Below are 56,393 nucleotides of genomic sequence, written 5' to 3' on the forward strand. Positions count from 1 at the left end.
TCACCGCCGAAGAACCAGTTTTCCAGGTGCGGGCTCATGGTCAGGGCGAACCAGCCGGTGAACAGGATGACCGGTATCAGGATCGCAGCTTCCCAACCATCCGGCACACGCAGGCGGATCGACTCCGGCAGGCGGCTCCAGGTGAAGCCGGCCAGCAGGATGCCGAACGGCATCAGCAGGAACAGGCTGAACACGCCAGGCAGGTGGCCTTCGAGGTACGGCGCCAGGAACAGGCCGGCGAAGAAGCCGAGGATTACCGTCGGCATGGCTTCCATCAGCTCGATCACCGGTTTGACCTTGCGGCGCATGCCCGGGGCCATGAAGTAGGCGGTGTAGATGGCGGCGGCAATGGCCAGCGGGGCGGCCAGGATCATCGCGTAGAACGCGGCCTTCAGCGTACCGAAGGTCAGCGGCGAGAGGCTCAGCTTGGGCTCGAAGTCGGTATTGGAAGCAGTCGATTGCCAGACGTATTTCGGCTCGTCGTAGTTCTCGTACCACACCTTGCCCCACAGTGCGCTGAAGGAAACTTCAGGGTGCGGGTTGCGCAGGCTCAGCGGCAGCAGCTTGCCGCCCTCTTCGATGATGATACGGTTGGCGCGCGGCGACAGGGCCAAGGTGCCCGGGCCTTCGGCAGCAGGCTCCACCAGCAGGGTGCGGTGCGCCGTGCTGTGGAACACGCCCAGCTTGCCGTCGGCGTCCAGGGCGATGAAGCCTTTGCGGCGCTCTTCGGCGTCGATCTGCACCACCGGGGCCTTGCCCATCTGGAAGGTACGGATCTGCTTGAAGCGCGATTCGCCGTCCGGGTCACGGGCCATGAACCATTGGGCCAGGCCACCTTTGGAATCACCAATGATCAGCGAAATGCCGCCGACCAACTGGGCGCTGGCGGTAATTTCAGTGTCAGCGCTTTCGGCCAGTTTGTAGCGGCCGTTGAGGCTCTTGTCACGCAGGCTGAACACGTCGGCGGTGGCGCGGCCGTTGATCACGTAGAGCCACTGCTGACGCGGGTCGATGAAGATGTTCTTCACCGCTTCGGTCATCTGCGGCAGCACGATACGGTTCTGCTCGGTGGTGACCTCTTCGGTCATCATGTTTTCGGTGCGCGTCAGCTGCACCACCTGCAGGTGCGCGCCGGTAGACCCGGCCAGTACCAGGGTGTCGCCATTGACGTTGACGTTGACGTGTTCCAGCGCACGGCCCTGTTCGTCGAGCACGAACGGCTGCTCGCCGTACGGGTAGTCGATGCCGGGGGTGATGGTTTTCTTGTTGTCCGGGTAGGTGATCTTGTAGGTGTGGTGGAACACCAGCGCCTGACCATTGGACAAGCCCAGCACCACCAGCGGGCTGCCCGGCTGGTCGCTACTGATCGACGTGACCTGGGCGTCTGACGGCACGGGCAGGTCGACCCGCTTGAGCTCGTTACCCGTTTTGGTATCGAAGAACAATGCCTGGCCCTTGTCCGAAACCCGCATCCCCACAAGGTTCTGTTCTTCAAGCGCAATCATCAGCGGCTTGCCGGCATCCTGCTGTAGCCAGGCCGGCGCCAAGGCTTGCTTACGGGTCAGCTCGGCGCCCTGGAACAGTGGCAACACCACATAGGCCAGGTAGAAGAAGATCAGGGTGATTGCCGCCAACACGGCAAGCCCGCCCACCAGGACGTACCAGCGGGTCAGGCGGTCCTTGAGCGCACGCATGCGGCGCTTGCGTTGCAACTCGGGCGTATTGAAATCAATGCGCACGGGCTGGGAGTTTTGGGTCATGTTGGAATTGGCCAGATCATTCATGCGCACACCCTAGCGGTCCCGTGTGACAAAAACATTACAAAGTGGTGACGCGCGAAAGCCCGCCGCACAGTGAACCTGGCTTCGGACTGGAAATTCGTGGAAGAGGCCGGGCATCAGCACCGGCCCCCTCTTCAGTTACTTACTTCTTTGCGACGTTACCGGCGTGGGACAGGCCCAGGTCAGCCAGGGTCTTGTCGACGACTTTGGCCGGCAGCGGGATGTAGCCATCTTTCACCACGACCTGCTGGCCAGCTTGCGACAGTACCAGCTTGACGAACTCGGCTTCCAGCGGCGCCAAAGGCTTGTTCGGGGCCTTGTTGACGTACACGTACAGGAAGCGCGACAGCGGGTAGGTGCCGTTCAGGGCATTGGCTTCGTTGTCTTCAACGAACTCGCCGCCTTCTTTCTTGGCCAGGGCTACGGTCTTGACGCTGGCGGTCTTGTAGCCGATACCCGAGTAGCCGATGCCGTTCAGCGAGGAGCTGATCGACTGCACGACCGACGCCGAGCCAGGCTGTTCGTTCACGTTAGGCTTGAAGTCTCCTTTGCACAGGGCTTCTTCCTTGAAGTAACCGTAGGTGCCCGATACCGAGTTGCGGCCGAACAGCTGGATTGGCTTGTTGGCCAGGTCACCGGTCACACCAACGTCGCCCCAGGTCTTGATATCAGCCTTGCCACCGCACAGGCGGGTGGAGGAGAAGATGGCGTCGACCTGGGCCATGGTCAGGCCTTTGATCGGGTTGTCCTTGTGCACGAACACGGCCAGGGCGTCGACGGCAACCGGGATGGCGGTAGGCTTGTAGCCGTACTTCTGCTCGAAGGCCTGCAGCTCGACGTCCTTCATCTTGCGGCTCATCGGGCCGAGGTTGGCGGTGCCTTCGGTCAGCGCGGGTGGCGCGGTGGAAGAGCCGGCAGCCTGGATCTGGATGTTTACGTTCGGATATTCCTTCTTGTAGGCCTCGGCCCACAGGGTCATAAGGTTCGCGAGGGTATCGGAACCGACGCTGGAGAGGTTGCCCGAAACACCGGTGGTTTTGGTGTAGGTCGGGATTGCAGGATCGACAGCGGCTACCGCGTTGGCGGTTGCAACGCCAGCGGCGGCAAAGGTAAGGGCCGCCATCAAACGCTTCAGTTTCATGCCTTGCTCCTAGCAGGAATATTGGGGTGTTGGATGGAACGGGCCCAAGTATCGGCAGGCCGCATGAACACGATATGACTTCATTGTGACAATTGGATGAAAGGCCATCACTGATAGCAGGTCTGGCCTCTTCGCGGGCACGCCCGCTCCCACAGGGGTTGTGCTGAGCCCTGTGGGAGCGGGCGTGCCCGCGAAGAGGCCAGCAGCCCCGAAACAGATCAGCGCTTGTTGGCGAGCAGGTACAGGCCTACGGCCAGACCCACGGCGCACAGGCCTGCTACATAATAGGCAGGCGCCATCGGGCTTACTTTCAGCAGCGCGGTCACCACCATTGGCGTCAAGCCACCGAAAATCGCGTAGGCCACGTTGTACGAGAACGACAGCCCACTGAAGCGCACCGCCGCCGGGAATGCCTTGACCATCACATAAGGCACCGCGCCGATCACACCCACGCACAGGCCGGTCAGCGCATACAGCGGGAACAGTAGCTCGGGCCGGGTTGGCAGGCTATGGTAGAAGGTCCAGGAACTGGCCAGCAGCAGCAGGCTGCCGATCACGAACACCCGGCCCGCCCCAAAGCGGTCGGCCAGGCTGCCGGCGCCGATGCAGCCAAAGCTGAGCAGCACGATGGCCATGCTGTTGGCCTTGAGCGAGTCGATCGGGCTGATGTGGTAGAAGCTCTGCAGCAGCGCAGGGGTCATCAGGATAACCACCACGATACCGGCCGACAGCATCCAGGTCAGCAGCATCGACAGGATGATCGGGCCGCGGTGGTCGCGCAGCACGGCGCGCAGCGGCAGCTCCTCGGCCAGCGCCTTGCGTTGCTGCATTTCGGCAAACACCGGGGTTTCGTGCAGCCAGCGGCGCAGGTACACCGAGAACAGGCCGAACACACCACCGAGCAGGAATGGGATACGCCAGGCGTAATCGGCCACTTCGTCGGCGCTGTACACGCTATTGATCAAGGTCGCCACCAGCGAGCCCAGCAGAATGCCCGCCGTCAGGCCTGCGGTCAGAGTGCCGCATGCGTAGCCGGTGTTGCGCGCCGGTACGTGCTCAGAGACGAACACCCAGGCGCCCGGCACCTCGCCACCAATCGCCGCGCCCTGGATCACCCGCATCAGCAGCAGCAGGATCGGCGCCCACATGCCGATTTGTGCGTATGTTGGCAGCAGGCCCATGATCAGGGTCGGCAGGGCCATCATGAAGATGCTCAGGGTAAACATCTTCTTGCGTCCAAGCAGGTCACCAAAGTGGGCCATGATGATGCCCCCCAGCGGCCGCGCCAGGTAGCCAGCGGCGAAGATGCCGAACGTTTGCATCAGGCGCAGCCACTCGGGCATGTCGGCCGGGAAGAACAGCTTGCCAACCACCGTGGCGAAGAACACGAAGATGATGAAGTCGTAGAACTCCAGTGCGCCACCCAGGGCGGACAGCGAGAGTGTTTTGTAGTCACTGCGGGTCAGCGGCCGCGGAGGCTGCTCGATACTGCTCGGCACGGAAGTCATCGATCGTTGTTCTCTTGTAGGGCATGCAGGCCGCTTGGCACGCGGCTTCTGGATTGGGAGACAGGCGAAGATAGCAAATTGCCGAGCCGCGCCGAAAGCGATACAAAATCCATACAGATATTCATGAATGCGCGGTCGTCGCTGGCAGTTATGCCCTATATACTGCTGATTCGTAGGAAAAGGTTGTTGCCCGCGTGGGATGTTGTGCGAAAACGCCGGTCTTTATGTCAGACGGTTTCGCAGAGTTTCCCTACGGCCGTCCAGCGAAACGAAATCGGCGTAGTATGTTTCAAGCTGAATCGTTTACCCGGCCTTCGCGCCACACCAACGAAAAGCGTCACGGGTCAGAGGCCCCATCGCATGATTGAGCTCGAACAAGAAGATCCAATCCCGCAAGGCGACCTGGCCTTGCAAATCACCGCACTCCCGCGCGAAACCAACGGGTTTGGCGACATCTTCGGCGGCTGGCTGGTTGCCCAGATGGACTTGGCCGGCACCGCCATGGCCAGCCGCGTCGCCGGTGGCCGCGTGGCGACCGTGGCCATTGAACGCATGGCCTTCCTGGTACCCGTTGCAGTGGGCGCACAGCTGTCGTTCTATACCCAGACCCTGGAAATCGGCCGCAGCTCGATTCAGATGATGGTCGAAGTGTGGAGCGACGACCCGCTGTCCAGTGAATGGCGCAAGGTTACCGAAGCGGCATTCGTCTTCGTCGCCATCGACGGCAGTGGCCGCACCCGTTCCGTGCCTCGTCGCTGAGCCACGCGGGCGGTAAACTCATTGCATGTGCCCGGGTCCAAGGCCCACTGGCTATCAATGAGATGAACGCAATGGCTACCTTTCAGGTCGTAACCGAGCAACATGGCGAACTCAATTGCTGGCGTATCAGCAGCGATCGCGCCGAACTCCTGATCGCCCAGCAGGGCGCACAGATCCTCAGCTACCAGCGGGTCGGCGAGCCGCCGCTGCTGTGGCTGAGCGACCAGGCCATCTTCCGCCACGGCAAGTCGGTACGCGCCGGTGTGCCGGTGTGCTGGCCGTGGTTCGGCAACCTGCAGCGCAACCCCCAGGCCGTTCAGGCCATGTACCACGGCGAGCAGGCGCCTGCTCACGGGCTTGCGCGCTCGCGTGACTGGCAGCTGCTGGGTATCGAGGAAGCGGGCAACGGCCTGCGCATTGAATTCCAATTGCCTGAAGCGCAGGGCGATCTACCCGGCTGGCCTCATGAGGTCGAGCTGAAGCTGGTGGTGGAGCTGGATGAGGCGCTAAAGCTGAACCTGACCAGCCGCAATATGGGCAATACCCCCGTTACCATCAGCCAGGCCTTGCACAGCTACTTCGCGGTCAGCGATGTGCGTCAGGCGCGGGTCGAAGGCGTCGAGGGCCTGGGCTATATCGAAACCCTTGCCGACTGGGAACAGCGGGAGCAGCAGGGCGCACTGGCGTTTGCCGGGGAAACTGACCGGATCTACCTCGCTACCCCACAGACCCTGAGCATTGTCGACCCGCACTGGAACCGGCGGATTACCTTGACCAGCAGTGGCTCGCGCTCGGCGGTGATCTGGAACCCCTGGACCGAGCGGGCCAAGGAGCTGGCGGACATGGCTGATGATGGCTGGCAGCGGATGCTGTGCATCGAGACAGCGAATGTGTGGAATGATCTGGTGGAATTGAAGCCTGGGGCGAGTCATTCGCTGGGTGTACAGATCGGTTGTGAAATGATCTGAGGCCTGCAATGTTTTTGCCGGCCTCTTCGCGGGCTTGCCCGCGAAGAGGCCGGGCCAGGTATCAGAGGTCTGCGTCTTCCACCACCCTCACCTTCCCCGCATCCAGCGCATAGGCCGCATCGGCCAGGTCATTGCTGACCTTTTCCACCTTCAGCTTGCCGCTGACCCACAGCGGTGTGTAGATGTCATCGATCTTCAACCCTTTCGGGTAGCGCACCAGCACCAGCTGGTTCGGCGGCGGTGGCGGCACATGGATGCACGCGCCCGGGTACGGCACCAGGAAGAACAGCGTGCTGTTGCCCTTGGCATCGCTTTCCAGCGGCACCGGGTAGCCACCCAGGCGAATGTCCTTGCCGTTCATGGCAGCCACGGTCTTGGTCGAATACATCACCGCTGGCAGGCCCTTGCTCTGCTTGAGCCCACCCTTGTCGGTAAAGGTGCCCATGGCTTCCGGCGAGTTGTGATCGATTTCGGGCATTTGCTCGAGCGCTTTCTGGTCCGACTTGGGCATAAGCTCCAGCCAGTCGGTTTCAGGCAGTTCGGCATAGGCCAGGGTACTGGCCAACAACAGGGGGACGAGAAAAAAGGCTCGCATGGCAATGCTCGGCAACTCGAATGAATTGCCGGGCATTCTAACCAGTATTCAGCGTTTCTTGATGAATCCGTAGATCACCAGAAGGACCACGGCACCGACCAGCGCGCCAAAGAAGCCCGCCGCCTGACCGGCCTGGTAGATGCCCAGTGCCTGGCCGCCATAGGTCGCCAGCAAGGAGCCGGCAATACCCAGCAGGATGGTCATGATCCAGCCCATGCTGTCGTCGCCCGGCTTGATGAAGCGGGCCAGCAGGCCGACGATGAGGCCGATAAAAATGGTTCCAATGATGCCCATGGCAATCCCTCTGCAGTGAATATGGAGCAAGCCAAAGCCTAGACGGGCTTTGGCTTGTTGCCATGTTCAGAGGGCAAGCCGCTTGCAGAAGTTCGATTTGTAGCCCGATCAGTTGCTGATCAGAGCCTCTACTTCGGCAATCTTGCGCTCAAGGGTGGCCATGTCATGGCAGCGCAACGTGGCGTGGCCAACCTTGCGGCCGACCTTGAAGGCCTTGCCGTAGTGGTGCAGGTGGCAGTCGCCGATGGCGACGACCTTGTCCACGGCCGGCACTTCACCGATGAAGTTGAGCATTGCGCTCTCGCCCACCTTGGCCGTCGACCCCAGCGGCAGGCCAGCGACGGCGCGCAGGTGGTTCTCGAACTGGCTGCACTCGGCGCCTTCGATGGTCCAGTGCCCGGAGTTGTGCACGCGCGGGGCGATTTCGTTGGCCTTCAGGCCACCGTCAACTTCGAAGAACTCGAAGGCCATGACGCCAACGTAGTCCAGCTTCTGCAGCACACGGCCAACGTAGTCTTCGGCCAATGCCTGCAGCGGGTGCGCCTGGCTGGCCACCGACAGGCGCAGGATGCCGCTTTCGTGGGTGTTGTGCACCAGCGGGTAGAAGCGGGTTTCGCCATCACGGGCACGCACGGCCACCAGCGACACTTCGCCAGTGAACGGCACGAAGCCTTCCAGCAGGCACGGCACGCTACCCAGCTCGACGAAGGTGCCTACCACGTCTTCTGGCGTGCGCAGCACCTTCTGACCCTTGCCGTCGTAGCCCAGGGTGCGGGTTTTCAGCACGGCAGGCAGGCCGATGCTGGCCACTGCGGCGTCCAGGTCTGCCTGGGAAAGGATGTCGGCGAAGGCCGGGGTAGGAATACCCAGGTCGCGGAACATGCTCTTTTCGAACAAGCGGTCACGGGCGATGCGCAGCGCTTCGGCACTGGGGTAGACCGGCACGAACTGCGAGAGGAAAGCCACGGTCTCGGCCGGTACGCTTTCGAACTCGAAGGTGACCAGGTCGACTTCGTCGGCCAGCTGGCGCAGGTGGTCCTGGTCGCCATAGTCGGCACGTAAATGCTCGCCCAACGGCGCGGCACAGGCGTCCGGTGCCGGGTCGAGGAAGGCGAAGTTCATGCCCAGCGGGGTACCCGCCAGGGCCAGCATGCGGCCCAGCTGGCCGCCACCGATTACACCGATCTTCATGGGTTGAGCCTCAAGCCTGGCGCGGGTCTGGGTTGTCCAGCACAGTGTCGGTCTGTTCCGTGCGGAACTGCTTCAGTGCCGCGTGGTACTGCGGGTACTTGGCGCCCAGGATGCTGGCCGACAGCAGCGCAGCGTTGATCGCACCGGCGCGGCCGATGGCCAGCGTGGCAACCGGCACGCCGGCTGGCATCTGCACGATCGACAGCAGCGAGTCGACGCCCGACAGCATCGACGACTGCACCGGCACACCCAGCACTGGCAGGTGGGTCTTGGCGGCGCACATGCCTGGCAGGTGGGCTGCGCCACCGGCACCGGCGATGATCACCTCGATGCCGCGGCCTTCGGCCTCCTCGGCATACTGGAACAGCAGATCCGGGGTGCGGTGGGCAGAAACCACCTTCACTTCGTAAGGAATGCCGAGTTTTTCCAGCATATCGGCGGTGTGGCTAAGGGTGGACCAATCGGACTTGGAGCCCATGATCACGCCAACCAGTGCACTCATCGTCGAGCCTCTTCGCTTGTGCGCCCGCGGGCGCGTCAAAAAACAACAAGCCACGCGGGACGACCGGCGTGGCTTGTTTGCTGATCAGGACCGGACGCATCCGGTCGAAAGGCCGCGCAGTATACCGTAAGGTGGTGCGTTTAAGGCACCCCGGCGACCAACTGTCGGGCCTTATTTTTCGGGGCTTTGGCTGACTTTTGGGTCAACCGCCGCCGCACCCTCGAGCTTGCGCCACAACAGCCTGACGTTGGCCTTGCGCACCAGGGCGCAGCGGTACAGGCGTATTTCCAGTGGCACATGCCACTGGCTGCCGCCGCAGACGGCCAGTTCGCCGCGCTCCAGCTCGCCACGCATCGACAGGCGCGGTACCCAGGCGATACCCATACCCTCCAGCGCCATGCTCTTGAGGCTGTCGGCCATGGCGGTTTCATAGACGGTGGTATAGCGCAGGTTGCGCTGGCGCAGCAGCAAATTGACCGAGCGGCCCAGAAATGCGCCAGCGGTATAGGCCAGCAACGGCACACTGCCCTCACCTTCCAGGTCGAACAATGGCTTGCCCTCGGCATCCACGGCACACACCGGCAACATTTCGGTGGTGCCCATGTGCAGTGAGGGGAAGATCTCGGCATCCATCTGCAGGGCCGCGTCCGGGTCATAGAAAGCCAGCATCAGGTCGCAGCCACCTTCGCGTAATGCATGCACGGCATCTCCGACGTTAGTCGCAACCAGGCGAGTGGCGATGTTCAAACCGTCGTTGCGCAACTGGGCAACCCAACGGGGGAAAAAACCCGACGCCAGGGAGTGTGCCGCAGCCACCTGCACCACCTCGCCCTGCCCGCCCTCAAGATGATGCAAATGGCGCAGAATTTCGCTCAACTGGTCGACAACAGTGCGTGCCGTGACCAGAAACAGTTGGCCGGCTTCAGTCAGTTCGATGGGCGTACGGGAACGGTTCACCAGTTGCAGGCCCAATGCCGCTTCAAGGCTGCGAATGCGCCGGCTGAAGGCCGGTTGGGTGACAAAACGCCGCTCTGCCGCCTGTGAAAAACTGCGGGTAGCGGCGAGTGCGCTGAAATCTTCCAGCCATTTGCTTTCAAGGTTCACGAAGCACATCTCCCGGCGTGCACCAAAATGGAACACGCTCGAATGTCAATTGGCGTCACATGAAACACTATGCCGTTTGTGCATAGGTTAGCGTGCAACAGCATTGGCCGCAAAATCACCTTAAGGCCTAGGATTGGCGCCATTCCGGCATGTGCCGGGTCAACATCGAGATGATATACATCATGTCCTCCGCTGCATCGTTCCGCGTCGAAAAAGATCTGTTGGGTACCCTTGAAGTTCCTGCTGATGCCTACTACGGCATCCAGACACTGCGCGCTGCCAACAACTTCCACCTCTCCGGCGTTCCACTGTCGCACTACCCGAAACTGGTAGTCGGCCTGGCGATGGTCAAGCAGGCAGCTGCTGACGCGAACCGTGAGCTGGGGCACCTGAGCGATGCCAAGCACGCTGCGATCAGCGCAGCCTGCGCACGACTGATCAAGGGCGACTACCACGAACAGTTCGTGGTAGACATGATTCAAGGCGGTGCTGGTACTTCTACCAACATGAACGCCAACGAAGTCATCGCCAACATCGCGCTGGAGGCCATGGGTCACCAGAAGGGTGAGTACCAGTACCTGCACCCGAACAACGATGTGAACATGGCGCAGTCGACCAACGACGCCTACCCGACCGCTATCCGTCTGGGCCTGCTGCTGGGTCACGATGCCCTGCTGGCCAGCCTCGACAGCCTGATTCAGGCCTTCGCAGCCAAAGGTAAAGAGTTCGACCACGTACTGAAGATGGGCCGTACCCAGCTGCAGGACGCCGTGCCGATGACCCTGGGCCAGGAATTCCGCGCCTTCGCCACCACCATGACCGAAGACCTCAACCGTCTGCGTTCGCTGGCGCCTGAGCTGCTGACCGAAATCAACCTGGGTGGTACTGCCATCGGTACCGGCATCAACGCCGACCCGGGCTACCAGATGCTCGCGGTGCAACGCCTGGCAATCATCAGCGGTCAGCCGCTGGTACCGGCTGCCGACCTGATCGAAGCCACCTCCGACATGGGCGCCTTCGTGCTGTTCTCCGGCATGCTCAAGCGTACTGCCGTCAAGCTGTCGAAGATCTGCAACGACCTGCGCCTGCTGTCCAGCGGCCCTCGCACCGGCATCAACGAAATCAACCTGCCAGCGCGTCAGCCAGGCAGCTCGATCATGCCAGGCAAGGTCAACCCGGTTATCCCGGAAGCCGTCAACCAAGTCGCCTTCGCCATCATGGGCAACGACCTGGCCCTGACCGTCGCCGCCGAAGGTGGCCAACTGCAGCTGAACGTGATGGAACCGCTGATCGCCTACAAGATCTTCGACTCGATCCGCCTGCTGCAACGCGCCATGGACATGCTGCGCGAGCACTGCATCGTCGGCATCACTGCCAACGAACAGCGCTGCCGTGAACTGGTTGAGCACTCGATCGGCCTGGTCACCGCCCTGAACCCGTACATCGGCTACGAAAACGCCACCCGTATCGCCCGCGTTGCCCTGGAAACCGGCCGCGGCGTGCTGGAACTGGTGCGCGAAGAGAAGCTGCTGGACGAAGAGATGCTGAACGACATCCTGCGTCCGGAAAACATGATCGCTCCACGTCTGGTTCCGCTGAAGGCGTAACCCGACCGCTGCAAACAGTCTCACCAGGTTAAGGGACTAGACACCTCTCAACCTTTCAAGGCCCGAGCCAATGCTTCGGGCCTTTTTTTGTCTGATGGATTTGCCCGAACGCCCGGATATCGGCACACAACTTGCTCCATAATGCGTCCCAGCCCCACGGGATTACCCAGCATGCTGCACAGCCATCTGACTACCCTCAACGCCGTTTCGCTGATCCTCAACGTCTTTCAGGCAGAAGGTTGCGAGGCTTCGGCGCTGCTGGCCGGCAGCGGCATTGGCCCGGCAGACCTGGGGCACGCGGATGCGCGCATCACCACCCAGCAGGAATTGCAGGTGTGCGCCAACGCCGTGGCCCGGCGCGAGGACATCGGCCTGGAACTGGGCCGGCGCATGCATGTGTCGTGCTACGGCATGCTGGGTTACGCCCTGCTCTCCAGTGCCACTTTGGGTGACGCCTTGCGCCTGGCGCTGCAGTATCCGGCACTGCTGGGAACAGTCTTCAAGCTGCGCTTGCTCGACGATGGCCAGCGGGTCTGGTTCAGCGCCAGCGACTACCACGACAGCCCGGCACTGAGCGCTTTCAACGCCGAGTTCTGCCTGGTGTCGCTGAAAGTCATCTGCGATGACCTGCTTGGCCGCCCGTTGCCGTTGCTGGGGGCCCGTTTCGAGCACACTCGGCCCGGCTACCACGTGCGCTATGCCGATGCATTCCAGTGCCCGGTCGGTTTTGCCGCCGAAGACAATGCCTTTGCCTTCGAACGACGCTGGCTGGACACGCCGCTGCCGCTGGCCGACCCGATTACCCACAAAGCCATGAGCGAGCGCTGCCGGCGCCTGAACCTTGAGTTCACCGGCCGCCAGGCCTGGCTGGGGCGTATTCGTCAGCTGCTGACCCAGCAACTGGATGCCGCGCCTGGGCTGGAAGGCCTGGCACGGCAAATGAACTGCTCGTCGCGCACCTTGCGCCGGCATCTACAGGCGCTGGGCAGCAGTTATCAACAGCTGCTGGACGAGCTCAGGTTCGAGCGGGCCAAGCAGTTGCTGGCCGATGAGCAGATGCCCATCTACCGTATTGCCGAGACCTTGGGGTTCAGCGAGACGGCCAGTTTCCGCCATGCCTTCCAGCGCTGGAGTGGTGTGGCGCCCAGCCACTTCCGCGGTTGACCTGTACCGGCCTCTTCGCGGGCTTGCCCGCTCCCACAGAAACTGCACAAGTCCCGAGTACTTTGGGATACCTGTGGGAGCGGGCAAGCCCGCGAAGAGGCCGGCACAGGAAAGCACGACCAGAGAGCTTGGCCAGATCGATCCCCTTTTGGCCACTTGCGTCGTTCTCCGCTACTGACCCGCCCATGACAATGGACCCACGCCAGTACCCACCGGAGAACAACAATGCTGACGATCTATTCCGATGACCACCGCCTGCACCATGGACGCTGCGAGCTGATCGACGGCAAGCTGATGCCCTGTTTCGAAATGCCTTCGCGTGCCGACCATGTACTCGACCAGGTGAAAAAGCGCGACCTCGGCGATATCCAGGGCCCGACCGACTTCGGCCGGGCGCCATTGCTGCGCGTCCACAGCGCCGATTACCTGGACTTCTTCGAAGGCGCCTGGGCACGCTGGGCAGCATTGGGCCAGGAAGGCGACCTGCTGCCTTTCACCTGGCCTGCACGCACGCTGCGCCAGGTAAAGCCCACCGGCCTGCACGGTGAACTGGGCTACTACAGCTTCGATGCCGGTGCGCCGATCACAGCCGGCACCTGGCAAGCGGCCTACAGCGCCGCCCAGGTCGCCCTTACCGCCCAGGCAGCGATCCAGCAAGGCGCCCATTCGGCCTTCGCACTGTGCCGCCCGCCAGGGCATCACGCCGCCGGTGAAGTGATGGGCGGCTACTGCTACCTGAACAACGCCGCCATCGCTGCCCAGGCGTTCCTCGACCAGGGCAGGCGCAAAGTCGCCATCCTCGACGTTGACTACCATCATGGCAACGGCACCCAAGACATCTTCTACAGCCGCGACGACGTGTTCTTCGCCTCGATCCACGGCGACCCGCAGGACGAATTCCCGTTCTTCCTCGGCTATGCCGACGAAACCGGCGAAGGTGCCGGCGAGGGCTGCAACGTCAATTACCCTTTGCCGGCCGGCAGCGACTGGGCCGCCTGGAGCGCCGCGCTGGAAGACGCCTGCCAGCGCATCGCCAGCTATGACGCCGACGTGCTGGTCATCTCCTTGGGTGTGGACACCTTCAAGGACGACCCCATCTCGCAGTTCAAGCTCGACAGCCCGGACTACCTGGAAATGGGCAAGCGCATCGGCCAGCTCGGCAAGCCGACCCTGTTCGTGATGGAAGGCGGCTACGCTGTGGAAGAAATCGGTATCAACGCGGTCAATGTGCTGGAAGGCTTCCAGCGCGCCCAGCCAGGAGCCCGGTAATGGTCCGACTCAAGCGTCTGCTCGCCCCGTTCATCGCTGCCACCCTGTTCACCGGTGCCCTGCACGCCCAAGCCGAGCAGCGCACCCTGCGTGTGTATAACTGGTTCGATTACATCACCCCGCAGACCTTGACCGACTTCCAGAAGGACAGCGGCGTCAAACTGATCTACGACATCTTCGACACCAACGAAGCACTGGAGGCCAAGCTGCTCACCGGCAACTCCGGCTATGACGTGGTGGTGCCTTCCAATGTGTTTCTCGCCAAGCAGATCGAGGCCGGGGTATTCCAGCCGCTAGACCGCAGCAAGCTGCCGAACTGGCAACACCTGGACCCGGCGCTGATGAAACTGATCGAGGCCAACGACCCGGGTAACAAGTTTGCCGTGCCGTACATGTACGGCACCGTGCTGATCGGCTTCAACCCGGCCAAGGTCAAGGCTGCACTCGGCGACAACGCGCCGGTCGACAGCTGGGACCTGATCTTCAAGGAAGAGAACATCGCCAAGCTCAAGCAGTGCGGCGTGGCCCTGCTCGACTCGCCTTCGGAGATTCTGCCACTGGCCCTGCAGTACCTGGGCTTGCCACCGAACAGTGACAAACCGGCCGACTACAAGAAGGCTGAGGCGCTGATGCTGAAGATTCGCCCCTACATCACCTACTTCCATTCCTCGAAGTACATGGCAGACATCGCCAATGGCGACATCTGCGTGGCAGTGGGCTACAGCGGCAGCTTCTCGCAGGCCGCAAACCGCGCCCGCGAGGCGAAGAACGACGTGGTGGTGGACATGCGCCTGCCCAAGGAAGGCGCGCCGATCTGGTTCGACATGCTGGCGATTCCGAAAAACGCGGCCAACCCGGAAGACGCCCATACGTTCATCAACTACCTGCTGCGGCCGGAGGTGATTGCGCCGATCAGCGACTTTGTCGGGTACCCCAACCCGAACAAGGATGCGACCGACAAGGTAAGCCCGGCGATTCGCAACAACCCCAACCTGTACCCGACTGCGGAGGCGATGGCCAAGCTGTATACCCTCAAGCCACTTGCGCGGGATGCCGAACGGGCCAGGACCAGGGCCTGGACGCGGATCAAGTCCGGCACCTGATATAGCGCCGCGGGCCGCACAGCGGCCCCATTCACCTTCTCCAGGCCTTTCGCAGTTTCATCAGTGCCTCGGCAATCTCTCCCTCCGGCACCGCCGCAAACCCCAGCACCAGCCCCGCTCGCTTATCCACAGGCACCTCGCTGTCCGTCAACCAGAAATTACTCAGCGGCGTAACCTCCACTCCCACCGCTTCCGCCTTGGCCACCAGTTCCTGTTCCCGCGCAAAGTTATCCACATCAACCTTCACATGCAGCCCGGCCGCCACTGCCGGCATGGCGCCCAAACCGGGAATATCCTCAGGCCAGCCTGCCTTGAGTACATTGCGCCGGCTTAGCGCCGCCTTGCGCATGCGCCGGATGTGCCGCTGAAAGTGCCCGCGGGCCATGAACTCGGCCATCACACATTGGCTGCTGACCTCTGAATGCCGCACCGCCAGCGCCTTGCCCTGGCTGAACGCTTGCGCCAACTGCGGCGGGAGTACCAGGTAGCCCAGGCGCAGCGCCGGGAAGGCAATCTTGCCGAAGGTGCCGACGTACAGCACGCGCCCGTGCCGGTCGAGGGCCGCCAACGGGGCCAAGGGCGCGCCGCTGTATCGGTACTCACCGTCGTAGTCGTCCTCGATGATCCAGCCATCGTTTCGGTCAGCCCAGGCCAGCAATTCCAGGCGGCGCGCCAAGCTCATGGTCACCCCGGTCGGGTACTGGTGGGCAGGCGTCACATAGGCCATCCGACAATCCTTCAGTTGCCCAAGCCGGCTGCAATCCATCCCCTCCCCATCCACCGGTACGCCGCACAACTGGCCACCCGCCATTGCAAAGGCGTGACCGGCCGCCCGATAGCCCGGGTTTTCCACAGCTACGCCGTCGCCCGGCTCTAATAGCAACTGTGCACAAAGACTAATGGCCTGCTGCGCGCCACTGGTGATCACAATTTGTTCAGCCATGCAATTCAGCCCGCGCGAGCGACGCAAGTAGGCAGCGATCAGTTCGCGCAGCATCGGCTCGCCAGCCGGGTTGCCATAACCGAGTTGAGCGGGGGTCGGGTTACGCCAGAAACCCGCCTGCAGCTTGGCCCAGACGTCAAACGGGAACAGGTCGAATGCTGGAATGCCAACGCGAAAAGCACGCGGCTGACCGCTCCTTGGTGGCGACAAGTGATGGGTTTTCAGACGCCGCAAAGCTTCGCTTGAACGTCGGTGGCTGGATAAATCCTCAGTATATTCTTCTGAAATTGTGGATAAATCTGTTGATAACCCATGGGATAACCCTGTGGATACTTGTGTGGATAGTTTTGGTAGCCGGCTTACATAGGTGCCATCGCCGACACGGCTTTCGATGTAACCCTCGGCGTACAACTGGTCGTAAGCCCGCACCACGCTGTTGCGTGACAACACCAGCATGGTGGCCAACTCGCGGGTGGCCGGCAGCCGGGTGCCGCTGCTCAAGCGCCCGTCCAGCACCCGCGCGCGCAGCGCCTGGTACAGCTGCTGGCTGAGCCCGCGGCGGCGGTCCAGGGCGATCCCGGAAGGGTCGAAAGGCAAAACGAGGGGGCTATCATTCATGGCATTGGACCTATGAAAACAGGCATTAATGGCTCTTACCCAGAACCAATAGCCTGCCTAGGATGGCTCCACTGCACAAGGAAACCGAGCATGTACAACAGCAAACCCCATCAGGAACTCGAACTCGGCCGCCTCCACCAGCACATGCTCGACACCCGCCTGGCCGTGCTGGTCAGCCAAGGTGACCAAGGCCTGTTGGCCACACACCTGCCGGTACTGGTGGATATCACCGAGGGCGAGTTCGGCACCGTCTATGCCCACCTGGCACGGGCCAACCGCCAATGGCAGGACCTGGCACAAGGTAGCGAAGCCCTGCTGGTCTTCCCCGGTGCCGACGCCTATGTCAGCCCCAGCTACTACCCGAGCAAAGCCGATAACCCCAAAGTGGTGCCGACCTGGAACTACCTGGCCGTCCACGCGTATGGCCCGGCCGAAGTCATCCATGAAGCCGAGCCCCTGCTCGCCATCGTGAGCCGCCTGACCGATCGCCACGAACACGGTCGCAGCGAACCGTGGAAAGTCACCGACGCCCCTGCCGACTACATCGAGGGCATGCTGCGCGCCATCGTCGGTATCCGCCTGCCCATCGCCCGCCTGCAAGGTGCGCGCAAGCTCAGCCAGAACCGCTCCGCGCAAGATATCGCCGGCGTGCGTGACGGGCTGGCCGCCAGCCCCGATCAACTGGACAACCAACTCGCAGCGCACATGCGCCAACCCTGAAGGAATAGCCCCATGCCCAGCGTTACCCTGCGCCCTGTCGGCGCCCAAGACCATGCCGCCTGGCTCGCCCTGTGGCAGGCCTACCTGCACTTCTATGAAACCGAGTTGGCCGATGAAGTCAGCCTCAGCACCTGGCAGCGTCTGCTCGACCCGAGCGAGCCAACCCATGCGGCATTGGCCTGGGTCGATGGCAAGGCGGTGGGGATGGTCAACTTCATCTACCATCGTTCCAACTGGAGCATCGAAAACTCTTGTTACCTGCAGGACCTGTACGTGGACAGCTCGCAGCGCGGCCTGGGCATTGGTCGCCAGCTGATCGAGCACGTCTACACCACAGCCAAGGCCGACAACTGCATCAAGGTGCACTGGCTGACCCACGAAACCAATGCCACCGCCATCAGCCTGTATCAGCAGGTTGCCGAGCGGTCGGGCTTCATCCAATTCCGCAAAGGCTTGTAGGCCGAACATGACAGACGCATTGAACTGGAAACCCGCCGCAACGCCCCAGGCCGAGCCAATTGAAGGCCGCTTCATCCGCCTGGAAAAGCTCGACCCGGCGCGCCATGGCGACGACCTCTGGCAAGTGCTGCAAGGCCCAACGTCCGACCCAGTGCTGTGGGACTACCTGCCCTATGGCCCGTTCACCGAGCGGGCCGAATTCGACCGTTGGCTGCAGGGCAACGCCGCAGGGCGCGACCCGCTGTTCTACACCGTAATCGACCGCGCGAGCGGCCAGGCCCAGGGTATTCTCAGCCTGATGTCGATCGTGCCCGACCACGGGCGCATTGAAATCGGCCACATCGCCTTCGGCGCCGCCATGCAGCGCACCCCCAAGGGCACCGAGGCGGTGTACCTGCTGGGCAAGCTGGGCTTCGAACTGGGCAACCGTCGGCTGGAGTGGAAGTGCAACAACGCCAATGCCCGCTCCAAGCGCGCAGCGGAGCGGTTTGGCTTCGTCTACGAAGGCGTATTCCGCAAGCACCTGGTGGTGAAGGACCATAACCGCGATACGGCGTGGTATTCGATTACCGATGATGAATGGCCAGCGGTGGCTGCCGGCTTCGAGCGGTGGTTGAGCCAGGAGAATCAGCGGCCCGAGGGGCAGGTGAATACACTTGAGGCATGCCGCAACGGCTGATAGCTGTATGGGTCTCACTGGCCTCTTCGCGGGACAAGCCCGCTCCCACAGGTACTGCACTGCCCTCAAGTGCAGTGGTAAACCTGTGGGAGCGGGCTTGTCCCGCGATGAGGCCGGCAAATACAGCACAAAAAAAGGGGAGCATCCGCTCCCCAGAGGTTAACCGCTTGTAGATGAGGGCTTATCTCAGCCCTCGATCTCGATCAGGATCTCACCCGGCGTCACGCGATCGCCCTTGGCCACGTGGATGGCCACGACCTTCCCAGCAATGGCCGCCTGCACTTCGGTTTCCATCTTCATGGCTTCGGTGATCAGCACGGCCTGGCCAGCCTTGACCACGTCCCCTTCCTTGACCAGTACATCAACGATGTTGCCCGGCATAGTGGTGGTGACGTGACCTGGATCGGTGGCTTGCTTGCGCTTGCTACCGCCGCCACCGACGAACTCGTTGAGTGGCTCGAACACCACTTCTTCCGGCATGCCGTCGATAGACAGGTAGAAGTGGCGCTTGCCTTCGGCCTTAACACCCACCCCGGTGATGTCGACGCGGTAGGTTTCGCCGTGCACGTCGATGACGAACTCGGTCGGTACCCCTTCACCGCCTGGAGCAGAAACGGCGCCAGCTTCTGGAATTGGCAACAGGGCTTCCGGAGTGAGGGTGCCGGCTTCGCGTTCTTCGAGGAACTTGCGGCCAATATCCGGGAACATGGCGAAGGTCAGCACGTCTTCTTCACAGCGGGCCAAGGCGCCGATGTCGTTACGCAGCTTGGTCATCTCTGGCTTCAGCAGGTCGGCCGGGCGCACATCGATCACTTCCTCGCTGCCGATCGCCTGGCGGCGCAGCTGCTCGTTGACCACACCCGGGGCCTTGCCGTAACCGCCTTGCAGGTACAGCTTCACCTCGTTGGTGATGGTCTTGTAGCGCTCGCCAGCCAGCACGTTGAAGAACGCCTGGGTGCCGACGATCTGCGAGGTCGGCGTCACCAGCGGCGGGAAGCCGAGGTCTTCACGCACACGCGGAATTTCGGCCAGCACTTCGTTCATGCGGTTGAGCGCGCCCTGTTCCTTGAGCTGGTTGGCCAGGTTGGAAATCATGCCACCGGGCACCTGGTTGACCTGCACGCGGGTGTCCACGGCGGTGAATTCGCTTTCGAACTGGTGGTACTTCTTGCGCACGGCGTAGAAGTACAAGCCGATTTCCTGCAGCAGCTCCAGGTCCAGGCCGGTATCGAATTCGCTGCCCTTGAGCGCAGCAACCATCGACTCGGTACCCGGGTGGCTGGTGCCCCAGGCGAAGCTGGAGATGGCGGTGTCAATATGATCGGCGCCGTTTTCCACAGCCTTGAGCTGGCACATGGCGGCCAGGCCGGCGGTATCGTGGGAGTGGATGAACACCGGCAGCGACTGCTCAGCCTTCAGCGCCTTGACCAGTTCACCCGTGGCGAACGGGGTCAGCAGGCCGGCCATGTCCTTGATCGCCACCGAGTCGCAACCCATGGCTTCCATCTGCTTGGCCTGGTTCACGAAGGCCTCGATGGTGTGCACCGGGCTGGTGGTATAGGCGATGGTGCCCTGGGCATGCTTGCCGGCAGCCTTGACCGCTTCGATGGCCACGCGCAGGTTACGCACGTCGTTCATGGCGTCGAAGATACGGAACACATCAATGCCATTGACCGCTGCCTTGGCGACGAAGGCTTTGACCACGTCGTCGCTGTAGTGGCGGTAACCCAGCAGGTTCTGGCCGCGCAGCAGCATTTGCAGGCGGGTGTTGGGCAGGGCTGCGCGCAACTTGCGCAGGCGCTCCCACGGGTCTTCCTTGAGGAAGCGCACGCACGCGTCGAAGGTGGCGCCACCCCAGACTTCCAGCGACCAGTAGCCGACTTTGTCGAGCTTGTCGCAGATCGGCAGCATGTCTTCGGTACGCATGCGGGTGGCCAGCAGGGACTGGTGGGCGTCGCGCAGGATCGTGTCGGTTACGTGAATTTTCTTGGACATTATAGGTTTCCTCACAGGCCTGCGTGGGCGGCGATGGCGGCGGCGATGGCCAAGGCCAGCTCTTCGGGTTTGCGCTTGATCGAGTAGTTGGTCAGTTCAGGGTGGCTTTCGACGAAGCTGGTATTGAACTGCCCGCTACGGAATTCCGGGTTGCGCAGAATTTCCTGGTAATAGGCGGCAGTGGTCTTCACCCCTTGCACACGCATGTCGTCCAAGGCTCGCAGGCCGCGGTCCATGGCCTCTTCCCAGGTCAACGCCCACACCACCAGTTTCAGGCACATGGAGTCGTAGAACGGCGGAATGGTGTAGCCGGTGTAGATCGCTGTATCGGTACGTACGCCCGGGCCACCGGGGGCGTAGTAACGAGTGATCTTGCCGAAGCTGGGCAGGAAGTTGTTCTTCGGGTCTTCGGCGTTGATGCGGAACTGCAGCGCGTAACCGCGGTGCTGGATGTCTTCTTGCTTGACCGACAGCGGCAAGCCCGAGGCGATGCGAATCTGCTCACGGACAATGTCGATACCGGTGATTTCCTCGGTGATGGTGTGTTCCACCTGCACCCGGGTGTTCATTTCCATGAAGTACACCTCGCCATCGGCGAGCAGGAACTCCACGGTACCGGCGTTCTCGTAGTTCACCGCCTTGGCCGCACGCACCGCCAGGTCGCCGATGTAGGCGCGCTGCTCGGGTGTGAGCTGTGGGCTTGGGGCAATTTCGATGAGCTTCTGGTTACGGCGCTGGATAGAGCAGTCACGCTCGAACAGGTGCACCACGTTGCCGAAGCTGTCACCGAGGATCTGTGCCTCGATGTGCTTGGGGTTGACGATGCACTTTTCCAGGAACACTTCGGCCGAACCAAAGGCTTTGGTGGCTTCGGAAATCACTCGCGGGAAGTTCTGCTCCAGCTCTTCGCGGCTGTTGCAACGGCGAATACCGCGGCCGCCACCACCGGAGGTGGCCTTGAGCATCACCGGGTAACCGATGCGCTCACCTTCGCTCAGGGCTTCATGAATATCGGCAACGTTGCCTTCGGTACCCGGGGTTACCGGCACACCAGCGGCGATCATGGTGCGGCGCGCTTCGGTCTTGTCGCCCATGCGGCGAATGACGTCGGCGGCCGGGCCGATGAACTTGATCCCGCGTTCAGCGCAGATCTCTGCCAGTTCAGCGTTTTCCGATAGGAAACCATAGCCCGGGTGCAGGGCATCACAGCCGGTTTCCACAGCCAGGTTCACCAGCTTGCGCGGGTTCAGGTACCCGGCCAGCGGCTCGGCGCCAATGCTGTGTGCTTCGTCGGCGCGCTTGACGTGCAAGGCATGCCGGTCGGCGTCGGAATAGATCGCTACCGAGCGTATGCCCATCTCGGCGCAGGCACGCACGATCCGAACTGCGATTTCACCTCGGTTGGCGATCAGGATTTTTTTTATCACTGGAGTCTTCCCAAAGCCGTAGGAACAGTCGAGCCGGTTCTACCGGTCGGCGCGTGACCAGGCGTTGCTGGCCAGTCGCGTATTCACCCTAGCGCTGTAGGTCGATAAACAAAAATCAATATTTGTTAGATGCAGTATTAGCAAAAGCTTATAGTGCGGTAACAAGGTATTGCCGAAGGGCGGGTTATAAATGCGTAAGTCCTTGATGCGTATGACTTTGCGTCAATTGCAGATCTTCAATGAGGTGTGTGATTTGCGCTCGTACAGCCGTGCAGCGGAAGAAATGTCCCTGACGCAACCCGCCGTTAGTCTACAGATTCGTCAGCTCGAAGAGCTGATTGGGCAGCCGTTGTTCGAGTACGTGGGCAAGAAGCTGTACCTGACCGAAGCGGCCGAGGCGCTGCAACGTGCCAGCCGCGATATATTCGGCCGCCTCGAGAGCCTGGACATGCAGCTGTCGGACATGCAGGGCTCACTGCAAGGGCAGCTGAAACTGGCGATCGAGTCCAGCGCCAAGTACTTCGTGCCACACCTGTTCGCCGCCTTCAAGCAACGTCACCCGGAGGTCAATCTGACCCTGACGGTGGTCAATCGCGCCCAAGCCATCCGCCGCCTTTCGGACAACCGCGACGACCTGATCATCATGTCGATGGTGCCGCAGGACATGGGCCTGGAATTTCTGCCGTTCCTCAACAACCCGATCATCGCAGTGGCGCCGCCTGAGCATCCGCTGTGCAAGCTGGAGCAATTGCGCCTGCAAGACCTGGAGCCTCATACCTTGCTGGTACGCGAGCAGGGTTCAGGCACACGCAAGGCCTGCGAGGAGTACTTCAAGGACAAGCGCGTGCATTTCACCCAGACCCTGGAAGTGGCCTCGGCCGATGCCCAGTGCGAGTGTGTGATCGCCGGCCTGGGGATTGCCCTGCTGACTCGCCATGCGGTCAATCTGGAACTGGCCACAGGCGCACTGAAAGAGTTACCGGTAGAAGAGCTGCCGCTGTACCGCAGTTGGTGCGTGGTGCAGGCCAAGGCCAAGCGGCAGTCGCCGGTGGCCTTGGCGTTTCTGGCGTTCATCCGCAGCGAACGTGCGCTGATCAGTGCGCTTGTTGAGCGTTTTTCGGGGAAGTTGCCACTGAAGACTGCCACACTGTAAGTGCTTGCAACTCGGGGTAGTCCACCAGCTCGCGCAGCAGTTGACGTTGGTCGCAATAGGTCTCGATCGCGCGGCGGTATTCCATGCGGCGCTGATCCTTTTCCTGCTGCTTGCGAGCCTTGGCGTTGGGTTGGTAGATACCGTCGTGGTCACGTGCCATTGCCTGTCTCCCAGATAGGATGCGGGACTTTCAGACTGGCCTTGAAGGTTTACGGTTTGGCTGTGGGATGGTGACAGAATCGTGAATTTTTACTGCCTGTAGCGGCCTCTTCGCGGGCTCGCCCGCTCCCACAGGTACTGTGCACCTTTTTAATCGGTGCAATTGCTGTGGGAGCGGGCAAGCCGGCGAAGAGGCCGCTACAGGTTGGATTCAGTCGTCTGTAGCCTTGATCGACTTGGGCGACAAACGCAGGCTGCGCAAGCTGCGCTTTACGCTCTTCAGGTGGTTGACCAGGCTCGGGCCGCGCGCCATGGCCACGCCCATGGCCAGCACATCGATCACCACCAGGTGGGCGATACGCGAGGTCAGCGGGGTGTAGATTTCGGTGTCCTCATGCACGTCGATTGCCAGGTTCACGGTCGACAGCTCGGCCAACGGCGTCTGGCTTGGGCACAAGGTAATAAGGTTGGCACCGCTCTCACGCACCAGATTGGCGGTAATCAGCAGGTCCTTGGAACGGCCCGACTGGGAAATGCACACCGCCACATCCCCAGGCCTCAAGGTAACCGCGGACATCGCCTGCATGTGCGGGTCGGAATACGCGGCCGCACTGAGCAGCAGGCGGAAGAACTTGTGCTGGGCATCCGCCGCTACCGCGCCGGATGCGCCAAAGCCATAGAACTCCACGCGTTGCGCCTGGGCCATGGCGCTCACGGCCTGTTGCAGCGCATGCGGGTCGAGGTGCTCGCGCACTTCCATCAGCGTGTGCAGGGTGGTGTCGAAAATCTTCAGGCTGTAGTCGGCAACCGAGTCATCTTCATGGATCGCGAACTGGCCAAAACTGGCCCCGGCGGCCAGGCTCTGCGCCAGCTTCAATTTCAGGTCCTGGAACCCCGAGCAACCGATTGCCCGGCAGAAACGCACGATGGTCGGTTCACTGATACCCACGCTGTGCGCCAGGTCGGCCATGGAGCTGTGCATGACCGCAGCCGGGTCGAGCAGCACGTGGTCGGCCACTTTGAGTTCCGATTTGCGCAGCAAGTGGCGCGATTGGGCAATGTGTTGCAACAGATTCACGGGCTGGACTCGGTTATGATCGGCTGGCCGGGTTGTAGCTTTCTTGTAGTTATACTACATGGACGCCAACCCGCCCAGTTAAACGAACGTGGAGAGTGGCGGTTTGACTATTCCTTGCGACATTCTGGTGTTCGGTGGCACCGGCGATCTGGCGCTGCACAAGTTGCTTCCCGCGCTCTACCACCTGTTCCGCGAGGCCCGCCTGAACAATGCTGTGCGCATCATCGCGCTGGCGCGGCGCAACCTGCCACGTAACGACTACCTCAAGCTCGCCGAACGCCACTGCCGGGCACAAATTGCTCGCAGTGACTTCGACGAAGAGGTCTGGCAGCGGTTTTCCGCCCGGTTGGACTATTTCGCCATGGATGCTTCGCAAAGTGCCGACTTCGGCCGCCTGGCACGCTACCTGGGCGAGCCCGGCGGGCTGACGCGCATCTTCTACCTGGCCACCGCTCCCAACCTGTTCGTGCCAATTGCCAACCACCTGCGCAACGCCGGCCTGGCCGACCCCGAAGCGCGTATCGTGCTGGAAAAACCGATTGGCCACTCGCTGGCCTCGGCCACCGCCATCAACCAAGCGATTGGCGCAGTGTTCGACGAAAACCAGGTCTTTCGCATCGACCACTACCTGGGCAAGGAAACCGTGCAGAACCTGATGGCCCTGCGCTTCGCCAATGCCCTGCTGGAGCCGGTGTGGCGCAACAATCAGGTCGACCACGTCCAGATCAGCGTTTGCGAGACCCTCGGGGTAGAGAACCGCGGCGCCTATTACGACCGTGCCGGGGCAACCCGCGACATGCTGCAGAACCACCTGCTGCAGCTGTTGTGCCTGGTGGCCATGGAGCCGCCTGCGCAGTTCGAGGCTGAAGCGGTGCGCGACGAAAAAGTGAAGATACTGCGGGCCCTCAAACCGATCACCGGCCAGGACGTGCAGGACAAGACCGTGCGCGGTCAGTACGGTGCCGGACACATCGGCGGCCAGGAGGTGCCTGCCTATTACTTCGAAAAGGACGTCGACAACGACAGCGATACAGAAACCTTCGTGGCCATCGAAGCGCACATCGACAACTGGCGCTGGGCAGGTGTGCCCTTCTACCTGCGCACGGGCAAACGCATGGCACGGCGTTCGTCGCAGATCGTCATTCAGTTCAAGCCTGTACCCCACGAGCTGTTCAGCGGTGGTCAGGTCAACCAACTGTTGATCCAGTTGCAACCAGATGAGCGCATCAGCCTGCGCATGATGACCAAGAGCCCAGGCAAAGGTATGCGGCTGGAGCCGGTGGACCTGAACCTCAACCTGGCGCAGGTGTTCGGCCAGACCCGCCGCTGGGACGCTTACGAACGCCTGCTGCTGGATATCCTGGAGGGCGATTCCACGCTGTTCATGCGGCGTGACGAAGTGGAAGCAGCCTGGGCCTGGATCGACCCGATCCTCAAGGGCTGGGAAGAACACTTCCAGGCGCCGCGCCACTATCCGGCTGGCAACAACGGTCCGGAGCAGGCCAACAGCCTGCTGGCCCACCGCGGAAGAGCCTGGCATAGCTGAAGCCGTTCCCGATTTCAGTCTGGCCTGCGCGATATGAAAGTGGTGCGTGCCCCGCGAGGCACCCCATCTTTCATCAGAGGCTCAAATCATGACAATCGACATCGACAACTTCGTAGCAATCAACGACAAGCGCCCCGGCAAGGAGGCGTTTCGCGTGTTCGGCACCGTAACGGTCGCCAATCCAGGAATCGAACCGGTACTGAGCACCCCATCCCCCCGCCACCGCGGCGGTTGGGAAGTGCTTCGTCTTGATCTGATTGAGCCTGACTCCCCCTCCATGGCTGTGATGACGACCAAGCCGGTTGCCTACGAGCAAGCGGGCATCAGCCCCTGGACCGACCTGGAAATCCAGGGCTGCGAGGGCAGGCTGAAAATCGTGACCATCGACTGAGACCCCCTGAGTAGCGCCTTAAGCACCAGGCCGGCAGAACGAGGACGTGATCAGGTTCGGCCGGCCCACTGCTGCAACCGGGCTGCACTGATGAACGGCAGCGTAAGAGGGTGATTATTTATACAGTACCATTTACCCGGCACTTGCCCCGCCCTAGAATGGCCCGATGCACACAGATGACCTCTCCCTCCTGCTGAACTCCCTCAACGATGCTCAACGCCAGGCCGTCGCGGCCAAGCTCGGGCGTCAACTGGTGCTTGCTGGCGCCGGCTCCGGTAAAACCCGCGTGCTGGTGCATCGCATCGCCTGGCTGATCCAGGTGGAACAAGCATCGCCGCACTCAATCCTGTCGGTGACGTTCACCAACAAGGCTGCGGCAGAAATGCGCCATCGGATCGAGCAACTGCTGGGGATCAACCCGGCAGGCATGTGGGTCGGTACCTTCCACGGGCTGGCCCATCGCCTGCTGCGGGCCCACTGGCAGGAAGCACGGCTGGTGCAGAACTTCCAGATCCTCGACAGCGATGACCAGCAGCGCCTGATCAAGCGGGTCATGCGCGAACTGGGGCTGGACGAGCAGAAGTGGCCGGCACGCCAGGCCCAGTGGTTCATCAACGGGCAGAAGGATGAAGGCCTGCGCCCGCAGCATATACAGGCGGGGGGCGACCTGTTCCTGGCGACCATGCGCGAGGTGTATACCGCCTACGAACAGGCCTGTGAGCGCGCGGGGGTCATCGACTTCTCCGAACTGTTGCTGCGTGCACTGGACCTGTGGCGCGACCACCCGGGCCTGCTTGAGCACTACCAGCGGCGCTTCCAGCATGTACTGGTAGACGAGTTCCAGGACACCAACGCCGTGCAGTACGCCTGGCTGCGCCTGCTGGCGCGCGGTGGTGCCAGCCTGATGGCGGTGGGCGACGACGACCAGTCGATCTACGGCTGGCGCGGCGCCAAAATCGAGAACATTCACCAGTACACCGCCGACTTCCCCGACGCCGAAATGATCCGCCTGGAGCAGAACTACCGCTCCACCGGCGGCATCCTCAAGGCTGCCAACGCCCTGATCGTCAACAACAGCGGGCGCCTGGGCAAGGAACTGTGGACTGACATGGGTGAAGGCGAACCGCTGACGCTGTACGCGGCCTACAACGAGCACGACGAAGCGCGCTACGTGGTGGAAACCATCGAAAGCCTGGTCAAGCAGGGCAATGCGCGTAACGAAATCGCCATTCTCTACCGTTCCAACGCCCAATCGCGGGTGCTGGAAGAGGCCCTGCTGCGCGAGCGTATCCCGTACCGTATCTATGGTGGCCAGCGCTTCTTCGAGCGCGCCGAAATCAAGAACGCCATGGCTTACCTGCGGCTGATCGAAGGGCGTGGCAACGATGCGGCCCTGGAGCGAGTGATCAACGTGCCGCCACGCGGCATTGGCGAGAAAACCGTCGAAGCCATCCGCGAGCATGCCCGCCACAGCCAGGTGTCGATGTGGGAAGCCATGTGCCAGCTGTTGGCTGCCAAGGCGCTGAAAGGCCGCGCCGCCAGCGCTCTGGGTGCCTTCATCGAGCTGATCGAGGGGTTGGCCACGAAGGTCACGGACATGCCGCTGCATACCATGACCCAGACCACCATCGAACAATCCGGGCTGATCACCTATCACCAGGAAGAAAAGGGTGAAAAGGGCCAGGCACGGGTAGAAAACCTCGAGGAACTGGTCAGCGCGGCGCGCAACTTCGAGTCCACCGAAGAAGACGCCGATCTCTCGCCGCTTTCGGCCTTCCTCGGCCATGCCTCGCTGGAAGCCGGCGATACCCAGGCCGATGAGCATGAAGACAGCGTCCAGCTGATGACCTTGCACAGCGCCAAAGGCCTGGAGTTCCCGTATGTGTTTCTGGTGGGCATGGAAGAAGGCCTGTTCCCGCACAAGATGAGCCTGGAAGAACCCGGCCGCCTGGAAGAGGAGCGCCGCCTGGCCTATGTGGGAATTACACGGGCTATGCGCCAGCTGGTCATGACCTACGCCGAAACACGTCGCCTGTATGGCAGCGAAACCTACAATAAGGTGTCGCGTTTCGTACGTGAAATTCCCGCAGGCCTTATTCAGGAGGTGCGTCTGTCCAACAGCGTCAGTCGCCCGTTCAGTGGGGCCAAGACGGCCACCAACAGTAACCTGTTTGCCAATGCCAATATTCCACAGACGGCGTTCAACCTCGGCCAGCGCGTGCAACATGCGGTGTTTGGCGAAGGCGTGATCCTCAACTTCGAGGGTTCGGGCGCCCAGGCACGGGTACAAGTGAATTTTGCCGAAGGCAGCAAGTGGCTGATGCTGGGGTATGCGAAGCTCGAAGCCATCTGATGTACTGGGCCGCTCTGCCGGGCGGCCTTGTAACATTCAGGCAAAAGCTCGAAACACTATGTCACTGGTCATGTGCACGGGAACCTGTGCAACATGACGCGCGTGCAATCCACAACAGGGGATATCCCACTTATGCAACGTTTTCTTAGCATCGCACTGGCGCTCTGCGTCGGCCTGACGCTGAGCCTGGACGCCAACGCCAAACGTTTCGGCGGCGGCAAGAGCTCGGGCTCCGCGCCTATCCACCAGACCCGCCAAGCCACGCCAACCACGCCTGCAGCCGCACCGACCGCACCTGGCCGTGCCCCGGCTGCCGCCAGCGGTGCTTCGCGCTGGTTGGGCCCACTGGCCGGCCTGGCCGCCGGTGGACTGCTGGCGTCCATGTTCATGGGCGACGGTTTCGAAGGTTTCCAGATCATGGACTTCCTGATCGTGGCGCTCATCGCCTTCCTGGTGTTCCGCTTCATTGCAGCGCGCCGCCGCCAGCAGCAGCCGCAAATGGCTATGCCAGGCCATGCGCCGATGCAGCGTGAAGCCCACAACCAGCCAGCACAGCCATCGGTCTTTGGTGGTTCGGCCGCACCTGCCGCCGCTCCGGTGATCAACGCCCCGGCCTGGTTCAACGAGCAAAGCTTCCTGGCTGCCGCCCGTAACCACTTCCAGTCGCTGCAGCAGCACTGGGATGCCAACGAAATGGACAAGATCAGCGAGTTCGTTACCCCGCAAATGCTCGAGTTCCTCAAGCGTGAGCGTGCTGAGCTGGGTGACGGCTTCCAGGCCACCTACATCGACAACCTCGAAGTACAGCTGGACGGTATCGACGACCGCGCCGACCGCACGGACGCCACCTTGACCTTCCGCGGCGTGTCGAAAACCTCGCGCTTCGACCAGGGCGAAGTGTTCAGCGAAAGCTGGCACATGGTTCGCGCCCCAGGCGAGAACCAGCCTTGGCTGGTGGCCGGTATCCGTCAAAACGGCTAACCGCTGCGTGCTACATAAAAAACCCCGGGCCTGTCCCGGGGTTTTTGCTTTTGCCAGAGTGGCCTACTAGGGTATAACGCGCAGCGTTGTCATCTAGGTCAGAGGAAGTGAACCGTGGAAGAAGTGATCGAACAACTCCGTGAAGCCAATCAGCCAGTGCCGGTGCCCCTTGAGCTTCCCGACGAGGACCAGCTGGTCGAAATCGAAGAAGAGCTGTTCATCAACATACCGTTCGTGTTCAAAGAGTTTCTACTGACCGTCAGCGACGTGGTGTATGGCTTGCTGGAGCCGGTAACCGTCACCGACCCACAATCGCACACCTACCTGCCTGACGTTGCCGCCAACGCCTGGGACGCCGGCGTGCCGCGTGACCTGATTCCGCTGTGCCAGGATGGCGACAACTACTACTGCGTCGAAGAAGACGGCACCGTGGTGCTGTGGGACGCCGAAGAGGAAATTGCCGGTGAAGACAGCTGGGAATCAGTGTGGCACTGGGCGCGGGATGTCTGGCTGGAGAGCTGATTTCAATCTCTGCCCCCACAGGAACACCATCGCCTCCAGCTCCTGTGGGGTACCTGTGGAAGCGGGCAAGCCCGGGAAGAGGCCGGTACAGGCACAGGAAGTTTACGGCCCGGTGCCATCAATGTGGCTAGAATCGCCAGGCTTTCTGCGCCTGGCGACATTGCTACCGCTCAGTCCCCGCGAACGACGATGAAATCTTGCTCAGGGAGCATTGCGCCCTTCAGTGCGTATTCTCGCGACTGTTTTCCAGCGTCTCCAGCAAGGCGATCTGCATGCGCGTGTGCACGCGGATGAACCAGCGCCACAGCAAGGCCACCACCACCGCCGCCACCACGGCAATGACCAACAGCAACTCGTTGGTGGGCAGAATGCTCGCCGACAATGCCGACAGCAGCAGGAAAATCACCAGCAGCGACAACAGCGGGATAACCTCGGCGATCACCCGGCGCACTCGCTGGGTATGGCGCCCGGCCATTTCCGGCTTCACGCCCATTTCTGCCAGCAGCATCGACAGTGCCTTGAGCTTGCGATAGGCAGCGATCAGGAAGGGCAGCGACAGCAACAACGCCGCGCCCCAGATAACCGCCTTCTGCTGGCTGGCATCGCTGACCCACTCACTGAGCCAGTTGCCGATGCGCTCTGCAAAGTAACCACCACTGAAGAAAATGGCGATCACCAGCGCCAGGTTCACCCCCACCTGCAACAGGATGCGCCGGATCATCGCCGCCAGCATGGCGCTCTCGCCCTGCGGCTGTATATTGCGCAACCACTCGCCATACAACGAAAGCACCCGCGCCAGGCGGCTGGGCACCACATTGCCAAGTTTCTGCGACAGCGGGTCGGCCGCACGGATCAGATAGGGCGTCAGCAGCGTGGTAATTGCCGATACCGCGACCGCCACCGGGTAAAGGAAGTCGCTGGTCACCTGCAGCGTCATGCCCAGCGCGGCGATGATGAAGGAAAACTCGCCAATCTGCGAAAGCCCCATGCCCACCCGCAGCGATGTGCGCCCGTCATTACCGGCAATGAACGCCCCCATGCCGCAGGAGAGCATTTTGCCCAATACCACCGCCAGGGTGATGACCACGATCGGCCAGGCGTAATCGACGAGCACTTGTGGGTCGATCATAAGGCCGATGGCGACAAAGAAGATGGCACTGAACAGGTCGCGTACCGGCTCGATCAGGCGTTCGATCTTCAGCAACTGACGTGATTCGGCCATGATCGCGCCAATCAGGAAGGCGCCCAGCACCATGCTGTATTCCAGCTTTACCACCAACAGGCAGAAGCCGAAGCACAGGCCAAGCACGGTAATCAGCAGCATTTCGTTGCTTTCAAATTTGGCCACATAGGCCAGCAGCCGCGGCACCAGCAGAATCCCGATAACCAAGGCAACGATCATGAACAGTGACAGCTTGCCCACTGTGGAGAACACTTCGCCCGAGCTGACCGTGCCGCTGACAGCGATGCCTGACAGCAGGGCAATAATGCCGATACCAAGGATGTCCTCCACGATGAGCACGCCGAAGATCAACTGGGCAAAGCGCTCGTTCTTCATCTTCAGGTCATTCAGTGCCTTGACGATGATGGTGGTCGAGGAAATGGCCAGGATCGCGCCGAGGAATAGCGAATCCATGGTGTTCCAGCCGAACCAGCGGCCAATCTCGAAGCCGATCCAGATCATCAGCACGATTTCCAGGAAGGCCGCGATGAACGCCGTGGCACCAACCTTGAAAAGCTTACGCAGACTGAATTCGAGCCCCAGGCAGAACATCAGGAAGATTACTCCCAGTTCAGCAAGGGTCTTGATGGTTTCTTCGTCATGGATCAGGCCGAATGGCGGGGTATGCGGGCCGATGATGAAGCCGGCGACGATATAGCCCAGTACGACGGGCTGTTTGAGGCGGTGAAAGAGAATGGTGACCACGCCAGCGACCAGCATGATGACTGCCAGGTCCTGGATAAAGCTGATGGCATGCATGGCGTGATACTCCTTTTCTCGTCTTTTTTTTGAATGCCTGGGCAGACCGCTCCTCTGCCAAGGCAAACCTGAGCGAGCAGCAAGTACATACTGTATTGAATGCAGGAATGCCCATGTTGCATGGGCGTACTCAGGTTAACATCGCACCCCGCCGCAAAAAGCCGGTGCAATATGCAGAAACAGATCGGCTGGAAAAGCGCCGCTGATGGCATGATCAGCGTGACGATGGCGCGTCAGCCAACGTCCCGTACCAACAAGGCAAATTCAAAAGAGGGGAACAGAAGTGTCAGCAGATAACGCCCCCCATTCGCCCGATTCAGCGCAACCTCACCGTGAGCACACTATGGAACCTGGAAACGCCCAGCTGAGCATGACCGTCCTGATGACCCCGGACATGGCCAACTTTTCTGGCAACGTACATGGCGGCACCCTGCTCAAGTACCTCGACGAAGTGGCCTATGCGTGCGCCAGCCGCTATGCCGGCAGCTATGTGGTGACCCTGTCGGTCGACCAGGTGATCTTCCGCGAGCCCGTGCACGTGGGTGAACTGGTGACCTTCCTGGCGTCGGTCAACTACACCGGCAATACATCGATGGAAGTCGGCATCAAAGTGGTGACCGAGAACATCCGCGAGCGCTCGGTGCGCCACTCCAACAGCTGCTTCTTCACCATGGTCGCGGTCGACGACAACCGCCGCCCGGTGCCGGTGCCGCCGCGCCAGCCGCACAGCAGCGAAGAAAAGCGCCGCTTCCTGCAAGGCCAGCAGCGTCGGCAGATCCGCCAAGAGCTTGAGAAGCGCTACCAGGACCTGAAAACCGACGCGATCTAAAGCGCCAGCGGCTGCGCCTCAAAGCGCACCCGCGGATGGGCGATGCGGTCCTGGGCCCGCACCAGTTGTAGTTCGTAGCTGGCGCAGGCCTGGGTTTCCAGCAGCACCTCATGCACGGCTGCAGCGGTGAATTCGAAGGCTTGCACCCAGCTGTCGCCGAGCAGCACACGCGCCAGGAACAGGCCTGAGGTCAGGTCACCCACCCCCACCGGCTGCCGCGGGAACGCCAGCAGCGGGCGGCGCAGGTGCCAGCTGTGCTCGGCAGTCACCAGCAGCATTTCGAACTGGTCTTCGGCCCGCCCGGGGTAAACCAGGTGCTTGACCAGTACCACCTGCGGGCCACGCTGCAGCAGGCTGCGCGCCATGTTCACGCAATCCTCCAGCGACTGTGCGCGGCGCCCACAGAAGCTGTCCAGTTCCAGCTGGTTGGGGCACAGGATGTCGGCCCGGGCCGCCGCCTCGTCGAGCAGGAACTCGCTCACCTCCGGCGGCACGATGCAGCCCTTCTCCGGGTGCCCCATGACCGGGTCACACAGATACAGAGCCTTTGGGTTCACCGCCTTGATCCGCTCGACGCCAGCCAGGATCGCCCGCCCCTGCTCGGCACTGCCCAGGTAGCCGGAAAGCACAGCATCGCAGTGACCCAGCTCGCCAATATTGGAAATACCTTCCACCAACGCAGGAATTTGCGCCGGGGCAAGCACTTCACCCGCCCACTGGCCATACTGTGTGTGATTGGAGAACTGCACGGTATTGAGCGGCCAGACATTGACCCCGATACGCTGCATGGGAAACACCGCGGCGCTGTTGCCGGCGTGGCCGAACACCACATGGGACTGAATGGCGAGCAGGTGCGGGGTACGTTTCATGCGGGAGGTTTCCAAAGCTGTTTCAAGGATTGTGCGCAGCGCAGTATGAACTCGATTGCCACCTGTACGACAGGCCAGGGACGCAGTTAAGCTGGATCTACCTGTTTGGAGCATATGCAAATGTTGACCCTGGAGAACGTCTTCGTCCTGATGCTGTTGGCCACGGCAGGCGGCTGGTTGTGGCACAACCATGGGTTGCGCGAAAAAGCCCTGGAACGGGTCAAACAGCACTGTGCCAAGCTCGACCTCGAGCTGCTCGACGATGCCGTCGCACTCAAGCGCATCGCCTTTGTCCGTGACGCCAATGGCCGCAAGCGCCTGGCACGCATCTATGCCTTTGAGTTCACCGTCACCGGCGAGCAACGCCACCCGGGTACTGTGACCCAGTTCGGCGCGCACAGCGTGCAGATCGAGCTGGCGCCCTACCCGTTTGAAATCAAGACACCACCACGCACCGACAATGTCATCGAGATGCAGCAGTGGCGTCAGGAACACAATCGCTGGCGCAACTGATCAGCTGACGCGGCATTCGCTCAACCCCGCTTGCAGCGTGGGTTGCGATTGCGGCTGATCAAAAATCAGCTCGATACGGCTATCCCTGCGCCATTCACTGGGCTGCCATATCGGCATGTCACCCTTGAGCCCATTAAATGATTGCCAACCTTCCACGCTGTGGATAACCCCTTTGGCACGCCGCCATGGCAAGGTCCGCAAGAACGCCAGTAGGCGCTGTGGATAAAACTGCTGTGCGGGATGCCAGCGCCAGCCAATGCTCCAACCTCCCTCCCCCTCCTGCGCAAGACAGATCGGCTGGCTGGGGTCTGTCCACAATATTGTTGGGGCTCCCCCAAGATTGTCGACAATCTGGTTTTCCTGAAATGGGCTGTCGACAATCTCTACCAGGGCGCCAGGAAGGCTTGATAGCGGCACCTGGCCCTGTACCGACCACATCACATTCTTGTCGTTAAATTTATTAGTTATCAACAACTTAGATTTTTCATCCACAGCCTCCGACTTGTTGAAAAGCACGTATTCAGACACGTTGAAAGCTTGCTGTTGGGCGTCCGGAAGCGGCTCGTTTCGCGCCATGGATTGCGCATCGACAACCATCAACAATGGCTGAATTGTCAGCACTCCAGCCCACGGAGCCTGTTTCAGCTGAGCAAGCAGCTGCAACGGGTGACCCAGGCCAGACGGCTCGATAAACAGCCGGTCAGGCCGGGATTTGCGCAACAACCGGCCCAGGCCCACCTGAAACGGCATGCCGTTGACACAACACAGGCAGCCACCTGCAACCTCGCCGATGGCGATGCCATCTTCGTCACGGCTGAGCAACGCCGCATCCAGGCCAACCAGGCCGAATTCGTTGATCAAGACCGCCCAGCGTTCGTTGCGCGGGCGCTGGGCCAGCAGATGGCGTATCAGGGTGGTCTTGCCGGCGCCCAGGGGGCCGGCAATGACATGGGTGGGAATGTTCTGCAGCATGGGATGGCTTCAGGCGGGGTGAAGGCTCACTATGCGCCGTCAGGCTAGCCAGTCAAGGCTGAGCAGCAGGCGCCCTTGCTGGCCCGAGGGCGAGCGGTGCACCAGCCCTGCACCTTCGTTGCCCTGCCACTTCTCGCCCTTGAGTACAGCCACTTCACCGACGTGCAGTTTCTGAATGTTATTCACAGGCACTTGAGCTGTGTGTAACTCCCCGCGTGGGCTCTCCTGCTCCCGCAACCACTCGCTACCCGGGCCCGCATAGGTGGTGAGCAATCGCAACGGCACGTTATCCACATGAAAGCGCGGGCACATGGGCCCGGTCAGCACCCGCAGGCGCAAACCGACCCGCCGCGCGCCAACCAGGCAGGTATATGCCGCCACCAGCCAGGCTACATCGGCCACGAACGCTTCGTAACCCTGCAGGTCCGCCGCTTCGCGTAGCAAATCCGACAAAACCGGCATCTGCTGCTCGTCCACATCGATTACCCACTGATCTGACAGGGGTTGCCCAAGGCTGACTACCAGCTCGGCAAAATCCTCCAGCTGTGGCGGCAAGCGCCGGCGCCAGACCGCCAGGTTCACGCCGTCCTGCAGCACGTCGGTCAACACCAGCGGCGTTTCGCCAAACACCTGGAAGATATCCACAGGCTTGAGCGCCTGGTTCATGCTGCTGCCTCCTCGTGCCAAGGGCCAAATGGATCAGCCAGACGCAACCAGCCCATAGGCCCCAACTCCATTTCTTCATCCGTCAACAAGCAGGCCTGAAGCTGTGTGGATAACTTTTTGAAGTCGATATTCTGACCAATGAACACTAATTCCTGCCGGCAGTCACCGGTTTCGGCGTGCCAGTGTTTCAAGATATCGGCAGTGTTATCCACATCCTGGGGCCACTGCTCGCGCGGCACGAAACGCCACCAACGGCCCGCCAGCCCATGGCGCATCATGCCACCTGCCTGGGACCAGCTACCGGCTTCCTGGTACTTGCTGGCCAACCAGAAAAAACCCTTCGAACGCAGCAGCCGACCATTGCTCCAGGGCTTGTGGATAAAATCAAAAAAGCGCTGTGGATGAAGTGGCCGCCGCCCCTGCCAGGTCGTGGCCGCGATGCCGTACTCTTCAGTCTCCGGCACATGCTCGCCGCGCAATTCTTGCAACCAGCCCGGCGCTTGAGCAGCCTGGTCGAAGTCGAATAGGCCAGTGTCCAGAATGCGCGCCAGCGGCACCTGGCCCATGACCATGGGCACGATCTGCGCCCGGGCGTTGAGGCTGCGCAAAATGGCCATGAGTTCTTCGCGCTCGTGCTGGCTGATCAGGTCGATCTTGCTCAGCAACAACACATCGGCGAACTCCACCTGCTCGATCAGCAGATCACTGATCGACCGCTCGTCCTCTTCGCCCAAGGTTTCACCACGGCTGGCCAGGCTGTCTGCTGCCTGGTAATCGCGTAAAAAATTCAGGCCATCGACCACAGTGACCATGGTATCCAACCGCGCCATGTCGGAAAGGCTGCGGCCCTGCTCGTCGCGAAACGTGAACGTCTCGGCAACCGGCAGCGGCTCCGAGATACCCGTGGACTCGATGAGCAAATAATCGAAGCGGCCTTCTTCGGCCAGCCGCGCAACCTCTTCGAGCAGGTCTTCACGCAGTGTGCAGCAGATGCAGCCGTTGCTCATCTCGACCAGTTTCTCTTCAGCGCGGTTGAGGCTGACGTTGCGCTGCACCTCGCTGGCGTCGATGTTGATTTCACTCATGTCGTTGACGATGACCGCGACCCGCAGGTGGTCGCGGTTACGCAGCACATGGTTGAGCAAAGTGCTCTTGCCGGCGCCAAGGAAGCCAGACAGCACGGTGACAGGGAGACGATTGGACATGGCGAAACCTCTTCAGGCGAGCGCATTCGAAACGATGCATTGCACAATGTTATAAAGTAACAATACAATTTCGCCAAGCCGTTCTCGACAGACGAGTATTCACCGGGGATGAAAAATGAATCTGCTGCGCGCCATGGTGTTGCTGTTGCTCGCCATGCCTACTTCGCTTTTCGCCATGCCAAAGAACAGCCCGATGGCGATGTGTACACGCAGCGCGACACTGCTTGCCTGCCAGGACGGCAAAGGCAGCTATTACAGCGTGCGCAGCGAAGGAAATATGTTCTACCTGCGCGGCTACGACTTCACCAGCCGGCGCCTATGGGCACAAACCAACAGCCGCTATGGCACGTTGACCTTTTTTACCGGCCTGGCCAGCGATGGCGAAGCCTGGGTGGGTTACAGCCGTCGCGTTGGCTGGACCACTCTGAACCGCGTATCCAGCTCCAGTGGGCAGCGCTTCAAGCTGCATTGCAGCCTGATCGGCGCTTGCCACTGATGCCTCTTTTTGTTTGGAAAGCCAGATGACCCAGCTCAAGCTCCCCGACATCGCAGCACAAGCCCTGGAGTACACCTTGCCTTTGGACTGGGTGGGCATGTGCGGCATCGCCTTGCCTGTGCAATTCGAAGGGCGCACCGCAGCCGCCAAAATCGATGCAGGCGTAAGCCTGGTTGACGGCAGTTCACGCGGTATCCATATGTCGCGGCTTTACCTTGCCCTTGAGACATTGGAGCACCAGCCCCTCACTCCGCTGGCAATCAGGCGGCTACTGGCTGATTTCCTGAGCAGCCATGAGGGCCTTTCTTCGGCAGCCTACCTGCGCCTGCGCTTCGAGCACATGCTGAAACGGCCGGCTTTGATCAGCCCATTGGCAGGCTGGAAAAGCTATGCGGTAACAGTCGATGCAAGGATAGAAAATGAAATGTTCCACGTGGAACTATCTGTTTCCGTTCCGTACTCCTCCACCTGCCCGTGCTCGGCTGCACTTGCACGGCAACTGATTCAGCAGCAGTTCCTGGACGATTTCAGCGAGCAGCAGGTCGAAAAATCCGCCATATTGCAGTGGCTGGGTAGCGCCAAAGGCATTGTGGCGACGCCCCATAGCCAACGCAGTACCGCGCAAATTCAGGTACGGCTGCGCGGCACTCAGCATGATCTACCCATCACCGAATTGATTAACTGCGTAGAGGGAAGCTTGGGGACCGCTGTGCAGACTGCTGTGAAACGTGCAGACGAACAAGCCTTCGCCTTGGCCAACGGGCAGAACCTGATGTTCTGCGAAGACGCCGCACGACGCCTGCACCACTCACTGCGGCAAATGGAATGGAGCACGGCCTTCAAGCTACGCGTGGAACATGCAGAAAGCCTGCATGCCCACGACGCCGTCGCTACCAGCCAATGGCAATGGGACGTCAGCTGCGCGGTTTGACCGTGCCACAGTCATTACCTAGCCACACCGCACGGGTGTTCATGCTGCCTTGCTGCTGCACACCCGAAGCGTTGAAGGTACCACTGACCTGAGTAGTGAACTCCCGGTCGCTGAGGAAGGTAGCCTGGCCAGTACCTTGTGCCTTGGGGCAGCTGAACTGGAACTTCCACACATTACCGGTACGGTCGGTAATCTTTTGAGTGCAGCCCGATTTCGGATCCTGCAGTGGGATATCGTTGGTGGCCACCTGCTCTGGCGTCAGGCACGAACGCACACCATTGCCACCGACAGTTACCCCCTGTTTCGCCAATACCCCCTCCATCATCGCGCGTTGCTCTGGCGGTAGATTTTTCAACTGACCGAGCATGAACTGCATGTCGGGTAACGGTTTGCCATCGACCTGCATATTGCTGGTGGTCAGCTCCCACAAACCTGGTTGCAGCATCTGGGCATGCACCAGTGGGCTGCTCATGGCCAGGGCCAACGCCAACAGTGGCAGACGAATCTTCATGGACGATCGCTCCTGAAAAAACCGGCCAAGCGGGCCGGGCTGAAACTTGGACGCCAAACCCACCTTCAGGTTGCAAGGCGGACCGGGAACGTGTTCTGTTACCTCAAGTGTACTCGGCAAGCAGGATGCATATGGATTACCACAGCCCCTACTTTTTTGGTTACCTACTCGGACTGATTCACTTACTGGGTATCGTCGCCGCGCTGCACGCGATCTTTACCGTGCGTACCGCCCAAGGCGCCATCGCCTGGGCCATGCCCTTGTTTTTCATCCCCTACCTTACCTTGATCCCCTACCTGATCTTCGGCGCCCGCTCGTTCTATGCCTACATCAAGGCCAGGCGCCAGGCCAACCAGGAAATGCACGTGGCCATGGCCAATCTCAACTGGCGGCCTTGGGTGGAAGAAGCCCTCACCGCCCGGGAATCAGAAAGCTACACAGCCCTGCGCGCCATGCCCAAGCTGGGCCGCATGCCCTGCCTGGCGAACAACCAGGTGAAGTTGCTGATCGATGGAAAGGCCACCTTCGATGCCATCTTCGCCGCCATCGACAAAGCCCGCGATGTGGTGCTGGTGCAGTTCTTCATCATCCATGACGACAACCTCGGCAAGGCACTGCAACAACTGCTGCTCCGTAAGGCCGCCGAAGGGGTGCAGGTATTCGTGCTCTATGACCGCGTCGGCAGCCATGCCTTGCCAGCCCGCTACAGCCAGCAGCTGCGCGACGGCGGTGTGCAGATTCATGCCTTCGCCACCCGCCGCGGTTGGTTCAACCGCTTCCAGGTAAACTTCCGCAATCACCGCAAGATCGTGGTAGTGGATGGCCTGATTGGGTTCATCGGCGGGCACAACGTGGGCGATGAATACCTCGGTGAGCACCCGAAGCTTTCCCCTTGGCGCGACACCCATGCGCAGATCGGCGGGCCGGTGCTGGCCTGCCTGCAGGAGTCGTTCGCCGAAGACTGGTACTGGGCCACGCGCCAGCTACCGCCGCTGATCCTGCCGGATACCTACCCGGACAACGGCGTGCTGTGCCAGGCCTTGGCCAGCGGCCCGGCCGACCCGCAGGAAACCTGCTCGCTGTTCTTCCTCGAAGCAATCCACTCCGCCACCCGCCGGGTGTGGATCACCAGTCCCTACTTCATCCCGGACGAGGCGGTGTTCGCCGCCTTGCGCCTGGCGGTGCTGCGTGGGGTCGATGTACGCGTGCTGATCCCGTCACGACCAGACCATCGTGTGGTCTATGCCGCCTCAAGCCTGTTCGCCTTCGAAGCGGTGCGCGCGGGTGTGCGCATGTTCCGCTATCAGCCGGGCTTCCTGCATCAAAAGGTGGTGCTGGTGGACGATGATGTCAGCGCGATCGGCAGTGCCAACCTGGACAACCGCTCGTTCCGTCTGAATTTCGAGATCACCCTGCTCACCGTCGACCGCAGCTTCGCCGACCAGGTGGAGAAGATGCTGATCAATGACTTTGAACAGTCGCGGGAAATCACTGCGGAGGACAGCCTGGACACTCATCGACTGCAGCAGTTGGGGATGCGGATTGCACGGCTGATTTCGCCAATCCTTTAAGCTAAGCAGTATGAGTGTGGGAGCGGCCTTGCGGCCCTCTCGCGACACAAGGCCGCTCCCACAAAATCCGCATCTACATGCTTAGCGATACAGATCTTCGCGCGTCCAGGGCAGGTCATGGTGCCCGTCGGCGTATGGCTTCACTGCCAAGATCTGGTGCAGGTTGATCCAGCCCTTCTCAAAGGCATAGGCACAACCTGCAAGGTACAGGCGCCAGATGCGCAGGGTTTTTTCCGGCACCAGCGCCGCCGCCTTGTGCAGCTGATTCTCCAGGTTTTCGCTCCAGTGATGCAGGGTCTTGGCGTAGTGCAGGCGCAGGCTTTCCACGTCTACGACCTCCAGTCCCGCTTCGCAGAGGCTGGCGCTGATCATCGACAGGTGAGGCAGCTCGCCATGGGGGAACACGTAGCGGTCGATGAACTCACCTGCGCCACGTCCGACCGGGCGGCCATCGACATGCTTGGCGGTGATCCCGTGGTTCATCACCAGCCCCCCTTCCCTCACGGCGCCGAACAGTTTCTGGCAATACAGCGCCAGGTTGGCATGCCCGACATGCTCGAACATACCAACGCTGACAACCTTGTCGAAGCGACCGTCTTGAGGCAGGTCACGGTAGTCGAGAATCTGCAGGTCGATTTTGTCGGCCAACCCTTCGGCCTTGACCCGCTGCCTGCCAAGCTTGAGCTGCTCCTTGCTCAAGGTGATGCCGAATACCTTGGCGTCATATTCCCGTGCAGCGAAGCGCGCAAGGCCACCCCAACCACAGCCCACGTCCAGCAGGTAGTCGCCGGCATTGAGGCGCAACTTGCGACACAGGTGGTCGAACTTGTCCTGCTGTGCCTGATCGAGCGTGTTATCAGGCTCGCGAAAGTAGGCGCACGAATAGGCCATGTCCTGATCCAGCCACAGCCGATAGAACGCGTTGGAAACATCGTAGTGATAGGAAATGGCTTCAGCGTCAGTGCTTTTGTCGTGAGCAAGCCGCGCCGGCGAAGCCTCTTCAAAATCAGGCAACAGCGCCTCGCTCAGCTCATCACATACCCGGATGGCTTCACCGATGTCGCCTTCCAGCTCCAGCTTGCCTTCGACGAACGCTGTGCCCAACTGCTCCAGGCTCGGGTGCGTCAACTGGCTGATCAACTGTGGCTCTTTGACCAGGATGGTGACCTGCGGGCTAGGCCCCAGATCGAACTGGTTACCGTCCCACAATTTCAGCCGCAGCGGCAGATGCAGGCTCTGCAGTGCAGGTGGAAGTTGCGCGAGCATGAACAACCCTCCCTATCCGTTTCTGGCTACAACGCCTGATATTTCGAACGTCGTCGGATCAGAGTAGTTCATTGGTGGGAGGTTTCCTCTAAACGAGACCAAGGTCTAGAACCAACTGATCTTATCCATACAGCAGATTGTATACAATTCTCGCATCTCAGCTTAACCTTGTGCCCCTCTCGCGCTTCTACATCCTGGAGTTGAACCCATGAAATCCTATGACGTGGTGATCATCGGCGGTGGCCCTGGCGGCTACAACGCAGCCATCCGCGCTGGCCAGCTTGGCCTGAGTGTTGCCTGCGTGGAAGGCCGCTCGACCTTGGGCGGCACTTGTTTGAACGTGGGCTGCATGCCCTCCAAGGCACTGTTGCATGCGTCCGAGCTGTACGAGGCCGCCAGCGGTGAAGAGTTCGCCCACCTCGGTATCGAAGTAAAGCCCACCCTTAACCTCGCCCAGATGATGAAACAGAAGGACGAGAGCGTGACCGGCCTGACCAAAGGTATCGAATACCTGTTCCGCAAGAACAAGGTCGACTGGATCAAAGGTTGGGGCCGCCTGGACGGCGTCGGCAAGGTTGTAGTAAAGGCTGAAGACGGCAGCGAAACTGCGCTGCAAGCCAAGGATGTGGTCATCGCCACCGGCTCGGAGCCCACCCCTCTGCCGGGGGTGACCATCGATAACCAGCGCATCATCGACTCGACCGGCGCACTGTCGCTGCCGCAAGTGCCCAAGCATCTGGTCGTCATCGGTGCCGGCGTGATCGGCCTTGAGCTGGGTTCCGTCTGGCGGCGCCTGGGCAGCCAAGTCACCGTCATCGAATACCTTGATCGCATCTGCCCAGGTACCGACACGGAAACCGCCAAGACCCTGCAAAAGGCACTCGCCAAGCAAGGCATGGTGTTCAAGCTGGGCAGCAAAGTGACTCAAGCCACTGCAAGTGCCGAGGGTGTGAGCCTGACGCTGGAGCCTGCTGCCGGCGGCACCGCAGAATCGCTGCAGGCCGATTACGTGCTGGTGGCTATCGGCCGCCGCCCTTATACCAAGGGGCTGAACCTTGAGAGCGTGGGCCTGGAAACCGACAAGCGCGGCATGCTCGGTAACGAACACCACCGCACTTCAGTGCCCGGTGTGTGGGTGATTGGTGACGTCACTTCCGGCCCGATGCTGGCGCACAAGGCCGAAGACGAAGCCGTAGCCTGCATCGAGCGTATTGCCGGCAAGCCCCACGAGGTCAACTACAACCTCATCCCTGGCGTGATCTACACCCGCCCGGAGTTGGCCACCGTGGGCAAGACCGAAGAGCAGCTCAAAGCCGAAGGGCGTGCTTATAAAGTCGGCAAGTTCCCCTTCACCGCCAACAGCCGCGCCAAGATCAACCACGAGACCGAAGGCTTCGCCAAAGTCATCGCCGATGCCCAAACCGATGAAGTGCTAGGTGTGCACCTGGTGGGCCCAAGCGTCAGCGAGATGATCGGTGAGTTCTGTGTGGCCATGGAATTCTCGGCCTCGGCAGAAGACATCGCCCTGACCTGCCACCCCCACCCGACCCGCTCCGAGGCCTTGCGCCAGGCAGCGATGAATGTGGACGGCATGGCGATGCAGATCTGACAGTACCCCTCGCTCCCCAAGGCATTCGAATCATATGTCCTGGGGCGCTATTGCCTGATCATCATTAAGCAAAAAGCCCTCCATATGGAGGGCTTTTGGATTTAGAGAATTAAAACTGTCGCAAAGAGGCCCAGTTTCCGTGGCCTTCAGCCCGATTCGGAGGAAACGCAAAACTGTCGCGAGCCCCCAAAACCGTTGACTCGGACAAATGCGCCAGAGAATAAAAACTGTCTAGCCCAGTAATGACGGGCCTTACAGCCACCTCTGAGATTTCAGGAGTGGATGTCCTGCCCGCTATTCGGGTTGAACCCAGCAGCCCGGGCTCTCACTGTCGAAGAAATCGACCTCAACTGGCCCCAGGTCATCCTGAATGATTTGGTAAGCCATGTTGCAATAAGGCTGATATCCCCGAAAGACTGAGACGGCTACGCGCTCAATGCCCGTCCCCTTCATTCGCTTGAGCAAATGCCTGTCGTGCTCCCCCAGGCCCCAACCGAACAGTGTCAGTGTCTTCCGGGGCGCCGTAAGCACCTCTCGATAGACAGTCGACAGGTAGTAGCTATTTTGAATCGAAGCTACCTTCTGACGCATGGTTCCTTCACTGACAAACAGCGGTACCACACGCTCGTTTTTCCACTCCTGAAGAATGGCTTCCAGCAAGCCGCCGCCCAATGCGCGGATCTTGAACTCTTCCTCTATGTTGTTGCGGCATAAAGCTAAGCTGCCATGGGGGTAGAACACCAACGTATTCACTCGCTCCTTGTACAGCTTCCGGAATCGACGCCAGTCGTCATCGAATACCCCGCCATCGACGAAGCAGTCTTTGAACATATGGCCGTCCGGGATGTTGAGACCATAGGCCACCGTCCAGTAAACCAGCAGGTCATAGTTTAGCGACAAGACCGTGTCGAACTCCTTCAGATACCGGTACATGTTCGGCAGATGATCGGTGATCTGGTGATACTCAGGGTGAACATCCCGCACTGCCTGGATCAGGCAATCCCGGACGCGCACGTAGGCTTCGTGGGTACGCTGATCTGGGATCTCCAACGATTTGTTGACGTTGGATGCTTGCCAGACGACCCGCAGAATTAGCTCAAAATCCTCTGTCTCAAAAAACTCGAACAGACGCGCCACGTCGTTCTGGAGCAGCTCATTTTCCCTTACATGTTCTAGCAGTGAGCGGTACGCAAAACTCTGCGACACAGCGATACTCGCGCCGTTGCCCAACAAGATGGTACCGCGCTGATAATTCTGAGCTATTTCTGCCCATGGCTTTACGGGGTATGGCATAGAGGCCACCTTCGAGTTGTGATCGCAAGGATCATATCTCTGATGGTTCCATCGAGTCTTCTAGGCCGCCGACGTGTCTTCGCAACCCGCTAGCTCAGATTCAAGCCCTGCGGACGAAACGCTCAGTGGCCGCTCAAATGGACCCTTCAATATGGACCTCATGTTCTAACGCGGCATTGGGATTTGGGATAAGAAGCTTGTAGGAGCCTCAGGCCGACAACCCTCGCCACCGAAATCAAACCGCCAATACCCCACGTCATGCCACGCATCGAGTTTGAACCCGACCTGCGAAAACGTACCGATGTGCTGAAAGCCGAGTTGCTCATGGAGACCCACGCTTCCTTCGTTCGGTAAAGAAATACCCGCGTATGCAGAACGATATCCTAGCTGCTTCAGAACCGGCAGGAGAACGTCATAAAGCTGCCGGCCAATCCCACTCCGACGCTGCCCCTCTGCAACGTAGACGGTCACATCTACCGCCCACCGATATGCCGCTCGCGCTCGATGCTGGCTAGCATAGGCATAACCGACCACCCGACCTTGCTGCACAGCCACAAAATATGGATAGGTATGAAGCGTCGTCTCGATTCGCTGGCGCATTTCTTCCGCGCTCGGCGCTACCTCTTCAAACGAGATGGCAGTGTGGAGCACAATCGGCGCGTAGATAGCCTGTATGGATGCAGCGTCTTCTGGACCAGCAATACGAATCTCGATTCCGCTATGCATCCGGCTGCTCCAAGCTGTTCAGGTATTCCACTACTTCGTTTACGGTGCTGCGCGCGGTACGGGTGACGCCGATCAGCGTCGCCGAGGCCAGTCCGGTCCAGTCGCCATATCCGACCAGCCAGAGGCGCGGCTCGCAAATAGAGCGCGACCCGTCAACCTCGACCCTGCCGTTGTCATCCAGCACGCCCAACGCCAGCAAGTGATCCAGAGCCGGCCGGAAGCCGGTACACCAGACCACCGCATCGACCTGGGTTTTCTCACCATTGGGCCAGACGACCCCATCTGGCGTGAATGATGTGAAAGGCCTTACAGCACGAAGGGCCCCACGCTCGCGAGCTCGGACCACCGAGGGCACCATGACGATATCGCCAAGCCCACCGACCGGTGCATCGATAACCCGGCCCTCCTGTTGAGCCTTGAGGCGCTCGGTAGCCCGCTCGAACAGCACCCGGCCATCGACATCATCAGGCAGAAACGCCGGCTCCTCCGTGGTTACCCACGTTGCGTCGGCGACCTCGGACAGCTCCGCATAGATTTGCGCCCCCGAGTTGCCACCACCAACGACCAGCACGCGCTTTCTTTGGAGAGCCTCTGGTGACTGATAATTGGCGGAGTGAATTTGCTGCCCCCGGTACAGCTCTATCCCCGGATAAACCGGAACATAGGGTGTGCTCCAAGTCCCCGTTGCGCTGATGACGGCACAGGCTTCCCAGTCGCGGTCCTTCGAGCGAACACGAAGGCCACGCCCGGTTCGCTCCACCGCCGTGACGCTGACGGGGCGAACGATAGGAAACCCGTAGCGCGCCTCGTACTGCTCCAGATAGCTGACCACGTGATCCCTATCGGGATTACCTTCGGTGACTAGCGGCATCGGCCAGCCCGCGATCGAGCTCCATGCGGAGGGTGAGAATAGCGTCAGCGAGTCCCAGCCATGGCGCCACGCCCCGCCCGCAGCCTCTTCGGCGTCGAGCAGCAGGAACGACAACTTGGCCCGCTTGAGAAAATAGGCCACCGTCAGCGCGGACTGCCCGCCGCCAATTACGATGACATCGAGTAGCTCGCCTTCGGTGGCCATGGTTTCTCCTGTCTGGCTGGAGCGTTCAGTCTTCGCCGAACTGGTTGATGTAGTTGATGTGCGCAGGCTTCTGAATCGCCCGTGGGCGAAGCTCCTGCACCCATGCGATCGCCTCGCGACGCGGCATTCCGGATTCGATCAGCAGACGGGCAGCGAACAGCCCGGTGCGACCGGAGCCGCCCTTGCAGTGGATGGCCAGGGCCTTGTTTGAAGCGAGCAAATTGTCCAACTGGTGGCGAATCTCTCCCAACCGAGCCTCGAAGTTCTGATCAGGAGCCTGATCATCCTCGATCGGCAACTGGTACCACTCCAACCCATGCTGCCTAGCCGCGACGCCAAGCTCACCAGCGCCGTTTTTCTGAAGCTCTGTATCCGACATCAGGGTAACCAGCGCCACGGCGCCAGCCTGCTTCAGCGTCTCCAGGCTTTCATCGAGATCACTGGTCTGGGTGCCCGGGCAGGGTGTGAAAATCAGCGCTCCCGGGGCATGGGGCAGCGATTTCATCGAGTAGGGATGCGACATGCTCATGACCTCAAATGGACCGCAGATTTACTCGCTTGGACAGCTCTTCCACCGACTCCTTGCGCTCGGAGTAGCGGTCCACCAGGTAATCCTGGCGATCGCGCAGCAGCAGGGTGAACTTGGTCAGCTCTTCCATCACATCGACCAGACGGTCGTAGAAGGAGGACGGCTTCATCCGCCCGGCATCGTCGAACTCCAGGAATGCCTTGGGTACCGAGGACTGGTTGGGGATGGTGAACATCCGCATCCAGCGGCCAAGCACGCGCAGTTGGTTCACCACGTTGAACGACTGCGAACCACCGCAGACCTGCAGCACAGCAAGGGTCTTGCCCTGGGTTGGACGAACGGCGCCCATGGCCAGCGGTACCCAGTCGATCTGCGCCTTGAACACGCCGCTCATCGAACCGTGGCGCTCGGGCGAGCACCACACCTGGCCCTCGGACCATTGCATCAGCTCGCGGAGTTCCAACACCTTCTCGTGGGAGTCCGGAGCGTCATCCGGCAGCGGCAGGCCGGAAGGGTCGAAAATACGGGTTTCGGCGCCGAACGCTTCCAGCAGGCGCGCAGCTTCCTGGACCATCAAACGGCTGAATGAGCGTTCGCGAGTCGATCCGTACAGCAGCAGGATCCGTGGTTTATGCGTGGAGGGATCCTTCGGCTCCAGCCGCTCCAGCGACGGCAGATCGATCAGTTCTGGCTGGACATTTGGCAGGTGGTCGTTCATTTCAGTCTCCATTGATCCAAGGCCTACAGCGCGCCGATGCGAGCAAGTTCGGCTTTCAGTTCGTCCTGGCTCAGTTGCGAGAAGGGCAGCGCAATGAAAGCGCGCACGCGCTCATCGATCTTCGCAAGTGTGGTCTGGAAAGCTTGTTCGATTTCCGCCTCACTGCCGGTAACCGCCGAAGGGTCGGCCAGGCCCCAGTGGGCTTTGAGCGATGGCCCGAAGAAGATCGGACAGGCTTCGCCGGCAGCTCTATCACACACGGTGACAACTATGTCGGGGGGAGAGCTCTCGAAAGCATCCGAGGCCTTGCTTGAAAGACCAGCGGTGGGGATACCGGCGGCTTCCAAGGTCTTCAATGCCCGCTCATTGACCTTGCCGCTTGGGTAGCTACCCGAGCTCACAGCTTCCATACCCTCAGAGGCCAGATGATTGAACAGCGCCTCGGACAGGATGCTGCGGCAGCTGTTGTGGGTGCACATGAACAAGACTTTCATCAGGTATCTCCGGTTCAAAAGCTCAGGCGGATGGCCAATGCGGCCAAGGTGGCAAGCAGGATTGGCAGCGTCAGGACGATACCGGTGCGGAAGTAGTAACCCCAGGTGATGACGATGTTCTTGCGGGCCAGCACGTGCAGCCACAGCAAGGTGGCCAGGCTGCCGATTGGGGTGATTTTCGGACCGAGATCACAGCCGATGACGTTGGCGTAGATCATGGCCTCGCGCACGATGCCGGTGGCCTCGGCGGAATGGATCGACAAAGCTCCTACCAGCACAGTGGGCATGTTGTTCATGACCGACGACAGGCCAGCGGCGAGCAGCCCCGTCCCGAGGGATGCGCCCCAGACCCCGTAGCCGGCGAAGACATTGAGGATATGCGTCAGGAAGTCGGTGAGGCCGGCGTTACGCAGGCCATAGACCACGAGGTACATGCCAAGAGAGAACACCACGACCTGCCAAGGCGCGTCCCTGAGCACCTTGCGGGTAGAAATCACGTGCCCGCGCGCGGCGATCAGATACAGGATCAGCGCACAGGCAGCAGCGATGGCGCTGATGGGAACGCCTAGCGGCTCGATGGCGAAGAAGCCGACCAGCAACATGGCAAGTACCCACCAGCCGGCAACGAACGTCGCCTTGTCGCGGATAGCGGCTTCGGGAGCCTTCAGTTGGTCGAGTTCATAGGTTCGCGGCAGGTCCTTGCGGAAGAACCACAGCAGCATTCCCAGCGTGGCGGCGATACTGACCAGGTTCACCGGCACCATGATCGAGGCGTACTCGCTGAAACCGATGCCAAAGTAGTCGGCGGAAACGATGTTCACCAGGTTGGACACCACCAGCGGCAGGCTCGCGGTATCGGCGATAAAACCTGCTGCCATGACAAATGCCAACGTCGCCGCCGGGGAAAAACGCAGGGCAAGCAGCATGGCGATAACGATCGGCGTCAGGATCAGCGCTGCGCCATCATTGGCGAATAACGCCGACACTGCTGCTCCCAGGAGAATGATGAAAGCGAACAGCTTGCGGGTACTGCCGTTGCCCCAGCGGGCCACATGCAACGCTGCCCATTCGAAGAAACCCGCCTCATCCAGCAAAAGGCTGATGATGATGACAGCGATAAACGTTGCGGTGGCGTTCCATACTATCTGCCACACCACTGGGATATCAGACAGATTCACTACGCCCGCCAGTAGCGCCACGACCGCCCCTAGACCAGCGCTCCAGCCCACCCCCAGACCCTTTGGCTGCCAGATCACCAGAACGATCGTTGCTAGAAAAATCAAAAATGCGATGAACATGGCTCAACTCAGTCAGCGAAGTGAAAATCAAGCACAAGCAGCAGGGCTTTGTGGACGCTCGCCCATTTCAGCAAGGCGCACAGCATCGGCGCTTAGCCACTGGGCGTTTGCATCGACAACACTCTTGAGCATCATCTGCACCCATTCTGGCAAGGACGGATTGAGGCGGTAATACACCCATTGTCCCTGCCGCCGGTCCATGAGGATTCCGGCTTCTCGCAATTGAGCAAGATGCCGAGAAATCTTCGGCTGGCTGAGGTCGAGTGCGCAGGTCAACTCACATACGCATAGCTCGCCTTCACTGGCGATCAGCAAGGTCATCCGGGCTCGTGTTTCGTCAGCCAAGCATTTAAAAACGATGGGGGGGGTTAGGGTTTCCCGCATTTGACCTCCTGGGGAACGCAGCACGGGCGGCTCATATCTGGAGGCTCGAATATATGACCATTCGGATATACGGTAAAGCAGATATTAATTCACTGACCAGATGACCGAGTCACAGTAAGAGGCAAAATCCAGGGTTCGCGCCCTTATCCGGATATTGATTCCCTTCCCATCGAGTCCACGATGAACCACCCTGAGATGTCTCTCCGATTGCTTGGTGCCGATCAGATCCAGGGGTTGGATGAGTATCTTTCCGCAGCCGGCTTGCCTACCCAGGACCTTCTGCAGCACGACCGCATGTTCAATTCCTTTCACCGTGGAGAAACGGAACTGGGATATGGGGCATCGAAGGATGGCCAGGCTCGTCTAATTCGTTCGCTGGTTGTGGATCCTGGGAAAGAGGATCCGGGGTCGGTACCTTGCTGCTTAGAGCACTTGAACGCATAGCCGAAGCCGACGGGGCTTAAAGCCTCTGCGGACCACAATTGCGCCCGATTTAGTCGAGGCTCGGGGATATGAGCGCAGAGAGCGATCCCTAGCCCCTAGGGTGATTTCCAACTCCGCAGAGTTTGAAAAGCTCTGTCCCGCGTCGGCTTTACCTTAGGTACCCGCAAACTGTCTATGAGGGAATAGCGCTGTCAACCCAGCACAGCCTTACAAAGATGTAATGCCTGGATCACATGGATGACAGCTACCGGGCCTTAGGCTGCAGTCATGTTTTCATGGAGTAACTGAAATGATCAAAGCCAAATGCATCGCCGGCCTACTTCTCTTAATCGCCTCCTCATCCGCTTTTTCCGAAGGAGGATCTGATCGTTTGCACGGAAAAATGATTCACGCGAATGAGCAGGCTATGCGTGCATACGCAGCAGCCAATGGAAAAAAGCCACCTGAGGTGATCCATTATCGCTATGGAATGAAGCTGGACGTGGCGAGGGTCATCAGCAGGACTTCGACCAACGGTAGCTGCGACGTGATGCCGGCACAGATGAATTACGAGGACTCAACAGGAGAGCTGAAAATCCTTGAATATCGCACTGCCGGAATTAACTGCAGGGGTCAAAACTGACCGATGCACAGGTTAATTTTTGAAGTCAGCTGATCACCAGCAGCGCCACAGCTGATCGGCCGCCAGGGGCTTGTGATCGACCGACCGAGGTCTTCCCTAAGTACTTTGCAAAAGAGCGACGGTCGGTCGAAATTAATTAGGCAGCCATTGCTTCGCAGGATTGTGCGCAGGCGAAACAGGCCTGTGCGCAATGCTGACAGTGGTCTGCCTTATGCTTACCGCACTCCTCCCCGCAGGCGCGGCAAATCCTTGCGCACAACGCACAAAAGTCCTTGGCGAGCATGCTTTCTCGTGCCATCAAGGTAGCCGCCAGCTTGCACATATCTGCGCAATCCCTGTCCAGCTTGATGCAGTCAGCCATCATTTTTACGTCCTGCTCTTGCAGGCAGGCTGACGCGCAGCCTTCACAGGCCAGCGCGCAGCGCAGGCATTCCGAGATGCATTTATCAAAGCTACTGTTCATGATCATATCTCCGGTATCGGGTCGATGTGATGCCAGTGCACCGTCTCATGACGGTATGTAGCGTTCGACCTGAAGGGGTCCTTAAGATTGATTACATTTCTGTAAGCTTGTCCGAATCATCTCGGTATGAAGGCGTGCCTGATCATTCAAGGCTTTTCAATCACTGCTTCTGGATGCTCTCGATTTTCGCGACGCTTCCCTCCATACGGAACCCAAATTTCACCTTGTCGCCTACATTCAAGCCCTTCAGCTGCGCAGGCTCAGCTTGGAAGCCCATGGTCATCGCCGGCCATTTGAGCTCCGCTACCGGGCCGTGCGCCAAGGTGATTTTCCCGCTTTGAGGATCCAGCGCCTTTATTGTCCCCTCAGCATGCGCAGTGGGCGCCGCCTGGCTACCTTGGTCACCCTCGGCGGAGGCTGGCATTTTCTTCATGTCCATACCATCCATGTCCTGGGCATGCACACTGGCAGCGAAAGCGGTGACTAGACCTGCGATGACAATTAGCTTTTTCATTGGATTTCTCCTGAGAGGTTGGGGGTAGTTACAGCAAGTTCGCGGCGACGGATCAGCCAGTACGCCGCAGGGATTACAAAAAGGGAAAGCAAGGGGGCGGTGAGCATGCCGCCCACCATGGGCACCGCGATGCGGCTCATGACCTCGCTGCCGGTACCGCTGCTCCAGAGAATGGGCAGCAGGCCTGCAACGATGACCGCCACCGTCATTGCCTTGGGTCTAATGCGTTGCACCGCGCCCTCACGGATCGCGTCGAGCAGCGTTGCTCGTGTGGTTTCGCCGTTGGCCTGACGCTCAGCCCAAGCGTTATTCAGGTAGATGAGCATGATCACTCCGAACTCCGCCGCTACCCCGGCCAGGGCAATGAAGCCAACGCCTGTGGCCACCGATAGGTTGTAGCCCAGCAGGTAAAGCAGCCAGACGCCCCCGGTCAGGGCAAAAGGTAAGGTGCCCATGATGAGCAGTGCTTCACCGAGGCGGCCGAAGGTCAGGTAGAGCAGCACAAAGATAATGGCCAGCGTCGCCGGCACCACCCAGGCCAGACGGGCGTTCGCCCGCTCCAGGTATTCGAACTGGCCGGAGTAGCTCAAGCTCATGCCTGGATCGAGCTTCACCTCGCTGTTGATCGCCTGACGAAGGTCTGCCACAACAGACGATAGGTCCCGGCCGCGCACATCGATGTACACCCAGCCCGAGGGACGAGCATTCTCGCTCTTGAGCATGGGCGGGCCATCAGCGATACGTATGCGGGCCACGCTGCCGAGGGTCAGCTGGCCGCCCTGCGAGGTGTAGATCGGCAGCTGACGCAACGCCTCCACGGAATCACGCCATTCGCGTGGATAGCGCACGCTGATGGGATAGCGGGCCAACCCTTCAACCGTTTCCCCGATGCTTTCGCCACCGATGGCGCCGGCGACAATGGCCTGTACGTCGGTGATGTTCAGGCCGTAACGGGCTGCGGCATGGCGGTCGATATCCAGATCAATGTAGCGGCCGCCAGTCAAACGCTCTGCCAGCGCCGACGTCACTCCAGGCACCTTTTTCGCTGCCCGCTCCACAGCGAGAGTGGCCCGGTCTATCTGGTCCAGGTCGCTGCCGGCCACCTTGACGCCGATTGGGCTCTTGATGCCGGTGGCCAGCATATCGATGCGGTTGCGGATGGGCGGGATCCAGATGTTGGTCAGCCCAGGCACACGCACAGTGCGATCAAGCTCCTCGATGAGCTTCTCCGTGGTCATCCCTGGACGCCACTCACTCTTGGGATTGAGCCGAACGGTGGTCTCGAACATCTCCAGCGGTGCCGGGTCGGTAGCGGACTCGGCGCGGCCGGCTTTACCAAAGACACTGGCCACTTCGGGAACAGTTCGTATCAGACGATCCGTTCGTTGCAACAGTTCTGAAGCTTTCTGCGCCGAGAGTCCAGGCAAGGCTGAAGGCATGTAGAGCAGATCACCTTCATCGAGCGGAGGAAGGAACTCGCCCCCAAGATGATTCAAGGGCCACAGACTGCTGAGCAGGATGAGCAATGCTCCAGCGAGGGTAACCAGAGGCCGGCGCAGGACGACCTCCAATGCCGGACGGTACAGCCAGATGAGGCCCCGGTTGAGCGGGTTGCGCTGTTCCGCAGGCAGTGGCCCTCTGATCCAGTACCCCATCAGCACCGGAATCAGGGTCACCGATAGCGCAGCCGCCGCTGCCATTGCGTAGGTCTTGGTAAAGGCCAGGGGTGCGAAGAGACGCCCTTCCTGGGCTTGCAGCGTGAACACCGGGATGAACGATAGCGTGATGATCATCAGGCTGAAGAACAGTGCCGGCCCTACCTCGACGGCCGCCTCCGTCATTACCCTCCAATGCGCTTCGCCTCGCAACGGCTGACCAGGATGTCGGGCATGCCAAGCCTCAACGCGTTTGTGGGCGTTCTCGATCATGACCACGGCAGCATCCACCATCGCGCCGATGGCAATTGCTATACCGCCGAGTGACATGATGTTGGCGTTGATGCCCTGATGACGCATGACGATCAGCGCTATCAGGATTCCCACGGGCAGCGAAACGATAGCCACCAATGACGAGCGCAGGTGCCAGAGAAAGGCTGCGCATACCAACGCCACTACCACGAATTCCTCGATCAGCTTGTGACTGAGGTTCTCTACGGCACGGTCGATCAGCTGGCTGCGGTCGTAGACGGTAACAAGCTCCACCCCGGCTGGCAGGCCTTTCTTCAGGGTTTCGAGCTTGGCCTTGACGTGGGCGATGGCCTCACGAGCATTCTTGCCGCTGCGCAGGATCACCACACCTCCTACAGCTTCACCGAGGCCGTCCAGTTCGCCTATGCCTCTGCGGGCTTCCGGACCTATCTGCACCGTAGCGACGTCGCCTAATGTCACCGGCACGCCCTTGGTAGCCAGTCGCAGCGGTATCGCCCTGAAATCATCCAGTGATCGCAGGTAGCCGGCCGCACGTACCATGAATTCCGCTTCGCCCTGCTCCAGTACACCGCCACCGGTCTCCTGGTTGGCCTTGCCTATAGCCTCCACCACCTCAGCCTGGGTGATACCGAGGCTGGCCATACGCAGCGGATCGAGGACGACTTGGTACTGCTTGACCATACCGCCGATGGTGGCTACCTCAGCGACATCCGGCAGGGTCTTGAGCTCATAGCGCAGGAACCAGTCCTGCAGGCTGCGCAGTTGCGACAGGTCATGGCCGCCGTTGCGATCGACCAACGCATACTGATAAATCCAGCCCACTCCGGTGGCGTCCGGGCCAAGTACCGGCTTGGCTGCCGCAGGTAATCGCGATTGCGCCTGGCTCAGGTACTCAAGCACCCGTGAGCGCGCCCAATACAGATCGGTGCCGTCCTCGAACAGCACGTAGACGAAGCTGTCACCGAAGGCGGAGAAGCCGCGAACCGTTTTGGCCCCCGGAACCGAGAGCATGGTAGTGGTCAGCGGATAGGTCACCTGATTCTCAACGATCTGGGGAGCCTGGCCTGGGTAGGACGTGCGGATGATCACCTGCACGTCCGACAGGTCGGGCAAGGCGTCGATTGGCAGGCTACGCACCGAGACGAAGCCCCATGCCACCAGAAACAGCGTGGCGAGGAGCACCAGCACACGGTTGCCTACCGACCAGCGGATCAGCTTGGCAATCATGGTTGGCCCTCCACCACATTGATCTGCTCAACTACCATGCCCTCGTCGCGTTCGCGTATGCCAAAACGAATCTGCGCACCGACCTTGAGGCCATCAAGGAGAGACTGATCAGCCACAGGAAAGGTCATGGTCATCCCTGGCATGCCCAGGGTGATGAAAGGACCGTGGGCAACGGTGAGCTGGGTGCCGTCTATCTGCACGACACGGCCATCCGCTTCATGCAGGGCGGGCCCCGCATTAGGCTGACTATCCTGCGCCGTCGCCGCCTCGATGCCTTTCAAATTAGCGTCGGAGTCCAACAGGAATTGCCCGGAAGCGACGATGCGCTGTCCTGCCTGAAGGCCCTGCAACACCGCAACTTTCCCTTTGCTCTCCTGGCCCAACACGACTTCCACCGGCCGGAAGCGACCACCGTCTTCAGCCAGCATCACCAGATCCCGCTTGCCGGTGCGGATGACCGCCTCGGCAGGCACCAAGAGGCTTTGCTCGGCAGACTCGCCGGGATGGAGAGCCACTTGAGCGGTCATCCCAGGACGAAGCCGTCCATCCGGGTTGGGCAACTCGATACGCAGGCGCAACGTGCGGCTCTGCAAATCGGCATCGGCCAATAGCGCAGTCAACTTGCCTGGCAAGGGTTCGCCCGGGAATGCTGGCAATTGCGCCTGCACAGGCTGGCCTTCGCGCAGGCCTTGAGCCTGGGATTCCGGCACAGCCGCTTCCAGCCAGACGTTGGCCACTCCATTGATCCTTGCCAAGGTAGCCCCCGGCGTCAGCGTCATTCCGGGTCGCAAATCGAGAGCCTGAATTACACCGGCAGTGGGTGCTGAAAGTGTGACCGAGAGCTGCACCTTCCCCGTGCTCGCGACCCGGTTGATCAGGTCGGCCGGCATGCCGGCGAGCACAAGCCGCTGTCGTGCCGCCGCCGTCAGCTGCGCGTCGCCGGAATGCCGCAGCGCCAGGTATTCCTCCTGCAAACCAGCCCACTCCGGGGTCAGCACATCGGCTAGAGGAGCCCCTTTGGCAACGATGTCACCCGTCGCTCGACCATAGACGCGCTCGACGTAACCGCCAGTCCGGGCCTGCAACACGCTGAAGTCGCGTTCGTCGAACGCCAGAACGCCGCTTACGCTCAGGGTTCGCTCAAGCCGACCAGCCGTCACCGTTGCCAATCGAATCCCAAGGTTTTGCTGGAGCCCAGCCGAGACCTGAACCGCAGGCTGCTCCTCGCCAGCCGTGTCATCCGAATACT

General features: G+C 60.7%; 54 protein-coding genes (2 of these 54 running past the window's edge). 22 read left to right on the top strand and 32 right to left on the bottom strand.

Going from position 1 to position 56,393, the window contains the following annotated elements; translation table 11 throughout:
• The 3 genes from LU684_RS08085 to LU684_RS08095 form a co-directional block, all read right to left on the bottom strand.
• Window positions 1-1,784: the 5' portion of an ABC transporter permease subunit gene (locus tag LU684_RS08085; RefSeq protein ID WP_016489849.1), read on the bottom strand. It extends 505 nt beyond the left edge of the window; the window shows 1,784 of its 2,289 coding nt (coding positions 1-1,784); the start codon lies at window positions 1,782-1,784; its stop codon lies off the left edge, out of view.
• Window positions 1,785-1,923: 139 nt separating this feature from the next.
• The gene (locus tag LU684_RS08090; RefSeq protein WP_016489850.1) at window positions 1,924-2,922 is read right to left on the bottom strand and encodes a phosphate ABC transporter substrate-binding protein PstS; all 999 of its coding nucleotides are present in this window, start codon (window positions 2,920-2,922) and stop codon (window positions 1,924-1,926) included.
• 218 nt (window positions 2,923-3,140) lie between these two features.
• The gene (locus LU684_RS08095) at window positions 3,141-4,430 is read right to left on the bottom strand and encodes an MFS transporter (protein WP_060519715.1); all 1,290 of its coding nucleotides are present in this window, start codon (window positions 4,428-4,430) and stop codon (window positions 3,141-3,143) included.
• A 360-nt stretch (window positions 4,431-4,790) separates the two neighbouring features.
• On the opposite strand from LU684_RS08095, the gene LU684_RS08100 reads away from it, so the two are divergent.
• The gene (locus LU684_RS08100; protein WP_016489852.1) at window positions 4,791-5,189 is read left to right on the top strand and encodes an acyl-CoA thioesterase; all 399 of its coding nucleotides are present in this window, start codon (window positions 4,791-4,793) and stop codon (window positions 5,187-5,189) included.
• Between the two features lie 71 nt (window positions 5,190-5,260).
• Window positions 5,261-6,157 (top strand): D-hexose-6-phosphate mutarotase, encoded by an 897-nt coding sequence (locus tag LU684_RS08105; protein ID WP_016489853.1) that lies wholly within the window; start codon window positions 5,261-5,263, stop codon window positions 6,155-6,157.
• A 61-nt stretch (window positions 6,158-6,218) separates the two neighbouring features.
• On the opposite strand, the gene LU684_RS08110 is transcribed toward LU684_RS08105, so the two are convergent.
• The 5 genes from LU684_RS08110 to LU684_RS08130 form a co-directional block, all read right to left on the bottom strand.
• Window positions 6,219-6,752 (bottom strand): DUF3299 domain-containing protein, encoded by a 534-nt coding sequence (locus LU684_RS08110; RefSeq protein WP_371262328.1) that lies wholly within the window; start codon window positions 6,750-6,752, stop codon window positions 6,219-6,221.
• A gap of 48 nt (window positions 6,753-6,800) precedes the next feature.
• Window positions 6,801-7,046, bottom strand: a complete 246-nt coding sequence (locus LU684_RS08115; protein ID WP_010955824.1) for a GlsB/YeaQ/YmgE family stress response membrane protein — start codon at window positions 7,044-7,046, stop codon at window positions 6,801-6,803.
• 108 nt (window positions 7,047-7,154) lie between these two features.
• Window positions 7,155-8,237 carry a 5-(carboxyamino)imidazole ribonucleotide synthase gene (locus LU684_RS08120; RefSeq protein ID WP_210667649.1) on the bottom strand — a complete coding sequence of 361 codons (1,083 nt, stop codon included), beginning with the start codon at window positions 8,235-8,237 and terminating at the stop codon, window positions 7,155-7,157.
• A gap of 10 nt (window positions 8,238-8,247) precedes the next feature.
• Complete coding sequence (gene purE / locus LU684_RS08125; RefSeq protein ID WP_016489856.1) at window positions 8,248-8,739, bottom strand: 5-(carboxyamino)imidazole ribonucleotide mutase; 492 nt, start codon at window positions 8,737-8,739, stop codon at window positions 8,248-8,250.
• Between the two features lie 171 nt (window positions 8,740-8,910).
• On the bottom strand, window positions 8,911-9,843 hold the full coding sequence (locus LU684_RS08130; protein ID WP_161775561.1) for a LysR substrate-binding domain-containing protein: 933 nt from the start codon (window positions 9,841-9,843) through the stop codon (window positions 8,911-8,913).
• A 182-nt stretch (window positions 9,844-10,025) separates the two neighbouring features.
• Here LU684_RS08130 and aspA point away from each other — a divergent pair, with 182 nt between their 5' ends.
• The 4 genes from aspA (at window position 10,026) to LU684_RS08150 (ending at window position 14,986) form a co-directional block, all read left to right on the top strand.
• Complete coding sequence (aspA, locus tag LU684_RS08135; RefSeq protein ID WP_024717848.1) at window positions 10,026-11,450, top strand: aspartate ammonia-lyase; 1,425 nt, start codon at window positions 10,026-10,028, stop codon at window positions 11,448-11,450.
• A gap of 171 nt (window positions 11,451-11,621) precedes the next feature.
• On the top strand, window positions 11,622-12,614 hold the full coding sequence (locus tag LU684_RS08140) for an AraC family transcriptional regulator (protein WP_095116253.1): 993 nt from the start codon (window positions 11,622-11,624) through the stop codon (window positions 12,612-12,614).
• Window positions 12,615-12,839: 225 nt separating this feature from the next.
• On the top strand, window positions 12,840-13,883 hold the full coding sequence (locus LU684_RS08145; RefSeq protein WP_023047761.1) for a histone deacetylase family protein: 1,044 nt from the start codon (window positions 12,840-12,842) through the stop codon (window positions 13,881-13,883).
• Complete coding sequence (locus tag LU684_RS08150) at window positions 13,883-14,986, top strand: polyamine ABC transporter substrate-binding protein (protein ID WP_016489861.1); 1,104 nt, start codon at window positions 13,883-13,885, stop codon at window positions 14,984-14,986. Before LU684_RS08145 ends, LU684_RS08150 begins: the two co-directional genes overlap by 1 nt.
• A 31-nt stretch (window positions 14,987-15,017) precedes the next feature.
• On the opposite strand, the gene pdxR is transcribed toward LU684_RS08150, so the two are convergent.
• Window positions 15,018-16,547 carry a MocR-like pyridoxine biosynthesis transcription factor PdxR gene (gene pdxR / locus LU684_RS08155; protein ID WP_070086518.1) on the bottom strand — a complete coding sequence of 510 codons (1,530 nt, stop codon included), beginning with the start codon at window positions 16,545-16,547 and terminating at the stop codon, window positions 15,018-15,020.
• Between the two features lie 90 nt (window positions 16,548-16,637).
• Here pdxR and LU684_RS08160 point away from each other — a divergent pair, with 90 nt between their 5' ends.
• From LU684_RS08160 to LU684_RS08170, 3 genes are read left to right on the top strand one after another with little or no spacing between them, the layout of a single operon-like run.
• Window positions 16,638-17,267, top strand: a complete 630-nt coding sequence (locus tag LU684_RS08160) for an FMN-binding negative transcriptional regulator (RefSeq protein WP_023047759.1) — start codon at window positions 16,638-16,640, stop codon at window positions 17,265-17,267.
• Window positions 17,268-17,279: 12 nt separating this feature from the next.
• Window positions 17,280-17,726: a GNAT family N-acetyltransferase gene (locus LU684_RS08165; protein WP_016489864.1), complete on the top strand. Its 447-nt coding sequence runs from the start codon at window positions 17,280-17,282 to the stop codon at window positions 17,724-17,726.
• A gap of 7 nt (window positions 17,727-17,733) precedes the next feature.
• A complete protein-coding gene (locus LU684_RS08170) occupies window positions 17,734-18,405 on the top strand; it encodes a GNAT family N-acetyltransferase (protein WP_060519723.1) in 672 nt (223 codons plus the stop codon).
• A gap of 186 nt (window positions 18,406-18,591) precedes the next feature.
• Here the strand turns inward: LU684_RS08170 and oadA are convergent, their stop codons facing one another.
• Together oadA and LU684_RS08180 are read right to left on the bottom strand one after the other, a co-directional pair.
• Entirely contained in the window at window positions 18,592-20,400 is a 1,809-nt protein-coding gene (gene oadA, locus LU684_RS08175) for a sodium-extruding oxaloacetate decarboxylase subunit alpha (protein WP_016489866.1), read from the bottom strand.
• A gap of 11 nt (window positions 20,401-20,411) precedes the next feature.
• Window positions 20,412-21,827 carry an acetyl-CoA carboxylase biotin carboxylase subunit gene (locus LU684_RS08180; RefSeq protein WP_016489867.1) on the bottom strand — a complete coding sequence of 472 codons (1,416 nt, stop codon included), beginning with the start codon at window positions 21,825-21,827 and terminating at the stop codon, window positions 20,412-20,414.
• 190 nt (window positions 21,828-22,017) lie between these two features.
• On the opposite strand from LU684_RS08180, the gene LU684_RS08185 reads away from it, so the two are divergent.
• Window positions 22,018-22,980 (top strand): LysR family transcriptional regulator, encoded by a 963-nt coding sequence (locus LU684_RS08185; protein ID WP_016489868.1) that lies wholly within the window; start codon window positions 22,018-22,020, stop codon window positions 22,978-22,980.
• Here LU684_RS08185 and LU684_RS08190 read toward each other — a convergent pair.
• Both LU684_RS08190 and hexR read right to left on the bottom strand, forming a co-directional pair.
• Window positions 22,922-23,140: a PA3496 family putative envelope integrity protein gene (locus LU684_RS08190; RefSeq protein WP_080641095.1), complete on the bottom strand. Its 219-nt coding sequence runs from the start codon at window positions 23,138-23,140 to the stop codon at window positions 22,922-22,924. The genes LU684_RS08185 and LU684_RS08190 overlap by 59 nt on opposite strands.
• Before the next feature lie 210 nt (window positions 23,141-23,350).
• Window positions 23,351-24,217: a transcriptional regulator HexR gene (hexR, locus tag LU684_RS08195; protein WP_016489869.1), complete on the bottom strand. Its 867-nt coding sequence runs from the start codon at window positions 24,215-24,217 to the stop codon at window positions 23,351-23,353.
• A 103-nt stretch (window positions 24,218-24,320) separates the two neighbouring features.
• Here hexR and zwf point away from each other — a divergent pair, with 103 nt between their 5' ends.
• From zwf to LU684_RS08220, 5 genes are all read left to right on the top strand, one after another.
• A complete protein-coding gene (gene zwf, locus LU684_RS08200) occupies window positions 24,321-25,763 on the top strand; it encodes a glucose-6-phosphate dehydrogenase (protein ID WP_016489870.1) in 1,443 nt (480 codons plus the stop codon).
• Window positions 25,764-25,851: 88 nt separating this feature from the next.
• Window positions 25,852-26,154, top strand: coding sequence for a hypothetical protein (locus LU684_RS08205; RefSeq protein WP_016489871.1), 303 nt, complete (start codon window positions 25,852-25,854; stop codon window positions 26,152-26,154).
• A gap of 166 nt (window positions 26,155-26,320) precedes the next feature.
• The gene (uvrD, locus tag LU684_RS08210; RefSeq protein ID WP_016489872.1) at window positions 26,321-28,507 is read left to right on the top strand and encodes a DNA helicase II; all 2,187 of its coding nucleotides are present in this window, start codon (window positions 26,321-26,323) and stop codon (window positions 28,505-28,507) included.
• 132 nt (window positions 28,508-28,639) lie between these two features.
• Window positions 28,640-29,488: a Tim44 domain-containing protein gene (locus tag LU684_RS08215; protein ID WP_016489873.1), complete on the top strand. Its 849-nt coding sequence runs from the start codon at window positions 28,640-28,642 to the stop codon at window positions 29,486-29,488.
• A 114-nt stretch (window positions 29,489-29,602) separates the two neighbouring features.
• On the top strand, window positions 29,603-30,010 hold the full coding sequence (locus LU684_RS08220; protein ID WP_232894448.1) for an SMI1/KNR4 family protein: 408 nt from the start codon (window positions 29,603-29,605) through the stop codon (window positions 30,008-30,010).
• A 220-nt stretch (window positions 30,011-30,230) separates the two neighbouring features.
• On the opposite strand, the gene LU684_RS08225 is transcribed toward LU684_RS08220, so the two are convergent.
• Window positions 30,231-31,991 (bottom strand): cation:proton antiporter, encoded by a 1,761-nt coding sequence (locus LU684_RS08225; RefSeq protein WP_016489875.1) that lies wholly within the window; start codon window positions 31,989-31,991, stop codon window positions 30,231-30,233.
• A gap of 343 nt (window positions 31,992-32,334) precedes the next feature.
• Here LU684_RS08225 and LU684_RS08230 point away from each other — a divergent pair, with 343 nt between their 5' ends.
• The gene (locus tag LU684_RS08230) at window positions 32,335-32,820 is read left to right on the top strand and encodes an acyl-CoA thioesterase (RefSeq protein ID WP_003253263.1); all 486 of its coding nucleotides are present in this window, start codon (window positions 32,335-32,337) and stop codon (window positions 32,818-32,820) included.
• Here the strand turns inward: LU684_RS08230 and pdxY are convergent.
• Window positions 32,817-33,689 (bottom strand): pyridoxal kinase PdxY, encoded by an 873-nt coding sequence (gene pdxY, locus LU684_RS08235; RefSeq protein ID WP_016489877.1) that lies wholly within the window; start codon window positions 33,687-33,689, stop codon window positions 32,817-32,819. The genes LU684_RS08230 and pdxY overlap by 4 nt on opposite strands.
• A 120-nt stretch (window positions 33,690-33,809) precedes the next feature.
• On the opposite strand from pdxY, the gene LU684_RS08240 reads away from it, so the two are divergent.
• The gene (locus LU684_RS08240; RefSeq protein WP_016489878.1) at window positions 33,810-34,202 is read left to right on the top strand and encodes a DUF3301 domain-containing protein; all 393 of its coding nucleotides are present in this window, start codon (window positions 33,810-33,812) and stop codon (window positions 34,200-34,202) included.
• Here LU684_RS08240 and LU684_RS08245 read toward each other — a convergent pair whose 3' ends face one another.
• From LU684_RS08245 to zigA, 3 genes are read right to left on the bottom strand one after another with little or no spacing between them, the layout of a single operon-like run.
• The gene (locus tag LU684_RS08245; RefSeq protein WP_232894449.1) at window positions 34,203-35,174 is read right to left on the bottom strand and encodes a CobW family GTP-binding protein; all 972 of its coding nucleotides are present in this window, start codon (window positions 35,172-35,174) and stop codon (window positions 34,203-34,205) included.
• Between the two features lie 39 nt (window positions 35,175-35,213).
• A complete protein-coding gene (locus tag LU684_RS08250; RefSeq protein WP_102688992.1) occupies window positions 35,214-35,840 on the bottom strand; it encodes a DUF1826 domain-containing protein in 627 nt (208 codons plus the stop codon).
• Complete coding sequence (gene zigA / locus LU684_RS08255; protein WP_232894450.1) at window positions 35,837-37,045, bottom strand: zinc metallochaperone GTPase ZigA; 1,209 nt, start codon at window positions 37,043-37,045, stop codon at window positions 35,837-35,839. Before zigA ends, LU684_RS08250 begins: the two co-directional genes overlap by 4 nt.
• A gap of 115 nt (window positions 37,046-37,160) precedes the next feature.
• Between zigA and LU684_RS08260 the strand changes: the two genes are divergently transcribed.
• Window positions 37,161-37,541 (top strand): hypothetical protein, encoded by a 381-nt coding sequence (locus LU684_RS08260; protein WP_060519732.1) that lies wholly within the window; start codon window positions 37,161-37,163, stop codon window positions 37,539-37,541.
• A 25-nt stretch (window positions 37,542-37,566) separates the two neighbouring features.
• Window positions 37,567-38,472, top strand: a complete 906-nt coding sequence (folE2, locus tag LU684_RS08265; protein ID WP_210667635.1) for a GTP cyclohydrolase FolE2 — start codon at window positions 37,567-37,569, stop codon at window positions 38,470-38,472.
• Here folE2 and LU684_RS08270 read toward each other — a convergent pair.
• Complete coding sequence (locus tag LU684_RS08270) at window positions 38,456-38,983, bottom strand: DUF3617 domain-containing protein (protein ID WP_016489884.1); 528 nt, start codon at window positions 38,981-38,983, stop codon at window positions 38,456-38,458. The genes folE2 and LU684_RS08270 overlap by 17 nt on opposite strands.
• A gap of 131 nt (window positions 38,984-39,114) precedes the next feature.
• Between LU684_RS08270 and cls the strand changes: the two genes are divergently transcribed.
• Window positions 39,115-40,554, top strand: a complete 1,440-nt coding sequence (gene cls, locus LU684_RS08275) for a cardiolipin synthase (RefSeq protein ID WP_232894451.1) — start codon at window positions 39,115-39,117, stop codon at window positions 40,552-40,554.
• Between the two features lie 81 nt (window positions 40,555-40,635).
• Here the strand turns inward: cls and cfaB are convergent, their stop codons facing one another.
• Window positions 40,636-41,820: a C17 cyclopropane fatty acid synthase CfaB gene (cfaB, locus tag LU684_RS08280; RefSeq protein ID WP_232894452.1), complete on the bottom strand. Its 1,185-nt coding sequence runs from the start codon at window positions 41,818-41,820 to the stop codon at window positions 40,636-40,638.
• A 208-nt stretch (window positions 41,821-42,028) separates the two neighbouring features.
• On the opposite strand from cfaB, the gene lpdA reads away from it, so the two are divergent.
• On the top strand, window positions 42,029-43,429 hold the full coding sequence (lpdA, locus tag LU684_RS08285; protein ID WP_016489887.1) for a dihydrolipoyl dehydrogenase: 1,401 nt from the start codon (window positions 42,029-42,031) through the stop codon (window positions 43,427-43,429).
• Between the two features lie 294 nt (window positions 43,430-43,723).
• Here lpdA and LU684_RS08290 read toward each other — a convergent pair whose 3' ends face one another.
• From LU684_RS08290 to LU684_RS08325, 8 genes are all read right to left on the bottom strand, one after another.
• Entirely contained in the window at window positions 43,724-44,722 is a 999-nt protein-coding gene (locus LU684_RS08290) for a DUF4917 family protein (protein ID WP_095116272.1), read from the bottom strand.
• Between the two features lie 165 nt (window positions 44,723-44,887).
• Window positions 44,888-45,448 (bottom strand): arsinothricin resistance N-acetyltransferase ArsN1 family B, encoded by a 561-nt coding sequence (locus LU684_RS08295; protein ID WP_095116274.1) that lies wholly within the window; start codon window positions 45,446-45,448, stop codon window positions 44,888-44,890.
• Complete coding sequence (locus LU684_RS08300) at window positions 45,441-46,523, bottom strand: ArsO family NAD(P)H-dependent flavin-containing monooxygenase (protein WP_095116278.1); 1,083 nt, start codon at window positions 46,521-46,523, stop codon at window positions 45,441-45,443. The genes LU684_RS08295 and LU684_RS08300 overlap by 8 nt, the downstream gene beginning before the upstream one ends.
• A 25-nt stretch (window positions 46,524-46,548) precedes the next feature.
• Window positions 46,549-47,052, bottom strand: coding sequence for a cyclin-dependent kinase inhibitor 3 family protein (locus tag LU684_RS08305; RefSeq protein WP_095116280.1), 504 nt, complete (start codon window positions 47,050-47,052; stop codon window positions 46,549-46,551).
• 4 nt (window positions 47,053-47,056) lie between these two features.
• Window positions 47,057-47,770 (bottom strand): arsenical resistance protein ArsH, encoded by a 714-nt coding sequence (gene arsH, locus LU684_RS08310; protein WP_095116283.1) that lies wholly within the window; start codon window positions 47,768-47,770, stop codon window positions 47,057-47,059.
• Between the two features lie 23 nt (window positions 47,771-47,793).
• A complete protein-coding gene (locus LU684_RS08315; protein WP_095116286.1) occupies window positions 47,794-48,264 on the bottom strand; it encodes an arsenate reductase ArsC in 471 nt (156 codons plus the stop codon).
• 14 nt (window positions 48,265-48,278) lie between these two features.
• The gene (locus tag LU684_RS08320) at window positions 48,279-49,562 is read right to left on the bottom strand and encodes an arsenic transporter (protein ID WP_095116288.1); all 1,284 of its coding nucleotides are present in this window, start codon (window positions 49,560-49,562) and stop codon (window positions 48,279-48,281) included.
• Window positions 49,563-49,589: 27 nt separating this feature from the next.
• On the bottom strand, window positions 49,590-49,946 hold the full coding sequence (locus tag LU684_RS08325) for a metalloregulator ArsR/SmtB family transcription factor (protein ID WP_060519748.1): 357 nt from the start codon (window positions 49,944-49,946) through the stop codon (window positions 49,590-49,592).
• A gap of 733 nt (window positions 49,947-50,679) precedes the next feature.
• Here LU684_RS08325 and LU684_RS08330 point away from each other — a divergent pair.
• The gene (locus LU684_RS08330; protein ID WP_095116292.1) at window positions 50,680-51,012 is read left to right on the top strand and encodes a DUF2790 domain-containing protein; all 333 of its coding nucleotides are present in this window, start codon (window positions 50,680-50,682) and stop codon (window positions 51,010-51,012) included.
• 136 nt (window positions 51,013-51,148) lie between these two features.
• On the opposite strand, the gene LU684_RS08335 is transcribed toward LU684_RS08330, so the two are convergent.
• The 4 genes from LU684_RS08335 to LU684_RS08350 form a co-directional block, all read right to left on the bottom strand.
• Window positions 51,149-51,475: a four-helix bundle copper-binding protein gene (locus LU684_RS08335; RefSeq protein ID WP_095116293.1), complete on the bottom strand. Its 327-nt coding sequence runs from the start codon at window positions 51,473-51,475 to the stop codon at window positions 51,149-51,151.
• 160 nt (window positions 51,476-51,635) lie between these two features.
• On the bottom strand, window positions 51,636-51,989 hold the full coding sequence (locus LU684_RS08340; RefSeq protein ID WP_095116295.1) for a copper-binding protein: 354 nt from the start codon (window positions 51,987-51,989) through the stop codon (window positions 51,636-51,638).
• Window positions 51,986-55,144: an efflux RND transporter permease subunit gene (locus LU684_RS08345; RefSeq protein ID WP_095116297.1), complete on the bottom strand. Its 3,159-nt coding sequence runs from the start codon at window positions 55,142-55,144 to the stop codon at window positions 51,986-51,988. Before LU684_RS08345 ends, LU684_RS08340 begins: the two co-directional genes overlap by 4 nt.
• Window positions 55,141-56,393, bottom strand: the 3' portion of a protein-coding gene (locus LU684_RS08350; RefSeq protein ID WP_095116299.1) for an efflux RND transporter periplasmic adaptor subunit. The gene runs 211 nt beyond the window's last position; only the last 1,253 of its 1,464 coding nucleotides appear in the window; the start codon falls outside the window, past its right edge — the gene reads right to left on this strand; its stop codon occupies window positions 55,141-55,143. Before LU684_RS08350 ends, LU684_RS08345 begins: the two co-directional genes overlap by 4 nt.

This window comes from Pseudomonas sp. NMI542_15, from assembly GCF_021283425.1.
In the GTDB taxonomy this organism is placed as follows: Bacteria; Pseudomonadota; Gammaproteobacteria; order Pseudomonadales; family Pseudomonadaceae; genus Aquipseudomonas; species Aquipseudomonas fortuita.

Excerpts from the sequence above, each read along its gene's own strand:
- LU684_RS08225 (WP_016489875.1), bottom strand. The coding sequence starts at position 31,991 with ATGCATGCCATCAGCTTTATCCAGGACCTGGCAGTCATCATGCTGGTC.
- LU684_RS08340 (WP_095116295.1), bottom strand. The coding sequence starts at position 51,989 with ATGAAAAAGCTAATTGTCATCGCAGGTCTAGTCACCGCTTTCGCTGCC.
- LU684_RS08345 (WP_095116297.1), bottom strand. The coding sequence starts at position 55,144 with ATGATTGCCAAGCTGATCCGCTGGTCGGTAGGCAACCGTGTGCTGGTG.
- zigA (WP_232894450.1), bottom strand. The coding sequence starts at position 37,045 with ATGTCCAATCGTCTCCCTGTCACCGTGCTGTCTGGCTTCCTTGGCGCC.
- LU684_RS08315 (WP_095116286.1), bottom strand. The coding sequence starts at position 48,264 with ATGAAAGTCTTGTTCATGTGCACCCACAACAGCTGCCGCAGCATCCTG.
- oadA (WP_016489866.1), bottom strand. The coding sequence starts at position 20,400 with ATGTCCAAGAAAATTCACGTAACCGACACGATCCTGCGCGACGCCCAC.
- LU684_RS08230 (WP_003253263.1), top strand. The coding sequence starts at position 32,335 with ATGGAACCTGGAAACGCCCAGCTGAGCATGACCGTCCTGATGACCCCG.
- cfaB (WP_232894452.1), bottom strand. The coding sequence starts at position 41,820 with ATGCTCGCGCAACTTCCACCTGCACTGCAGAGCCTGCATCTGCCGCTG.
- LU684_RS08260 (WP_060519732.1), top strand. The coding sequence starts at position 37,161 with ATGAATCTGCTGCGCGCCATGGTGTTGCTGTTGCTCGCCATGCCTACT.
- LU684_RS08335 (WP_095116293.1), bottom strand. The coding sequence starts at position 51,475 with ATGAACAGTAGCTTTGATAAATGCATCTCGGAATGCCTGCGCTGCGCG.
- pdxR (WP_070086518.1), bottom strand. The coding sequence starts at position 16,547 with ATGAATGATAGCCCCCTCGTTTTGCCTTTCGACCCTTCCGGGATCGCC.
- LU684_RS08150 (WP_016489861.1), top strand. The coding sequence starts at position 13,883 with ATGGTCCGACTCAAGCGTCTGCTCGCCCCGTTCATCGCTGCCACCCTG.
- LU684_RS08290 (WP_095116272.1), bottom strand. The coding sequence starts at position 44,722 with ATGCCATACCCCGTAAAGCCATGGGCAGAAATAGCTCAGAATTATCAG.
- LU684_RS08215 (WP_016489873.1), top strand. The coding sequence starts at position 28,640 with ATGCAACGTTTTCTTAGCATCGCACTGGCGCTCTGCGTCGGCCTGACG.
- LU684_RS08320 (WP_095116288.1), bottom strand. The coding sequence starts at position 49,562 with ATGTTCATCGCATTTTTGATTTTTCTAGCAACGATCGTTCTGGTGATC.
- LU684_RS08300 (WP_095116278.1), bottom strand. The coding sequence starts at position 46,523 with ATGGCCACCGAAGGCGAGCTACTCGATGTCATCGTAATTGGCGGCGGG.
- LU684_RS08245 (WP_232894449.1), bottom strand. The coding sequence starts at position 35,174 with ATGCTGCAGAACATTCCCACCCATGTCATTGCCGGCCCCCTGGGCGCC.
- LU684_RS08270 (WP_016489884.1), bottom strand. The coding sequence starts at position 38,983 with ATGAAGATTCGTCTGCCACTGTTGGCGTTGGCCCTGGCCATGAGCAGC.
- LU684_RS08145 (WP_023047761.1), top strand. The coding sequence starts at position 12,840 with ATGCTGACGATCTATTCCGATGACCACCGCCTGCACCATGGACGCTGC.
- LU684_RS08140 (WP_095116253.1), top strand. The coding sequence starts at position 11,622 with ATGCTGCACAGCCATCTGACTACCCTCAACGCCGTTTCGCTGATCCTC.
- aspA (WP_024717848.1), top strand. The coding sequence starts at position 10,026 with ATGTCCTCCGCTGCATCGTTCCGCGTCGAAAAAGATCTGTTGGGTACC.
- LU684_RS08190 (WP_080641095.1), bottom strand. The coding sequence starts at position 23,140 with ATGGCACGTGACCACGACGGTATCTACCAACCCAACGCCAAGGCTCGC.
- LU684_RS08170 (WP_060519723.1), top strand. The coding sequence starts at position 17,734 with ATGACAGACGCATTGAACTGGAAACCCGCCGCAACGCCCCAGGCCGAG.
- LU684_RS08250 (WP_102688992.1), bottom strand. The coding sequence starts at position 35,840 with ATGAACCAGGCGCTCAAGCCTGTGGATATCTTCCAGGTGTTTGGCGAA.
- LU684_RS08165 (WP_016489864.1), top strand. The coding sequence starts at position 17,280 with ATGCCCAGCGTTACCCTGCGCCCTGTCGGCGCCCAAGACCATGCCGCC.
- LU684_RS08240 (WP_016489878.1), top strand. The coding sequence starts at position 33,810 with ATGTTGACCCTGGAGAACGTCTTCGTCCTGATGCTGTTGGCCACGGCA.
- LU684_RS08305 (WP_095116280.1), bottom strand. The coding sequence starts at position 47,052 with ATGAGCATGTCGCATCCCTACTCGATGAAATCGCTGCCCCATGCCCCG.
- LU684_RS08295 (WP_095116274.1), bottom strand. The coding sequence starts at position 45,448 with ATGCATAGCGGAATCGAGATTCGTATTGCTGGTCCAGAAGACGCTGCA.
- LU684_RS08205 (WP_016489871.1), top strand. The coding sequence starts at position 25,852 with ATGACAATCGACATCGACAACTTCGTAGCAATCAACGACAAGCGCCCC.
- folE2 (WP_210667635.1), top strand. The coding sequence starts at position 37,567 with ATGACCCAGCTCAAGCTCCCCGACATCGCAGCACAAGCCCTGGAGTAC.
- cls (WP_232894451.1), top strand. The coding sequence starts at position 39,115 with ATGGATTACCACAGCCCCTACTTTTTTGGTTACCTACTCGGACTGATT.
- LU684_RS08185 (WP_016489868.1), top strand. The coding sequence starts at position 22,018 with ATGCGTAAGTCCTTGATGCGTATGACTTTGCGTCAATTGCAGATCTTC.
- LU684_RS08095 (WP_060519715.1), bottom strand. The coding sequence starts at position 4,430 with ATGACTTCCGTGCCGAGCAGTATCGAGCAGCCTCCGCGGCCGCTGACC.
- lpdA (WP_016489887.1), top strand. The coding sequence starts at position 42,029 with ATGAAATCCTATGACGTGGTGATCATCGGCGGTGGCCCTGGCGGCTAC.
- LU684_RS08100 (WP_016489852.1), top strand. The coding sequence starts at position 4,791 with ATGATTGAGCTCGAACAAGAAGATCCAATCCCGCAAGGCGACCTGGCC.
- LU684_RS08160 (WP_023047759.1), top strand. The coding sequence starts at position 16,638 with ATGTACAACAGCAAACCCCATCAGGAACTCGAACTCGGCCGCCTCCAC.
- pdxY (WP_016489877.1), bottom strand. The coding sequence starts at position 33,689 with ATGAAACGTACCCCGCACCTGCTCGCCATTCAGTCCCATGTGGTGTTC.
- LU684_RS08120 (WP_210667649.1), bottom strand. The coding sequence starts at position 8,237 with ATGAAGATCGGTGTAATCGGTGGCGGCCAGCTGGGCCGCATGCTGGCC.
- arsH (WP_095116283.1), bottom strand. The coding sequence starts at position 47,770 with ATGAACGACCACCTGCCAAATGTCCAGCCAGAACTGATCGATCTGCCG.
- purE (WP_016489856.1), bottom strand. The coding sequence starts at position 8,739 with ATGAGTGCACTGGTTGGCGTGATCATGGGCTCCAAGTCCGATTGGTCC.
- LU684_RS08330 (WP_095116292.1), top strand. The coding sequence starts at position 50,680 with ATGATCAAAGCCAAATGCATCGCCGGCCTACTTCTCTTAATCGCCTCC.
- LU684_RS08115 (WP_010955824.1), bottom strand. The coding sequence starts at position 7,046 with ATGGGCATCATTGGAACCATTTTTATCGGCCTCATCGTCGGCCTGCTG.
- LU684_RS08110 (WP_371262328.1), bottom strand. The coding sequence starts at position 6,752 with ATGCGAGCCTTTTTTCTCGTCCCCCTGTTGTTGGCCAGTACCCTGGCC.
- uvrD (WP_016489872.1), top strand. The coding sequence starts at position 26,321 with ATGCACACAGATGACCTCTCCCTCCTGCTGAACTCCCTCAACGATGCT.
- LU684_RS08105 (WP_016489853.1), top strand. The coding sequence starts at position 5,261 with ATGGCTACCTTTCAGGTCGTAACCGAGCAACATGGCGAACTCAATTGC.
- LU684_RS08090 (WP_016489850.1), bottom strand. The coding sequence starts at position 2,922 with ATGAAACTGAAGCGTTTGATGGCGGCCCTTACCTTTGCCGCCGCTGGC.
- LU684_RS08325 (WP_060519748.1), bottom strand. The coding sequence starts at position 49,946 with ATGCGGGAAACCCTAACCCCCCCCATCGTTTTTAAATGCTTGGCTGAC.